We start from the raw sequence: 49,759 nt of genomic DNA, 5'->3' as shown, positions 1-49,759 counted from the left end.
CTCAACTCCTCGAACCGCCCGGTGCGGACCCGCATGCCGGGTGGTGTGGGAGGGGTGCGGTCCACTAGGATCGCCCCCTATCCCGATTTGCCACCGGAGGCCACGCGCCGAACCGGCTCCGTTCCGGCCTCCGCTCCCATCAAAGCGCCCAAACAAAAAAGCCCGGCCGCGCCTCCGCCGCCCGAGGGGGCAGGAAAGGCGCGGCCGGGCTTGGGCTGTAAGAGCGTCAGCCGGCGGTGCGGCGGAGCGCTATGACGCTGCGGTCCTTGCGTTGCGCGGCACCGCTCGCGAAACCGGTGACGGTTTCGGACAGGGCGGCGGCGAGCGCTTCCGGCGGGGCCGACAGCAGGTCGTCCAGCAGTCGCTTCACGCGGTTCTCGCCATAGGGGACGCCGGCCGCGTCGGTCGCGTCGGCGAAACCGTCGGTCAGCGCCACCAGCGTCTCGCCGGGCTTCAGCTCGGCAGCGTGGGCCGTGTAGACGGCCTCCGCATAGGCGCCGAGCGGGCGGCCGCGCGGGGTGGTCACCGGGACGACGCCGCGCGCCGGGCTGAGGACCAGCGCGTCGGCGAAGCCGGCGTTGGCGATCCGCAGCGCGCCGTCGGCCGGGGTGAGGAGACCGAAGGCGATGGCTGCGGTCGCGCCGGCGGGGGAGGAGGCCGCAGGGCCGCACAGCGCGGCGTTGACCCGCTGGAGGACGGCGCCGGGTTCCGGCGCCGTGCCGGCGGCGGCGGCGCGCTCGACCTCCCGGCGGACCAGCGTGCGGACGCGTGCGGCCAGCAGGGCCGCCGACACGCCCTGTCCGCCGGCCGTTCCGATCAGGAAGCCGACGGCCCCGTCGCCTGCCGCGAACAGCTCGGCGAGATCCCCGCCGACGGCGGGCGCGGGGTCGCGGCGCGCCGCGCCCTCGCAGGGGAAGGCGGGGCCGGGGGAGGGCAGGGCGGGCGCGGCCATGTCCTGGAGCAGCGCCTGGGCGGTCTCATGGTCGCGCTCGCCGCGCGCCGAGGCGGCCTCGGCCTCGCGGCGCAGGCGCCGGCGCTCCAGGCAGCCGTTCACCCGGCCTTCCAGAAGCCGCACGTTGAAGGGTTTGGGCAGGTAATCCTCGGCCCCCAGATCCAGGCAGAGGACCGTTTCCTCCATGTTGGTCAGGGAGGAGATGACCACGACGGGCGTGTCGGCGACGTGCCCTTCCTTGGTCAGCCGCCGCAGAACGTCCACGCCGCTGATGCGCGGCAGGTTCAGGTCGAGCAGGATCAGGTCGAAGCTCGACGCCTTCGCCAGATCCAGGGCCTGCCGACCGTCCGTCGCCGCGACGATGTCCGTGAATCCGGCCTTGCGCAGGTAAAGCGCGATCAGCTCCTGGCTGAACGCGTCGTCCTCGACCACGAGCAACCGCTCGGTCCGTGTGGCCGTCTCGGGCTGCGCCATGATGTCGAAACCTCCGTCTTGTTCATCGTCCCCGGAAGTTCCGGCCCGGCGGCGGACCGCCTGAAATCGGCCGAATGGTCCCGCTCCGGGCCCTCTTCTGCAGAGGGGCCTTGGTTGTTTCCGTTGCCGCGGGCGCGCCGGCAAATATTCATGAACCCAATCATTGGCCCCGCGAACCGGATTGCGGAACGCAGGGGTGGCAGACTGATTCGCGATCGCCCTCTTTTCAAGACGCATGCCCTTCTGTACAAGGCCAGCGCTACCTGCATACTAGGATAGTTATCTATGGCGAGCAATAATCAAATTTGATATGCTCCCGCAGTAGGCGCGTTGTCACAGGACATCCATTAAACATTTATAAATGTCATCCGCTGCGCTCGCCAGGCGCGCAAATCCGGTCTTCGCCCGGACGGAGTGTGCCCGTGCCCGACGGCCGGTTCCATTTCCGTTTCGCCGAGGGACCAAGGTCCATCCCCCATTCCCGATTGTATTCGGCCCGGACCACGGGCCCAGAACATGGAACGACAGGTCATGTCCAGAGATCCCTCAGCAGTTCTCGAAACCAAAGCCGAGTCCGCGGCCGAATTTACCTCTGATTTCTTCCTGCGGGCGCGCATGCACGCGCTCTACCGGATCCTGAACAGCCCGGTCCGCCCCTGGCCGCACCGGCACCTGTTCATCGAGAACGTTTTTCCGGCCGATTTCTATGCGGCGCTCCAGCGCTGCATGCCCAGTGCGAACGCCTACACCTCGCTCGCCAAGACCGGGAAGGTGGCGGAAGGCGACTACGACATGCGGTCTGGTTTCCTGCTGAACGAGGAGCATCTGGGCCGCGTCCCCGCCGACATCGCCCGCTTCTGGACCGGCCTCTTCGACGAGGTGCTCAACGATGAATTCGCCGATGCGCTGATGGCGCGCCATGGCGACGACCTTCGCGAGCGGCTGGAGCGCGAGGGGAAGCCGCTCGCGAAGGCGCCGCACCGCGACATGATCCTGGTGCGCGACCGCAGCTCCGACGGCGTGAAGATCCACACCTCCGATCCCGGCAACCTGCTGACCCTGCTGTTCTATCTGCCGGCCGACGCCCGCCATGCCGATTGCGGCACGACCCTGTACCTGCCGAAGGAGCGGGAGCGGCGCTGCTGGGGCGGCCCGCACCATGAGTTCGAAGGGTTCGACCCGGTCTGGACCATGCCCTACGTGCCGAACTCACTGTTCATGTTCGTCAAGACCGATGATTCCTTCCACGGCGTGAAACCGATCCATGTCGAGAACCTGCGGCGCGACCTGATGCTCTTCTACGTGAAGCGCTGATGCGCCGGCCCGGCGGGGCCGAACGAAAAAGGGCGCGGCCGGTGATCCCGGCCGCGCCCTCCTTCCGGTCGGAACCGGTCCGATCAGTTCTCCATCACCGCGTCGGCGGGGGCGGTGATTCCATGAACCGCAGCGGCGGTCTTCGAAACGAACAGCTTGGGCTGCGGCAGCACGACCGGCAGGGTGGCGGGGTCGGCGCCCTTCAGCACCTTCGCCATCTGCTCGGCGGCGGCGATGCCCATGTCGGAGACCTGCGGCGTGTAGGCGCCCAGCCAGCCGCCCCAGATGTAGGTCTGGGTGCCGCCGTACAGGGCGACCTTGCTGCCGATGGCCGCGTGGACTTCCTTGGCGACCGACGCCAGGTAGTTGTCGGCACCGGCATAGGCGGCATCGACCTGGAGCTTGCCCGAGGCGACCTCGGCCAGCACTTCCTTCAGGGAGTCGTTGTCGGGGGTGACGCGGCGCGACACCATGGTGACGCCGTTCTTCTCGGCCCAGCCCGCGACTTCCTTCTCGATGATGTTCGAGTTCGGCTCGCGCGCGTTGAACAGCACCAGCAGCTTCTTGATCGGCTTCAGCTTGGTGAAGGCGTCGAACTGCGCGGCGATGGGAACGCCGTTGGTGACGCCGGTCACCGGAACGCCCGGCTGGTCCTTGGACTTCACCAGCTTGCCGCCAACCGCGTCGAAGACGATGTTGAAGATGACGGGCGACTGCTCGCGGACGACGCCGAGTGCGACCTGGGTGCCGACCGTGCCGTAGGTGTAGACGGCATCGTAGGACTTCTTGGCGATATCGCCTTCGATCGCGCGCAGCTCGGAAGCCAGCTTGGCGCGGTCCTGGTCGGCGTTCACCTCCTTGTAGGTGGCGTTGATGCCCAGTTCGGCCAGCTTGGTCTTGAAGGCCTTCTCCGCCCCGGTCTCACCCTTCCACAGCACCATCAGGACGGACTTGTCCACCGTCTGGGCCAGAGCGCCCGTCATGGGCAGCACGGTCATGGCGCCCACAAGCAGGGCCGAAAGGAACCTGGCTTTCATCATCCATCTCCAATTGTCGTCGTGCAAAAAGCAACTCAAACGCTGCGCGCATCATAGGGATCGCGCGCCCCGCGAGCAACTATTTTGTGTTAGCAAGCTTCCTTTGGTATTAATACAATGTAAAGATCCGAGCTATAGCCTTGCTGCGGCGCGGCGACAACCCGCAAGCGTGCGGTGCGTTGTTGCAATTTTATGTAGTTAATTTTGAGTTGCTGAGGCGTCGGAATGGAGAAAGCCGGGTTCGAGCCGCGCAAGGACGGAGGCCAGCGTGTTCGCTGGTTGCTGAGCGGCGCCTTTTTTCTTGCCACGGCCGCCGATGCGTCGTCCAACGCCTTCATGCCGGTCTTCGCCACCGCGCTTCAGCCGGCCACTCCGTACCTTCCGGCGGATCTGGCGGCCGGGCTGCCCATAGCCGCCTATTGGTTGATGGTCGCCGCCGCCCAGCTGACCGCCGGGCGGTGGGAGCGGGGCCGTGACCACCGCCTGCTGCTGGCCGGCGGGCTGCTGCTCTCCGCGGCGGGGCTGGCCTTTTCCGGACTCGCGGCGAGCGTTCCGGCCCTGACGCTGTGGCGCGCCCTGTGCGGCTTCGCGGCGGGCGTGGTGATGATCCTCGTGCAGGACGGGCTGCTGCGGCTGGTGGGGCCGGCGGGGCGAACCGCGGCGTCCGGACGCTACCTGTCCATTTTCTTCGCCGGGACCATCGCCGGGACGCTGGGGGGCGGCTTCATCGCGGCGCAGGCGGGGCATGCCACGGCCTTCCTCGCCGCCGGCGCAGTGGCGGGCGCCGCCGCCCTGGCGGCCTTCGGCCTTCCGTCCCACCGGGAGACGGCGGCCCCGCAGCCCTTCCGGGCCACGGAGCTGCTGCGCAACCCGTCCTTCCTGGCGCTCGTTCTGCTGGGCGCCGTGCCGTCGCGGCTGCTGATCGCCGCCTTTCTCTATTGCCTGGTGCCGCTGCACCTGCACGAACTTGGGCTGACGGCGGTCGAGACGGGCTGGGTACTGACCTTCTATTCGGCGACCATGGCGCTGACCGCGCCGTCCTGGTCCCGCCTGATCGACCGCAGCGGCCGCCCGCTCCTGTTCACCGCCGCCGGGCTGGGGCTGTCGGCCGCCGCCATGGCGGTGGTGCCGGCTGCGGATGCGCTCGGGCTCGGCGGCGTCGCCCCGGTCGTCGCGGCGGTGCTCCTGCTCGGCACCGCGCAGGCCTTCGGCATGGCGCCCCAGGTGACCCTGCTGTTCCGCGTCGCTTCCGCGGAGATGGAGCGCTTCGGCCGGACCCCCGTCCTTGGTCTCTTCCGCGTGTTCGAACGGCTCGGGCTGTTCGCCGGCCCCTTGCTGGCGACGACGCTGGGCGGAGCCGGCGCGGCGTCCGGCCACGGCGTTGCCGCCGCCCTCATCGGGCTTGCCCTGCTGGCCGGTGCCGCCGCACCGGCCCTGACCATCGCCCTTACCCTATCCGGGCCGAGGCCCGCCGATCCGGAGACCATCCGATGACCAGTCCCCTGACGAGTTCCCAGACGATGACCGGCCTTTCCGAAGATCCCGCCGATCTGACCGCCGGCCTCGCCGCTGATTTCGCGGAGGACGACCTCCCCGTCGTGCCGGCCGGCCCGAACGGGTCCACCGGATCGTCCCTGCTGTCCTGGGGCGACGCGATGACCTGGGAGGAATACGACCTCATGGCGCTGCGCACCTCGGCGCCCTTCGAGGGGCGCTTCGAGGAGCGGTTCTTCAACTATGTCCACCCGACCCGCCTGCAGGGCCATTGGCCCGCGCACCAAGTCAAGGACACGCCGGTGCGCCTGGCCTACACCGAATGGGGCGATCCGGACGGCCCGCTGGTGATCTGCGTCGGCGGCATCGCCAACACGGCCCGGCGCTGGGACTATCTCGGTCTCGGCCTGTCCGGTGACTTCCACGTGGTCTGCCTGGACTGGCCCGGCCGGGGCATGAGCGGCTGGATGCCGACCCAGGGCGACTACAGCATCGACACCAACGTCGAGGTGCTGCACCAGCTCATCCGGCATCTCGACTGCGACCGGGCCAGCATCATCGGCTCCTCGCTCGGCGGCAGCACGGCCATCGCCTTCTGCGCGCGCCATCCGGGCGTCGTGGACCGGCTCGTCCTGAACGACATCGGCCCCTACATCCCGGGCGAACGCCGCCGGCGCCGCGCCCAGGCGGTCGCCCGCCACTACATCTTCCGCCGTCCCGCCGACCTGTTCCGCCGCCTCGGCGCCTCCGCCAAGAACGAGGGGCCGGTGACCGAGGACGAGCTGCTGCACAACACCTATTACCAGACCAAATGGTCCGACGGGCATGGCGGGCGGATCTACCGCCACGACCCGCGCGCCCTCCAGGCCTACGCCGAGGAGGCGAAGGACAGCCTGACCCAGTGGGACGAGTGGGCCGGCATGGACATGCCCGTGCTGGTGATCCACGGCATGCTGTCCGACGCGCTGCTGCCGGAAACGGTGGAGCAGATGGTCTCCCGGCCCGGCGTCAACGCCATGCATGTGCCCGACACCGGCCACACCCCGGCGCTCAGCGACGCCAACCAGATCCATTTCGTGCGGGAATGGCTGCTGGGACGCGGACCGGACGCGGATTTCAGCAGCCTCAACCCGCCGGCGACGCCGCGTCACCTGTTCGGCGCCAACCCGCCGCAGCCGCAGCCAGCAGCGACGCCGGCACCGGCACCGGCGGCCATGCCCGCCACCATCTCTGCCGTCGTGCCCGCGCAATGACAACCGGCAGCGCGCCCGTCCCCGTTCTGGAGGCGCGGTCGGGCGCCGCGTCGGACGCGCCGGCGACGCTCGCCGGATTGCCGGCCCACGCCCTGTCGGTGGAGGCGGACGCGCCGGCGGCCGAGGCGCGGGCGGCCTTCCTGGGCGACCCGGAGCTGCCGGGCCTGATCCTGACGCGCAAGGGCGCTTATGCCGGGATGCTGGCGCGCCGTGGCTTCATGGAGGGGCTGGCGCGGATCGCCGGGGAGGAGACCCTCCTGAGCCGGCCGCTCGACCGGCTGATGGGCGCGGAGCCGGACGAACCCCTGCTGCTCGGCGCTTCCGACCGGATCGAGGATGCGGCGCGGCTGGTCCTGCAACGCCCGCCCGAACAGGCCTACGACCCGGTGGTGGTCGGCTTTCCCGGCGGCGTCCGCCGCGTGATGGCGGCGCGGACGATCCTTCTGGCGATGGCCCGGGCCACCGAGACGGCCAAGGCCGAGAACCAGCGGCTGATGAAGGAGCTGGAGGACCAGCGCCGGCGCCTGCAGCGCCAGGCGATGGCGCTTCAGGACATCGCCCGGCTGGAGCCGCTGCGCGGGTCCGACTTTGACTGGACGGTGGGCGGCATCGCCAGCCAGATCGCCTTCACGCTGTTCCTGGACCGGGTCGCCGTCTGGCGGCTGGATGAGACCGGGGGCCGCATGGCCGCCATCCCCGTCGCCAGCCATGGGGTGCGGCCCTGGGACGCGGAGGAATTCCCGGTCGCGCGCTATCCGGTCTACCGGCACGCGCTGAAGGAAAGCCGGCAGGTGCTGGTCGTGGAGGACGTCGAGTCCGACCCGCGCGTCGCGGAGCTGCTGGAGCCCGCGCTGCGCCCGGCGGGCGTGGGGTCGCTGGTCCATGTCTGCGTGCATCTGGCGGACCGTCCCGTGGCGCTCCTGCGCTGCGAGAGCCGCTCGCCGCGCCGCTGGACCGACAGCGAGGTGCATTTCATCGAGGCGGCGGCGAACTTCGTGGCGCTCGCCGCCATCGGGGAGGAGCGCAACCGGGCGGTCGAGGCGCTGCACGAAAGCGAGGCGCGGCTGCTCCAGGTGCTGGCGGCCAGCCCGGGCGGCGTCTGCATCGTCGATCTCGACGGCGGCATCCGCTTCGCCAACTCCAGCCTCTGCGCGCTCTTCGGCCGGACCGAGGGGCAGATGCTGCGGACCGGCATCGCGGACCTCTACGCCGACCCGGACGAGCACCGCCGCTGCCTGGAACGCTTCGGCGAGCGGGACGCCCTGCGCGGCGTGGAGACGGCCTTCCGCCGGCCCGGCGCGGAAGGCGGCGGCCCGGGCGGCGGTTCCGGTGACCGCCCGCTCTGGGCCATCATGTCCTGGGAGCGGACGCGTTTCGAGGAGCGGCCGGCCATCGTCGTCTGGCTGTTCGACATCACCGCCCGCAAGGAGGCGGAGGACCGCCTGCGCCAGTCCAAGGAGCAGGCGGAGGCCGCCACGCGGGCGAAGTCCAGCTTCCTGGCGACGATGAGCCACGAGATCCGCACGCCGATGAACGGCGTGCTGGGGATGCTGGACATCCTCGGGCGCAGCCCGCTGGACGGCGATCAGGAACGCTCCGTCACCGTGATCCGCGAGAGCGCCATGTCGCTGATGCGCATCATCGACGACATCCTCGACTTTTCGAAGATCGAGGCCGGCAAGCTCGACCTCGATCCCGTGCCGACGCGGCTGGACGGCCTGTTCGACGGCGTGCTGGCGACGCTGGACCCGGTGGCCGGCCGGAAGGGGGTGGATCTTGCCGCCTCCGTCGATCCGTCGGTTCCGCCCTGGCTTTCAGCCGATCCCGTGCGGCTGCGGCAGATCCTGATGAACCTGGCCGGCAACGCGGTGAAGTTCACCGAAAATGGCTCCGTCACCCTGACGGCCGAATCGCTGGGCCGGGAGGGGGAGACCGTCCGCCTGCGGCTGTGCGTGAGCGACACCGGCATCGGCCTGACGCGCGCGCAGGCCGACCGGCTGTTCCAGCCCTTCGCCCAGGCGGAAGGCTCCACCACCCGCCGCTACGGCGGGACGGGGCTGGGCCTGTCGATCTGCCGCCAGCTCGTCCAGCTGATGGGCGGCTGCATCGGGGTGCAGAGCGAGCCGGGGAAGGGAAGCCTGTTCTGGATCGAGCTGCCCCTGCCGGTCGCCGAGCCCGCCCCCGCGGAGCCGGAAACCGGGCCGCAGCCGGGCCGGGACGCCCCGCCGGCTGGAGCGTGGGTGAGGACGCTGCCCCGCCTCGCCCCGGACGGGCCCATCCTGGTCGCCGACGACCACCCCATCAACCGCGAGGTGATCCTGCAGCAGCTGGAGCAGCTCGGCTGCACGGCCGAGGCGGTGACCGACGGGCAGGAGGCGCTGGAGGCGCTGGAGAGCGGGCGCTACGTCCTTCTGCTGACCGACTGGGACATGCCGCGGATGGACGGGCTGGAGCTGACCCGCACCATCCGGACGCGGGAAGCGGCGGCCGGGGCGGATGCCGGACCGGCCTTCCCCGGCGCGCCCGCGCCGTTGCCGATCGTCGGCATCACCGCCAACGCCCTGTCCGGCGAGGCCGAGCGCTGCATCGCCATGGGCATGGACGACTGCCTGACCAAGCCGGTGGACAGCCTGCGGCTGGCACGCTGCCTCGCCCGCTGGATCCCCGAGGCGTCCGGCCCGTCCGCGCCGCCGTCTTCAGCACCGCCGTCTTCCGCGCCGCCATCCTCCGTGCCGGCCCCGGCTTCCCGGCCCGTTCCATCCGCCGCGCCTGCGTCCGGCGGGGAGGCCATCGACACGCGCGGCTTCCGCGACATCCTGGGCGACGACCGGGACGCCATCCGCGGCCTGCTGCACCGCTATCTCGCGACCAGCGCGCCGGTGCGGGACCAGCTGGCGTCCGCGATCGCCGCCCACGAGTCCGCCGAGGAGGTCCGGCGCCACGCCCATGGCCTGAAGGGCGCGTCGGGCATGGTGCGCGCCGGCGCGCTGGCCGCCGCCTGCCACGAGATCGAGACGGCGGCGATGGCCGGCGACTGGATTCGCATATCGGAGTATTCAATGGCGTTCGAAAACAGCTGGAAGGACGTCCGCGAGTTCATCGAACGCTATTGAGTTGTCGTCATCATAGTTTCACAACCCGGTCCCTTGCGCTCCGCGCCGGAGGGGCATACCATGCCGATAGGCATATGAGCGCCGGTTAGGCCGAACGGAACGGCTGCCGCGTGATCCTGGATGAGCGTCATGAGCTTTGCGGTGGAAGACCGACCCTTTCTGTTCATGCGTCATGGGCAGACCGACTACAACCAGCGCAAGGTGCGGTGCGGCGGCGACGTGGACATTCCCCTGACCGCCGAGGGAGAGCGGCAGGCGATGGCCGCCGCCGCCGTCCTGGCGGATCTTGCCGGCGAAATCGACGCGGTCGTCGCGAGCCCGTTGCTGCGCACGCGCCGCACGGCCGAGATCGTCCGCGAGGCGCTGGGGCCGGTGCCCCTGGAGCTGCATGACGGGCTGATTGAGCGGCGGCTCGGCGCCTGGAACGGCCTGGGCATTGCGGAAACCCAGCCTCTGATCGGCGCCGGCGCCGCGCCGCCGGGCGGCGAGGGCGAGGCGGAGTTCCGGCAGCGGATCCACCACGCGCTCGCCGACATACTGGGGCGTGGTCACCGCCTGCCTCTGCTGGTCGGCAGCAAGGGGGTCGGGCGCATGCTCGGCCTGATCCTGGGGGATGCGCACCCGCCGATGGACAACGCCGCCGTTCTCCGCTTCACGGCGCCCTCCTGCATACTAGAGCAATCATCGGTGCGTGCCGCCGGCTCCGGAGCAACCGGTGCGCTAGAAATCGCATGAAAAAACCGACCGGGCGTTAGTATGTTATTCTTCTGGTTACCTCTTTCGGGTAGCATGACGCAAATCGCTCGGGTGTCTGGGCTGAACAGTTTGCCGTGCCGCGCGGACAGGCGCGCGGCACCGGGGAAAGGGAAATTGCCATGGTGACCCTCTACGGCCGAAGCCTGACGGTCCGTGTTCTCATGCCCATCGCGATCCTGCTCGCGGGCATCGCCGTCGCCGCCACCATCGGCGTCGCCTACATGAACATGTCGGCCGTCCGGGAGTCGCTGTCCAGCCGTGCGCGGATCATGTCGGCCGCCCTGGTCGGCGGCGCAGCCGACGCGCTGTGGATCATGGACAATGGCGCCGGTTCGTCGCTGCTCGCGGCTCTGGCGACCGACCCCGATTATCTGGGCAGCAAGATCAGCGAGAAGAACGGCCGGCTGTTCGCGGACCATGGGACTCCGGCGGACGCCAATGCCGACGCCGAGGGCATGATCGTCCAGACCGCGCCGATCATCTACAGCAAGGACGGCAAGCAGGAGGAGGTCGGCACCATCGAGGTCCGGCTGACCACCGAGCGCGCCTACGCCACGATCCGCGCCGAGACGATCAAGATCGCCGGCATCGGCGCCGCCGCGCTGCTGGTCGTCTGCGCCGTCCTGATCTTCATCGTGCGCGGCGTGACCCGGCCGATCGTCCGCATGACCGAGGTCATGACCGAGCTGGCCTCCGGCCGGACCGAGGTGGTCGTGCCCGCCCTGGACCGCCGCGACGAGGTGGGCCGCATGGCCGCCTCGGTGCAGACCTTCCGCGAGAACGCGCTCGCCAAGCTTCACCTCGAGGCCGAGCAGGTGCGGCTGCGCGAGGAGTCCGAGCGGGAGCGGCGCCAGGCGCTCGCCGACGTCGCCAAGAGCTTCGACGCCGACGTGGGCCATCTTCTGTCGGCGGTGAACCGCACCGCGGCGGAGATGAGCGGGTCGGTCGGCGACGTCGCCGGCAGCGCCGGCAGCAACGCGACGCTGAGCCAGTCCGCCGCCGGCGCCGCCGAGGAGGTCACCGCCAACGTGCAGACCGTCGCCGCCGCGGTCGAGGAGCTGGCCGCGTCGATCCGCGACATCTCCGAACAGGCGCAGACCTCGCACACCGTTTCGGACAACGCGAACCGGCAGGTCGATGACACGGTCACCCGCATGAAGAAGCTGGTGAACGACAGCGTGCGCATCGGCGACGTGCTGACCCTGATCTCCTCCATCGCCGGCCAGACCAACCTGCTGGCGCTGAACGCCACCATCGAGGCGGCCCGCGCGGGCGAGGCCGGCAAGGGCTTCGCCGTCGTCGCCACGGAGGTCAAGAACCTCGCCGGCCAGACCGCCAAGGCGACCGAGGAGATCTCCGCCCTGATTTCCGCGATCCAGGCCTCGTCGGGTGCGGCCGCCGGGGAGATCGACGACATCGCCAAGGTGATCGTGCGGCTGAGCGAGATCAGCGCCTCCATCGCCGCCGCGGTCGAGGAGCAGAACTCCGCCACGCTGGAGATCAGCCGCGCGGTCCAGCAGGCTGCCGACGGCACGGAGAAGCTGCGCGGGAACGTCCAGGGCGTGGCCGAATCGGCCCAGCGCAACGGCGAGGCGGCCACCCGTCTCTACGAGGGCATCCGCAGCCTGGAGAACAGCTTCCACGACGTGCAGACCCAGGTCGACCGCTTCGTCGGCAAGCTGGCCGCCGGCTGAACCGGCGGCGTCACCGCCCCTTGCCGAAAAAGCCCCGCGGTTCCGCCGCGGGGCTTTTTCCATTTGGGCGTGTCGCGGGTCCGCGCCGTACCTATTGCTTATGGCCTAGTGATTCACTATAAAACGCATAGTGGAATATGCGTTCCGACGGGGTGGAAGGGCGAGATGAGCAACCGGAACCTCGACATCGACGCCCTGCGGACCTTCGTCCACATCGCCGACACCATGAGCTTTTCCCGCGCGGCCGAGCGGGTCTGCCTGTCGCAGGCGGCGGTCAGCCTCAAGATCAGCCGGCTGGAGCGCGACCTCGGCCGTTCCCTGATGCAGCGGCGGCGGGGCCGTCTCCTCGGCATCACCGAACAGGGCGAGGCGTTGCTGCCCTACGCCCGCCGCATCCTGCAGCTCAACGACGAGGCCTGCCTGACCGTCGCCGAACTCGGCGCCGGCAAGACCGCGGCCTGACGGACGGCGGCCAATGAAAAAGGCGGCGCCCCAGGAGGGACGCCGCCGCATCGGGCCGCATCGGGCCGGGCCTGACCGGCCGGATCAGGCGTGGGCCTTCACGAACTCCTCGATCTTCGCGATGAAGAGCGCGGGGGCGGCCAGCATCGGGTAGTGGCCGGTGTTGAAGACGCCCTTCCAGCTCACGATTTCAGGCTTGGGCAGGGCGGTCCCGTCGGGACGCCGGTCCGACATCAGGAACACGCCGTCGTCCGCCACCGTGAGGGTCGATCCCGGCGTGCCCGGCTGGCCGAAGGGGGTCGTGAAGGCGCCGATGATGTCGTCGTGCTGGTAATAGCCGACATCGTCCGTGCCGACGAAGAGCAGCACCGGAATCCGCGGCTTCGCGGCGTTCAGCTCCGCCTCGATGTCGGTGTTGCAGAACATGTCCAGATAGCCCTTCATCGGGCCGGTCGGGCATTCGCGGCGCGTCCGTTCCAGCTTCCAGGTCACCCAGGTCTCGCTGTACTTGACCGCGTTCTCCTTGCCGTTCTTGCCGGCGACGCGCGCGCGGATCGCCTTGCGCATCTCCGCGTCGTCGGTGACGGAGAGGTCGAGGCCGGCGCGCGGCCCCTTCCAGCCCTTGGAGCGGACGGGGGTCACGCAGAGGATGCTCTTGATCGGGGATTCGACGCCCGGACCCTTGTATTCCTTCAGCGCGATGTACTGGGCGATCAGCCCCGTCATGGAATGGCCGAGCAGGTGGAAGCGCTTCACGCCCAGCCCCGCCATCAGCGCCATGACGTCGGCGTGGATCTCCGCCGCCGTGTAGCTGTTCGGCGTGCCGTCGGCGTGGGTCAGCAGGGCGCGCGACAGCCCGTAGCCGCGCAGGTCGGCGAAGACGTAGGTGAAGCTGTCCTGGTCGAGGAAGGGCAGCACGAAGTCGTAGTTGGACTGGGTGCCCATCCACTCGTGCAGCACGAGGATCACCTCCTTGCCGGCGCCGTAGACGCGGTGGCCGAGCAGCCCCTTGGCGTTCGCCGCCGGACCAGCGGAAGAGGGGGCGGCCGGGCTGGTGGAGGCGGCGCCGCTCTGGGCCGCGGCCGTCCCGGCCTGGCCGGCCAGCGCGCCGGCGACGCCCATCGCCAGCGAGGAGCGCAGGAAGGTCCGCCGCCGGACGCCCCGGCCCGTCTCGGCGTCGTCGTCGGATCGAGATTCGAAGGGTGGTGTGCGCATGACGGACTCTTCCCGGAAAGGCATATAAGTTGACGGAAGCACAACCTTACGGGGGAAGCGGCACGCGCCAAAATTAAGAAAACAAATAACCTGCGGGAGGCACGCACCAGCGCCCCGCGCCGGGCACGGCGGACGACGCCGACGGGGAACTCTGCCTCGCGCCCTCCTGTTCGGAGGGCACGCCTCGGCCTTTCGCGGATGCAGCAAGGGGCCGGGCGTGCAGTCCCGTTCCGCCGGACCGCGGGCCGCTCCCGTGCCCCGGACCGGCTCATCGCCAACACTCCGACGGAAGGAGGATGAATGCCATCCAGTCTCGGATCCACGCTGCTCACCGTGGCGGCGCTGCTCTTCGGCTACGCCATGCTTCAGGTCGGCAACGCGCTTCAGGGCACGCTGCTGAGCGTCCGCGGCGGGCTGGAGGAGTTCTCGCCCACGCTGATCGGGCTGGTGAGCACGGGGTTTTCCATCGGGCTGGTGGCCGGATCCTTGCGGGCGGGGCGGCTGATCGCCAATGTCGGCCACACCCGGACCTTCGCGGCGCTGGCCTCGGTCGCCTCGGCCTCGGCGCTGCTGCACCTGATGGTCGTGGACCCCTACTGGTGGATCCTGTTCCGCGCGCTGACCGGCTTCTGCTTCGCGGGGCTGCTGATCGCGGTGGAGAGCTGGCTGAACGCCGCCGCCAGCCCGGACATCCGCGGCCGCCTCATCAGCGTCTACGGCATGGCCGGCCTCGGCGCCAGCGCCGGCGGGCAGCTGCTGCTGCCGGTCGCCGAGCCGTCGGGATACCTGCTGTTCTGCCTGATCTCCGTGATCATCTCGCTGGCGCTGGTGCCGGTGGCGCTGTCGCGCGTCACGGTGCCGGGCGGCGAGGTGCCGCAGGCGAGCGTCGATCTGTCCAGGCTGTACCGCCAGTCGCCCTTCGGCCTCGTCGCGGCGGTGCTCTGCGGCATCAGCACCGGCGCCTATTTCGGGCTGGGGCCGCTGGCGGCACAGCAGATGGGCTTCGACGAGCTGGGCATCGCGCTGTTCATGGCGGTGGGCACCTTCGGCGCCTTCGCCCTGACCTGGCCGCTGGGCTGGGCGTCGGACCGGTTCGACCGGCGCATGCTGATCATCGGCCTCGCCGTGGTGACGGCGTTCAGCCTGATGGCGGTCCCGGCCCTGGAGGGGCGGGGCATGCCGCCATGGGTGACCTTCGCGCTGATGTTCCTGCTGGGCGGCCTGATCGTGCCGACCTACAGCATCGTCATCGCCCATGTGAACGACAATGTCAGCGCGGGCGAGTTCGTTTCCGCCTCCAGCGGGCTGCTGATCGTCCAGGGCATCGGCGCGGCGCTCGGGCCCTTCCTGGCGGGCATCGCCATGTCGTCGCTGGGGGTGCCGGGCATCGCCTACGTCATCGCCGCCGCACAGGTGGTCATGGCCGTCTGGGGCGTCTACCGCATGACCCGCCGCGCCTCCGTCCCGGCGGAGCGCAAGGAGGAGTTCGTGCCCATGCCGCTCGTCCCCGTCGGCACCGAGTTCACCACCCCCGCCGAATAGCGGGCGCGGCGGGGCGATGTCCCCGCCAATAGGCTTGCCATTCCCCGCCCGCCGTGGCTGAAAAGGCCCGGCGCCGGGCGGCCCGGCCCGTGACGGTTACACACTGTTACACGAGGGGCCGCCGCGCGACATGAAGCAGCAAAACAGCCGCCCCACATTCGCCTTACGTTTGAGGTCGAATGGCCGGGTCTGCGGCCGCGCGGGTGATGGTGGCGTTTGCGATGAAGAAGCTGGCGGTGTTTGTGGTGGCGGTCCTGCTGGCGGCTGGCGGCGGGTCCTGGTGGTTCCTGGGCGCCCAGGCGGACACGCCGGCGCAGCGCACCCACACGGTGGCGGTGGGCAGCGTGGAGGACACGGTGTCGGCCGTCGGCACGCTCCAGGCCCTGAACTACGTCGATGTCGGCACCCAGGTGTCGGGCCAGCTGCGCACCATCCTCGTGAAGATCGGCGACACGGTGGAGAAGGGCCAGCTCCTGGCCCAGCTCGACCCCACCGTCTACGAGGCGCGCGTCGCCGCCGACCAGGCGCAGATCCTGAACCTGCGCGCCCAGATGACCGAGCGGCAGGTGCAGCAGGCCCTGGCCGAGAAGCAGTTCGAACGGCAGCGCCGCCTGCTCGCCGACCGGGCCACCAGCCAGGAGGCCTACGACAGCGCCGACGCCGAGCGCAAGATCCTCGCCGCACAGATCACCGGGCTGGAGGCGCAGCTCAAGCAGACGGAATCGACCCTGAAGGGCGACCAGGCGAACCTCAGCTACACCAAGATCTACGCGCCCATGTCCGGCGTGGTGGTGGACATCACCGCGCGCCAGGGCCAGACGCTGAACGCGAACCAGCAGGCGCCGATCATCCTGCGCATCGCCGAACTCAGCACCATGACCGTCCGCACCCAGGTGTCGGAGGCCGACGTGCCCCGGCTCAAGGTCGGCATGGCCGCCTATTTCACCACGCTCGGCCGCCCCGACCGGCGGCGCGAGGGGACTTTGCGCCAGGTCCTCCCCACCCCGGAGGTGGTCAACAACGTCGTGCTCTTCGCCTCGCTCTTCGACGTGGCGAACCCGGACCTCGACCTGCTGCCGCAGATGAGCGCCCATGTCTTCTTCGTCGCCGGGCAGGCCAAGGACGTTCCGGTCGTGCCGATGGCGGCACTCCGCCCGGTGCCGCGCAAGCCCGGCCTCTACACCGCCCGCGTGCTGGAGAACGGCCAGCCCGCCGAGCGCCGGGTCGAGATCGGCGTGACCAACCGCGTGCTGGGCGAGGTGCGCTCCGGCCTCGCCCCCGGCGACGAGGTCATCCTCGACGGCGTGCAGCCGGCCGGCGGCCCGAATGGCGGTCCCGGCGGCAACCGCCGCAACGGTCCTCCGGCCGGGGGAGCGCGCCTCTGATGGACGCGAACATGACCGACACCGGCATGATGGAAGGGCAGGCGGCTCCCCAGCCCGAGCCCCGGCCCGAGCTGGCGGCGGACCGGGACGACGCCCCCCAGATCTCGCTGCGCAACGTGACGAAGAGCTTCCGGCGCGGCGAGCTGGAGGTGGAGATCCTCCACGGCATCTCGCTGGACGTGCGGGCGGGGGAGTTCGTCGCGATCATGGGCGCGTCGGGCTCCGGCAAATCGACGCTGATGAACCTGCTGGGCCTGCTCGACCGCCCGACCGGCGGCAGCTACCGGCTGGACGGGGAAGAGGTCACGGGCCTCAGCTCCGACCGCCGCGCCATCCTGCGGCGGGAGCGGTTCGGCTTCATCTTCCAGCAATACAACCTGCTGGCCGGCTCGACCGCCAGCGAGAACGTGGAGATGCCCGCGGTCTACGCCCGCATGCCGGCCGAGGAACGGCGGGCGCGGGCGGCGGAACTGCTGACGGCACTCGGCCTCGGCGACCGGCTCGACCACCGGCCCTCGCAGCTCTCCGGCGGCCAGCAGCAGCGCGTTTCCATCGCGCGGGCGCTGATGAACGGCGGGGCGGTGATCCTCGCCGACGAGCCGACCGGCGCGCTCGACAGCCGCAGCGGTGTGGAGGTGATGCGCCTGCTGCGCGAGCTGAACGAGCGCGGCCACACCGTCATCCTGATCACCCACGACCCGGCGGTGGCCCGCCAGGCCAAGCGCATCGTGGAGATCCGGGACGGCAACATCGTCTCCGACGAGGTCCAGCCCGGCTCCTCGCCGGCCGCCCCCTTCGCCGGCCCGGCCAGCAAGGCCGGCGGGGCGAGCGTCACGCCCGGCGACGTGGCGGAGGCCGCGCGCATGGCGGTGAAGGCCCTGCGCAACAACCTGATGCGCACGCTGCTGACGCTGCTCGGCATCATCATCGGCGTGGCCTCGGTCGTGGCGATGCTCGCCATCGGCAACGGCGCCCGGCAGGAGGTGATGGACCGCATCGGCGCCATGGGCACGAACCTGCTGCTGGTCCGCCCCGGCGCCCCCAACGTGCGGCCGAGCGGCGGGCAGGTCACCACCCTGGTGGCGCCCGACGCCGAGGCCATCGCGGGCCTGCCGAACGTGGCCGTCGCCGTGCCCGAATATCCGGGCAGCGTCACCATGCGCCGGGGCGGCCGCGACTACGCCACCTCGGTCAACGCCACCACGCAGGATTTTCCGCAGGCGCGCGGCTGGACCATGCAGTCCGGCGCCTTCTTCGAAGCCAACGACGTGCGCACCTACGCGCCCGTCGCGGTGATCGGCCAGACCGTCGCCCGGGCGCTCTACGCCGAGGGCGAGGACCCCATCGGCAGCTACCTGCTGATGAACAGCGTGCCCTTCCAGGTCATCGGCGTGCTGGCGCCGAAGGGCGCGACCCCCTGGGGCGCCGACCAGGACGACATCGCCTATGTACCGCTGACCACCGGCACCTTGCGGCTGTTCGGCCAGCGTTATGTGCGGACCGTCACGGTGCAGGTCGAGGATGTCGGCCGGATCGCCGAGACCGAGCAGGCCATTCGGGACCTCCTGACCGCCCGCCATCAGGCCGAGGATTTCCAGATCCGCAACATGGCTTCGGTCCTGGAGACGGCGACGGCGACGCAGAACAGCATGACGCTGCTGCTGGGCTCCATCGCCGCCATCTCGCTGCTGGTCGGCGGCATCGGGGTGATGAACATCATGCTGGTCAGCGTGACCGAGCGGACGCGCGAGATCGGCGTGCGCATGGCGACGGGGGCGCGCCGTGTGAACATCATGCTGCAGTTCAACAGCGAGGCGCTGGCGATCTGCACGCTGGGCGGGCTGATCGGGGTGGGCGTGGGGCTGGGGGTGACCTGGCTCTTCGCCTTCTTCGGCAAGCCGGTGCAGCTCACCGCGGCGCCGGTGATCCTGGCCTTCGGCTGCGCCTTCGGCACCGGGCTGCTCTTCGGCTATCTTCCGGCGCGCAAGGCCGCCGACCTCGACCCCGTCGTGGCGCTCGCCTCCGAATGAGGACCATCACCATGAGACGTGCCGCCGCCCTGGCGATGGGAGCGCTGCTGCTGTCCGGCTGCGCGCTGGGTCCGGACACGGCGCTGCCCAGCCCAACGCTGCCCGCCGCCTGGGACGGTGCGGGCGAACGGCCCGATGCCCTGGCCGGCGTCTGGCCGGACGCCCGCTGGTGGGCGGGGTTCGGGAACGCCGAGCTGGACCGGCTGATGGCCGAGGCCGCCGCGAACAACCGCGACCTCGCCGCCGCCGCCTCCCGCATCCGGCAGGCCGAGGCACAGGCGCGCATCGCCGGGGCGGCGCTGCTGCCGACGCTCGGCGCCTCCGGCGACGCGGGCCGCAGCTGGGCGCCGCACGCGCCCCGCGCCGGCAATGGCTCCGGCAGCTTCGGGGCCACGCTCCAGGCCGGCTACCAGCTTGACCTGTTCGGCGGCAACGCCGCCGACGCCGAGGCGGCCCGCGCCAGCCTTGCCGCCAGCCGCTACGACCGCGAGGCGGTGGCCCTGACGCTCCAGTCGCAGGTGGCGGCCACCTTCTTCCAGGTGCTCGCCGCGCGCGACCGGCTGCGGCTCGCCGCCGATACGCTGCGCATCGCGGAGGATGTGCTGGCGGTGCTGGAGCGGCAGCGCGAGGTCGGCTCCTCCTCCGAGCTGGAGGTGGCCCAGCAGCGCAGCAGCGTCGCCACCCAGCGCGCCGCCCTCCCGGCGCTCCGCCAGTCGGAGAAGGAATCCTTGAACGCGCTGGCCGTGCTGCTCGGCCGCAACCCGCAGGGATTCGGGGTGGAGACGCGCTCGCTCGCCGACCTCGCCGTCCCCGCCGTGACGGAGGGCATCCCCTCGGCCCTGCTGCAACGCCGCCCCGACCTCCGCCGGACAGAGGAGATCCTGCGCGCGGCACGGCTCGACACCGTGGCCGCGCGCGCCGCGCGCTTCCCCAGCATCGACCTGACGGTGCGCGGCGGTTACCAGAGCACCGCACTCTTCAGCCTGCTCGACCCCGCGGGCCTGCTCTACAGCGTCGCCGGCTCGCTGACCGCCCCGATCTTCGCCGGCGGCCGTCTGGAAGCGCAGGAGGACCTGTCCACCGCCCAGGCCGAGGAGCTGGTTCAGAGCTACGCCCAGACCATCCTGATCGCGCTCCAGGACACCCAGGACGCGCTGAACGCCACCAGCACCACCGAGGAACGCCGCCGCTTCAGCGCCGAAGCCCAGGCCCAGGCCGCCGAAGCCCTGCGCATCGTGGACGCCCGCTTCCGCGCCGGCACCGTCCCTTTCCTGAACGTGCTGGACGCCCAGCGCACCGTGTTCCAGGCCAACGACGCGGTGGTCCAGGCGACGCTCGCCCGCTTCAACGCCCTGGTCAGCCTTTACGCGGCGCTGGGCGGAGGGTGGAGCGGGGAGCTGGCGCCTTTGCCGGGGGAAGGGCTGTGAGGAGGCGCACAGTCGCTCAGCGGCAGGCCGTGTGACGCCGATCGATCATGCGGCTTTCTTGAATCGCTCGAACCGAAGCGCGAGGCGTTCACGATCCGGTTTCAGGTGATCGTCGCTTGGCAGCCGGATGATCTTCCCCGCCAGTCCTTTGATGCCATGTTCGAGCAAGGGGCCGTCATGAAGGTCCAGCAGTCGTTCCGAGACGTGAATGCGATGGTCCGGGTCGATGCCGATGAGGTCGGCATCATAGGCGACATGATGCAGCTTCGACATGCAGATCCCGTTCCTGATGTCCGGCTGCCCCAGCTCAGGATCGATGTCCGGCACGATATGGGCGGCATCGACCAAACGCAGTTCGGGCAGGCCCGTCAGCGCGCATCGGCCACCATAGGCCGCCACGACGCGCTCCCGGAAAGACGACTGGTGCAGTCGTTGCTTCACTTGGCGCAGGGCATAGCGGCGCTCGTCCTGATTGGGCGGCATCCACAATGTCGCGGCATCGGTCGCCGGCTTGGGGGCGAGTTTGACCGACAGTGATTTCGGATCCCAATCCACGACGTAGGACGGGAAAATCGGTTCGTAGAAAGCCGGAGCCACCCCGTAGAAGTAGATGAGCGGCAGTTGGCGCTCCATGGCATCGCGGAGCAGCCGGTTTTGAGTGTCGTCCGGGTTGGTGCCTTTGAAGGCGTAGGTCAGAGTATCGGTCGCAGCCCTTAACTTCGTATCCGATTCCAACTGGTCGTGATACCAGACCCTGCCTCCCGGCTTCGGGACCACGGTCTTGACGCTCAGTACCCCCTTCATCTGGGCGGGTTTGAAAATTCCCTGAGCGGCGCTCGCGAAACGGACGCTGTCCTTTCCGCATGTGAAACCAGCCTCAATCGCGCTCCAGGGCAGCGCGCTTCCATGCAGGGGCGCCAGCAGCCGCAAGCGATCGAAAGCCGCAAGCCGGAAAGAGGCGTCAGGATCGCTCATCGGGCAGCGCCTGCATCCATTGCATCCTCCGACAAGAAGCGCCATCGAGGCACTCGCCTGTCACATCGATGCACAAATATTCACTTACCTCAAGAAAATCGTCCCTCTCAAGCTGAATACACACAAATAGATGCGGGTAAAGGTGCGTGGTGAATACATAAGGATGCGGTGTTTCGCTGAGGCGTTGATCCAGCGCTTTCAGGGGTATCGTGTGGGAGTGGTCGAAGAAATTCTGACCGAAGCGCGAGCCCGGCTCTGGCTCCTGTCCAGGGCTATGCAGTTCTGCCACAGGCGTGAGCTTGGCACTTTAGGTTCCGATAGACACAGTGCTAGGATTGCGCTGTTGGATTGAAATCCCCTAGTCGGTGCTACCGATGCACAATTTATTCAAGGTGGCTCGCCGCAGGCAGGTTAAGGTTGCGCCATGAAACTCGGATATACCATCATCTACGTCGCTGACGTACTCGCCACGATCAACTTTTACGAACGCGCATTTGGCTTGAAGCGTCGCTTTGTGCATGAGAGCAACCTCTACGCCGAACTCGATACCGGCGAAACGATTTTGGCCTTTGCTGGTGAGTCGATGGCGGAGATGAACGGCGTCGCTATCCGCCCCAACCGCAAGGGTGACGTTGCCGCTGGCTTCGAAATCGCTCTCGTCACCGATGATCCATGCACAGCGTATGCGAACGCTGTCGGCGCGGGAGCAAACGCCGTATCGCCTCCGGTCGAGAAGCCTTGGGGACAAATCGTCGGGTACGTCCGGGATATAGATGGATGCCTGATCGAGATATGCTCGCCTGTCGCCGGGTGATGGGTATTGGGACGTGACATCCACATCCGCCGTCCGAGCGTTCACGCGAGCTATTACCGCCAGGTTGCCGGGTTAGGTCAGAGCGCTTGATTGCGCGCTACAGTGCCGTGCAGCACCCATAACGGCGCACTCTCTGCGCTGGGCAAGGCCATGCAGTTCGGTTCATAGGACGCCAAGCGCGAGTAGCCGATCCAGGCTGAGTGCGTTGGCGTAGAGGGCTTGGCGGATGTTCTCGACGCCGTTGGCGCGCAGTACGTTGAGAGCGAAGGAGCGAATGCGGGCCATAATGCCCGGTCGATAGAGGATGCGGCTGGCGTCCTCGCCGAGAGCCACGTCGCGCACGTAATGGTCTCGGTTCTCGATGCCCCAGTGGCTCCGGATGGCTCGGGCGGCAGTCGAGGCATCGAGCGGGATCTGGCAGGCGTAGAGGCCGATCTCCTCGCGCGTGGGCCACAGCCCGGAGCGCGTGTCCTTCAGGTAAGTCAAGCGGGACACACGAACGACATAGGCGACGTGAGAGCTCCAGTCAGCGTCGAGTTGGTTGGCGACGTCGAACACCTCGACCCGCCAGTGCTCCTGACGCCCATGGCGGCGGCGATCGGTCGTCTCATGGACGTGCTTGGGGGCTTGGCCGCAGCACAGCTCACTCAGCGCGTCGCGCAAGCCGGGCTGGTTGCCTTTCACCCGGACCAGCAGGGCATTGCCGCTGGCAGCGGCTTGGGAAAAGGCGTTCTTTGGCAATGAAGGGCATCGGCAGTGAAGAGCACGCCTCTCACGCCGAGATCGGCCATGAGGGCCTGTACACCGCCGATCTCCTCCGGTGCGGCAGGAACCTCTCGGTGGGCCAGGATCAGCGCGGCGTCGCTGGCGAATGCGCTCAGCACATGGGCGGTGGTACGGTCATGCAGATGGTCAAAACTGCCGCGCAGCGTCTTGCCATCAAGCGCAACGATGCGCCTGCCGTCCGCTGCATGGGCACTATCCAGCTGACGGGCATGGCGGCGAAAAGCGTCCTCCAGGGCATCAGGATCAAGTGTTACGAAAAGATGCCGCAGCGTGCTCACCGCCGGGGCACGCCGGAGCCGGGCTCCGAAGGTGGCGTTGAGGCGCTCACGATGGACCGCCATGAAGGTAACGATACTCTGGTACGAGGTTGCCCCAGCCAGGACTGCCAGGACTGAGAACAGCAGCAGGTGGCTCATCGAGTAGCGCCTCCCTTGCGGGCGACGCGGGTCCTCGATCGTTTCAAGCGCGGTGAGCAGGGTAGCGAATGGCACCATCGGCGACTCCGACCAGGAAATCTCGCTTCAACAGCGCTATCCCGCCGCTGTGTCGATCAGACCTTACAGGGCCAAGCTCACGCTCGTTTCAGAACCGCATGGCCCTGGGCTCCTGTCATAGGTGCGGCTGCTTCAAAAAGCAGGCAATAGAAGCCGCCCTGGACCGGTGTCACCCGGATATCAACCCGGAACCCAGGTTGGTCGTAAGGGTAAATGGCGTCTGGCGGCCTCAGAGCCGCGCTGCTTGCCCGCAATGACCGGCAAACGGCAGAGTCCGCGGCCTTGCACAGGCTCTTCGGCTCCGTGCCCCTATCGGTGCCAGCCCCTCACCGCCAGGCGTAATTGAAGCTGATCGAAATCCGCTCCTCGTCCGCGCGGTTCAGCGGCACGTCGTGGCGCAGCCAGCTTTCCCAGAGCAGCAGGGTGCCAGGCTTCGGGGCGAGCGAGACGAAGGGTTGCGACTCCCGGCCCGCCTTGGGCTTGCGCGGCGGGGCGGCCATCATCAGGGACAGGCGCGGGTCCTCGAAGCGGATGGCGCTGGCGCCTTCCGGGATCTCGACATAGTAGGTGCCGCTGACCACGCTGTTCGGGTGGATGTGCGCGCCGTGGAAGCCGCCGGGATCGAGCACGTTGATCCACAGGGAATCGAGCACCAACTTCCGGTCCCCGAGGTCCCATTCCTGGAGCTTCGCGTAAGCCTTCACGTGTTTGTCGATGTGGCGCAGCAGCGCCTTCACCGGCGGGAAGCGCCATTGCAGGTCGTCCAGCGAGGCGTAGGACGTGTAGCCCGGATAGCCGTTCTTGTCCGACCAGGCGAGTCCCGCCTCATCGTCCTCGGCCGCACCCCGGCAACAGGCGGCCAGCTCATCGTTGAGGCTTAGTGCCTCGGCGACTTCGGTGCGGTAGACGCGCGTGACGAACAGCGTCTCCAGGGACGCAAGGGGCGGGGTCGTGCTCATGGGCGAAGCTCTACCTCAAAGCGGGGCGTCGCGGAAGAGGGTGAGCAGGGGCAGGGCGCGGCCCTGGTCGTCCCGTTCCCGGCGGCCGGTGGGGCGGAAGCCGCAACGCTCGTAGAAGCGGACGGCGCCGTTGCTCTCGTACACCTCGACGGTGAGGACGCCTTTCAGCGCGGCCGCATGCTCCACCAGCGCCCGGCCCACCCCCCGGCCATGCGCGCGGGGGTCGACGAACAATCCGCCGATGTGGGCATGGGTGCCGGTGTCGAGAAGCCCGATGAAGCCGAGCAACCTCCCGTCCGTGCCCATGGCGACCCAGTTCTCGGCGCTGGGCAGGTAGAGGTCCGCGACCAGCGGCTTCTGCTCGGCGAGATCCGCCTCCGACAGGAACGGATGGCCGGTGCGGGACGCGCTCAGCCAGACGGCGAGGCATTCCGCGTGATCGGCCGTCTCGTAAGGGCGGATGGCCGTGGCGGCGATTGTGGAAGCGGGATTGCGCATGGCGACGGAACCGGCGGTCCTGGGGTCTACGGCTTGGCGTCGGCCGGAACCGACCGCCCCGCACAAGGGACGGCGCTCCGCGACGCCGCGCATCATCAAGCCAGGGTCGGCAGGAATTGCAAAGCGCAACCGCACCGCCGCATGGCCACCCTTTCCGGACACCCAAGTTTCGGCTTTGCCCATGAAATGATATGTTATAACGTAACGAAATTGGTGTGGCGCCGCATACTGCCTGCCGCCCGGCCAAGGACTGGAAAGCCCCGGCGCACTCCGATGGGCCGGGGAAAGAAGAAGAGGGACGTTCCACGGTGATGATGCGTAAGGTTTTTGCGCGGGGAAGCGGGTGGCTCGGGGCCACCGTCCTCGGTGCCGTTCTGCTGGTCCAGCCCGCCGCCGCGCAGTCTGACAATCCGGCACGGGTGCTGAACGTGGTCGCCCCCTGGGAGGTCGCCAGCCTCGATCCGGCGCAGCACGGCCATGCCTTCCTGCGGCTGGAGGTGGCGCAGACCCTGCTGGAGGTGGACGGGGCGGGGCGGCCGCTGCCATCGCTCGCGGCCTCCTGGACCGTGTCGGACGACCGGCTGAGCTGGCGCTTCGTCCCGCGCGAGGGCGTGGTCTTCCACGACGGCACGCCCCTGACGGCGGAGGCCGTGGCGGCGAGCCTGCGCCACGCGCGCGCCAAGGCCGGCGTGCTGAAGGAGGCGCCGATCCGCTCCATCAAGGCGGAGGGCGGCGCCGTCCTTCTCAAGCTCACGGAGCCCTTCGCCCCGATCGGCGCCGTGCTCGCCCACAGCTCCGCGATCATCCTGGCGCCCGCCTCCTACCGGGAGGACGGGACCGTCACGGCGGTGATCGGGACCGGCCCCTACCGCGTCGAACGGCTGGAGCCGCCGCAGAAGCTGGTCACCACCCGCTCCGACCGCTATTGGGGACCGGCGCCCGCCGTTGAGGCGGTGAGCTACCTCGCGGCCGGGCGCGGCGAGACGCGCGCCCTGATGGCGGAAAGCGGCGACGCGGATCTCGTCTTCACGCTGGACCCGGCGAGCCTGCGGCGGATGCGGAGCAGCCGGGCGGTGCAGGTCCAGTCGATTCCCTTGCCGCGCACCGTCGCCATCAAGGTGAACGCCGGCCATCCCTTCCTGAAGGACGAGCCGGCGCGCCGGGCGCTGAGCCTCGCCATCGACCGGGCGGGCATCGCCGCAGCATTGCTGCGCGCGCCGGAAGCGGCGGCGGGGCAACTCTTCCCGCCCAGCCTTCCCGACTGGCACCATCCCGGCTTGGCGCCGCTGGTCCAGGACCGGGCGAAGGCCGAGGCGCTGCTGGCGGATCTCGGCTGGAGCCGGGGCGAGGACGGCATCCTCCGGCGCGACGGGGTTCCCTTCCGCCTGAGCCTTCGCACCTTCCCCGACCGGCCGGAGCTGCCGCTGCTGGCGGCGGCCCTCCAGGACCAGCTTCGCGCGGTGGGCATCGCGCTCGACGTCGCCATCGGCAATTCCAGCGAGATCCCGGCGGGGCACCGCGACGGCACGCTCGAACTCGGCCTCATGGCGCGGGGCTTCGCCCTCATCCCCGATCCGCTCGGTACTCTGGTTCAAGATTATGGGGTCCAAGATTACGGGGTGCGGGACGGCCGGCAGGGCGGCGATTGGGGCGCCATGAACTGGAACGAGCCGCGCATGGCCGAGGCCTTGGCCGAACTGCTGCGCAACCCCGATCAAGCGCGCGGCGCGGAACTGCGCCGGACGGTGGCGGCCCTGCTTCAGGATGAGCTGCCGGTCATCCCGGTCGCCTGGTACCAGCAGACCGCCGCCGTGTCCCGCCAGCTCCGGAACGTCTCGCTCGACCCGTTCGAGCGCAGCTACCGCATCTCCGCCATGGGCTGGGCCGAATGACCGCCCGTCCCATTCTGAAAACGCTGGGCCACCGACTGTTCCAGGCCCTGCTGGTGGGGCTGGCGGTCGGCACGCTGACCTTCCTGCTGGCGCGGCTGCTGCCCGGCGACATGGCCTTCCGCGTCGCCGCCGGGCGCTACGGCTACGACAACGTGACCGGCAGCGCCGCCGACGCCGTGCGGCTGGAACTCGGGCTGGACCAGCCCGCCCTGATGGCGCTTGGGGCATGGCTGTGGGACCTCGCACAGTTCGATCTCGGCCGGTCCCTCATCAGCGGGGAGCCGGTGATCGCGGCCATCCGCCACCAGCTCGGCCATTCCGCCGATCTCGCGGGTTCGGCCATCCTGCTGTCCCTGCTGATCGGGCCGCCGCTCGGCATCCTGGCGGGCCTGCGGCCGGGCGGGGTGCTCGACCGCGCGCTTCTGCCCTTCGCGGCGGGGCTGCGCGCCCTGCCGCAGTTCGTGCTGGGCGTCCTGCTGATCGTGCTGTTCGCGGTCGGGCTCGGGCTTCTTCCCGCGGCGGGCTACGGCACGATGGAACACCGGCTGCTGCCCGCAATCACCCTGGCGCTGGGGCTCGCCGCGGTGTCGAGCCGCGTCGCCCGCGACGCGACCCTGGCCGTGACGGCGTCCCCCTATTACGCCTTCGCCCGCACCAAGGGCCTGCCGGAGGGGAGCGCCTTCCTGCGCCACGGGCTGCGCAACATCGGCGTGCCGGTCACCGCCTATCTTGGCGTCCAGCTCGTCTATCTGATCGAGGGGGTGGTCGTGGTGGAAAGCCTGTTCGCCTGGCCCGGCATCGGCCACGCGCTGGTCCATGCGATCTTCGCGCGCGACGTGCCGATGATCCAGGGCACCGCGCTGGTCATGGCCCTCGGCTTCGTCCTGCTGAACGCGCTGGTGGACCTCGCCTGCTTCGGCATCGACCCTCGGAGGCGGAAGGCATGAGCCCCGTATCCATTCCCCTGAAGGGCCGCCGCATGATTCCGGCCCCGACGGCCTGGGCGCGCGCAAACCGGAGCCGCCTGCTGGGAGCCGCGCTGCTGCTCGGGCTGGCGGCGCTGGGCTGGCTGGTCCCGCTCCTGAGTGACGCCGATCCGGCCCGCCAGGACCTGGGCCGCATCCTGATGCCGCCGAGTGCCGGGGAGCCCTTGGGCACCGACCATCTCGGCCGCAGCATGCTGGCGCGTCTGGCCGCCGCGATCCGGCTGTCGCTGGGCTTCGCGGCGGTCGGGGTGGTGTCGGCGGCGGTGCCGGGCGTGCTGCTCGGCGTTCTGGCGGGCTGGCGCGGCGGCTGGCTCGACCGCGCGGCGGGCGTGCTGTCCGACGCCTTCCTGGCGCTGCCCGGCCTGCTGCTGGTCCTGCTGCTGGCGGCGCTGGCGCCGGGCAGCGCCTGGGCGCTCTATGTCGGCATCTCGCTGGTGCTGTGGGTGGAGTATTTCCGGGTGGTGCGGGCGACGGTGCGCGTCGCCGCCGCCTCCCCGCAGATCGAGGCCTCGCGGCTGCTCGGCTTCGGCCCCCTCTACATCTTCCGCCGCCATCTGTGGCCGGAGATAGCGCCAGTGGTGCTGACGCTCGCCTCCTTCGGCGCGGCCTCGGCCATCCTCGCCGTCGCGGCGCTGGGCTTCGTCAGTGTCGGGCTGCGCCCGCCGGCGGCCGAACTCGGGCTGATGATGACCGAACTGCTGCCCTACCACGAGGAGGCGCCCTGGATCCTGTTCCAGCCGATCGCGGTCGTCTTCCTGCTGGTCCTCAGCCTCAACCTTCTCTCCGGGAGCCGGCCGCGATGAGCCTTCTTCTGCGCATCGAAGATCTGGAGGTGTCGGCGGACGGCGCCTCCACGGGGTCCTCGGACGGCATCGTCCGGCCGACCTCCCTGTGGCTTCACGCCGGCCGGCCGCTGACCGTGCTGGGCCAGACCGGCTCGGGCAAGAGCCTGCTGGCCCAGGCCGTCATGGGCGTCCTGCCGCCGGGGCTGCGTGCCACCGGGCGGGTGATGTTCGGCGGGCGCGACCTGCTGGCGCTCGGCCCCCGCGAGCGGCGCGCCCTGTGGGGCCGCACCATCGGGATGCTCCCGCAGGAGCCCTGGCTGGCGCTCGACCCCACCATGCGGGTGGGCACCCAGCTGGAAGAGACCCACCGGCTGGTCGGCGGGCTGCCGCGCCGGGACGCCGGCAAAGCCGCGCGGTCCGACCTGGCGCGGCTCGACCTGGCGGATTCCGCTGGCAAGCTGCCCTACCAGATGTCGGGCGGCATGGCGCAGCGTGCGGCCTTCGCCGTGGCGCGGGCCGGCGGCGCCCGGATGGTCATCGCGGACGAGCCGACGAAGGGCCTCGACGCCGACCGCCGCGACGAGGTGGTCGAGCTGCTGCGGCCGGAGGCGGAGGGCGGGGGCGGCCTGCTGGTCATCACCCACGACCTGGAGGTGCCGCGCCGCCTCGGCGGCGACCTGATGGTGATGCGGGACGGGGAGGTGATCGAATCCGGCCCGGCGGACGAGCTTCTGCGCGCGCCGCGCAGCGCCTATCTCCGCGCGCTGCTTGAGGCGGAGCCGTCGGCCTGGCCGGGGCAGCGCCGGTCCATTTCAGTGGGCGCGGCCGGCCCGGCCGTGCTGGAGGCCGAGGGGCTGGAGATGGCGCGCGGCGGGCGGACGCTGGTCCGCGGCCTGGACCTTTCGGTCCGGCCGGGCGAGGTCGTCGGCGTCACCGGCCCGAGCGGCTGCGGGAAGAGCACGCTCGGCGACATCCTGCTCGGCCTCGCCGCACCCGGCGCGGGATCGGTCCGGCGGGACCCGGCGGTGACGCGTATCCGTTACCAGAAGCTCTACCAGGACCCGCCGGCGGCCTTTCCCCCGCATCACGGCCTGCGGCAATGCCTGCTCGACCTCGTCCGGCTGCACGGGCTGGACTGGGGCCGGGTGGAGGCGCTGATGCGCCGCCTGCGACTGGCGCCCGCCCTGCTGGACCGGCGCCCGCGCGAGGTGTCGGGGGGCGAGCTGCAACGGCTCGCCATCCTGCGGGTCCTGCTGCTCGACCCGGTCTTCCTGTTCGCCGACGAGCCGACCTCCCGGCTCGACCTGCTGACGCAGAAGGAAACCATGGAGCTTCTGATGACGGAAGCCCGCGACCGGGGCTGCGCCGTCCTGCTGGTCAGCCACGACGCCGGACTCGTGGACCGGCTCGCCGACCGGCGGATCCGGCTCGGGTCCCCGGATGGCGGGCGATGTCCCGCCGCGGCCGGTCTCCACGCGTGAGGGGACCGGCCCGCCTGCCGGCCCGTCTGCCGGGTTGACGCTGAAAAGCCGCCGCCGCTATGGTCCGCGCGACGGTTCCCGAAAGGGATCAAAAGGGAACACGGTGACGTCCCGCACGAAATCCGTGGCTGCCCCCGCAACTGTCAGCGGCGAGCCGACGCCCACCCTTGCGCCACTGGGACCAGACAGTCCCGGGAAGGCCGGGCGGAGGCCACGACCCGCGAGCCAGGAGACCTGCCGTCGCGTTGAAGCCGCTTGCCGGGCGGGGATGCCCGGATAGGAGACCTCATGGCACCGATTCCGGCGTGCGCGCCCGCCGCCGCTTTTCCGCGCGATCCCCTTCCGCAACGGCAGGCTTCCGGCCCCCATCCGGGACCGTGACGCCGCCCGGCCCGCTTTGGCGGCCTTCAGGCCGTCCGCCGGTCGAGGCGAGCCATTCCCGCTTCCCCCTTTCCAACCCACTTCCGCGGAAAGCCCCGATGCATCACGCCGCCCGTTCCTTTCTGCGCGCCCGCACCCAGGCATTCGCCCTTGCCGTGGCGGCCGTCGCGATGGCCGTCCTCCCCCAGACGGCGGAGGCCGCCGAACGGACCCGCTATCCCCTGACGCTGGAGAATTGCGGATCGCCCGTCACCTTCGAGCGGGCGCCACGGCGGGTGGTCTCCATCGGTCAGAGCAGCACGGAAATCCTCCTGTCCCTCGGCCTCGCCGACCGGATGGTCGGGACGGCCGTGTGGTTCAGCCCGGTGGTGAAGCGCTTCGAGGCGGAGAACGCCCGGATCGAGCGGCTCGCCGACAATGACCCGAGCTTCGAATCCGTGCTGTCCCGGACGCCGGATCTCGTGACGGCGCAGTTCGAATGGCATGTCGGCCCGAACGGGTCGGTGGCCAAGCGCGAGCAGTTCGGGCGGCTGGGTGTCGCCACCTACCTGTCGCCGGCCGACTGCGCCAAGGACAACGCGTCGGGCGGCGACGGCGTCCGCCGGACGCCCTTCACCATGGATCTGGTCCACCGGGAGATCCGCGAACTGGCCGCCATCTTCGACGTGGCCGAGCGGGGCGAGGCGCTGATCGCAAGCCTAGAAAAACGCGAGGCGGACGCCGTCGCCTCCGTCCGGGGCATCGACGCGAAGGACGTGTCGGCGCTCGTCTGGTTCTCCAGCCGGGAGGTCCGGGGCGACGCCTTCGTCGCGGGCCGGAACGGGGTTCCCGCCTATCTGCTGACGGCGCTGGGCGCCCGGAACGTCATCACCACCGACGAGGAATGGCCGCTGACCGGCTGGGAGTCCATCGCCGCCGCGAACCCCACCGTCATCATCATGGCCGAGATGTCGCGGCGTCGCTTCGCGGCGGATGACACCGCGGCCAAGCTGCGCTTCCTGGAAAGCGATCCCGTGGCCGGCAAGCTCGACGCCGTCCGCAACCGGCGCTTCATCCTGCTGGACGTGGAGGCGATGCACCCGTCGATCCGCGCGGTGGACGGCATTGAGGCGATCGCCGCCGCCGTCGAGCGCTTCGGGCTGATGAATTGACCGCGCTGCCCGTGGCCGAGGCTCGTCCGGCGCCGGCCCTGCCGAGGATGATCCAAGGAACGTTGGCCCGGCTGGCGCTGGCCGTGCTGGCGCTGGCCGTCCTGCTTCTGGCCGTCGGGCTTGCCGTGACGGTCGGCGAGATGCCGGTGGCGCCGCTCGCCGCCGCCAAGGCGGTGAGCAACGGGCTGTTCGGCACGGCCTTTCCCCTGGACCCCATCCAGGAAGGGGTGATCTGGGACTATCGGCTGAGCCGGGCGCTGGTCGCCGCCGGCTGCGGGGCGGCGCTCGCCCTGTCCGGCACGGTGCTCCAGGCGCTGCTGCGCAACCCGCTGGCCGAGCCCTATCTGCTGGGCGTCTCGGCCGGGGCATCGACGGGGGCGGTGGCGGTCATGATCCTGGGCGTCGGCGGCGGCGCCCTGTCCTTGTCCGGCGGCGCCCTCATCGGCGCCGCCGCGGCCTTCGCCCTTGTCGCGCTGCTCGCCGCCGGGGCCGGCGGCGGATCGGACCGCATCATCCTCGCCGGGGTGGCGGGATCGCAGCTCTTCAACGCCGTCACCTCCTACCTCGTCACCAGCTTCGCCGACGCCGAGCAGGCGCGCGGCGTGATGTTCTGGCTTCTCGGCAGCCTCGGCGGCGTGCGCTGGCCGGACGTGCATCTGGCCCTGCCCGTCGCCGTCATTGGCTTCGCCGTCTGCCTGCTGCACGCCCGCGCGCTCGACGCCTTCACCTTCGGCGCCGATGCCGCGGCCTCGCTGGGCATCCCGGTCCTCCGCCTGCGCGTGCTGCTGTTCGGGCTGACCGCCGCCATGGCGGCGGCGATGGTGAGCATCGTGGGTTCGGTCGGCTTCATCGGCCTCGTGGTTCCGCACGCCGCGCGTTTTCTCGTCGGGCCGGGCCACGCGCGGCTCCTGCCCGCGGCCTTCCTGATGGGGGCGGTCGTCATGGTGCTCGCCGACATCGTCTCGCGCATCATCATCCCGCAGCAGATCCTGCCCATCGGCGTCGTCACGGCCCTGTTCGGGGCGCCGGCCTTCGCCGTGATCCTCTTCCGGGCAAGGAGGCCGGCGTGACCATCGCGGCGCGCGACGTCCACTGGGCGGCCGGCGGACGGATGATCGTCGATGGGGTGACGGTCGAGCCCGTTCCCGGCGGCCTGCTGGGGCTGATCGGCCCCAATGGTTCCGGCAAGTCGAGCCTGCTGCGGCTTCTCGCCCGGCTCCGGCGGACCGCCGGCGGGGTGGTCACGCTGGACGGCGCCGACATGGCCGGCCTGACGCAGGCGGCGGTGGCCCGGCGCGTCGCCTTCGTCGAGCAGCAGGCGGCGACGGAGGCCGAGGTCACGGTGCTGGACATCGTCCGGCTGGGGCGCACGCCCCATCGCGGCCCCTTCTCTCCGTGGAGCGCGACGGACGAGGGGGCCGTGGACGATGCGCTCGTCCGGCTGGGGCTCGACGAAAAGCGCCACCGGCTCTGGCACAGCCTGTCCGGCGGGGAGCGCCAGCGCGTGCAGATCGCCCGCGCCCTGGCGCAGTGCCCAAGCGAGCTGCTGCTGGACGAGCCGACGAACCATCTGGACATCGCGCACCAGCTCGACCTGCTCGGCCTGCTGCGCCGGCTGCCGGCCACCTGCATCGTGGCGCTCCACGACCTGAACCTCGCGGCCATGTTCTGCGACCGCATCGCGCTGCTCCGGGATGGGCAGGTCGTCGCCTCGGGCGAGCCGGACAAGGTCTTGACCGAAGGGACGATCCGGTCCGTCTTCGGCGTCCGTGCCCGCGTCGAACGCTCCACCCACGACGGCCGCCTCCGCATCCAGTATCTGCCGGACGAGTCCGCGCCCGCCTGATCCCACCGTCGGCAGTTTGCTCGGTGCGGCCTTCGTCAACGGCTCTTTTCAAGCCGGGAATGTAACGTTATAACGTTACATATAGGGGTGGCGGATCGTGGCGGCCGCCCCGTGGATGGAGAGAGAAGTCCCGTGGACAGCGTTACCGATTCAACCGCTCCGGAGGAGTTGGAGCCCGCCTTGGCGCTGGTGCGCGCCATGCTGACGGACGGGCAGGAGAGGGGGCTCCGGCGACAGGAGCTGATCTGGGCCATGCTGATGGAGGCGGTGAACGGCTACGCCGAACTGCACGGCCATCATCTCGCGGCGGAGACGTTCCGGCGGCTGTCCGAGGTCATCGCGGTGGAGGGCCGGGCCGGCGGGCGGGGAAGGCTGCAATGAAGGACGCCGTCAACAACCGGATCTTCGGCGCGCGGACATGGCGCAAGGCGAAGGCGGTGCTGCGGCACCCGAAATTCCACCTGGGCTTCCGCGACTACGAGGACGGGCGGCCGTTCGATTACGGCATGCTCGACGGCTGGCCGCTGATCGACCAGCACCGTTACGAGAATGGCCGGGAGATCGCGGCGGAGTGCCGGTTCGCCGGCCTCGCGGTGCGCTGGCGGGAGCGGACCTGCATCCCGCCCGAACTGAAGGAGCTGGTCGCCGCGCGCGTGGCGGCGCGCGGCGGGGCAGGGGTAATGGCCGCTCCGCGCTCGCCCGTCCCGGCCGGGGATGCTACGCTCGCGCCAAGTTCCATTAGTCCCTGATCCATCAGCCAATGAGGCCCGCCATGCGTTCCGGCAACCGCCGTTCCCTCCTGCGCGCCTTCGGCGGCCTGCTTGCCGCGGGCGCCGCCGCCTCTGCCGCGCGCCCGGCCTTCGCCATCCAGGAGCGGGACAGCAGCGACTACCGCGCCATGATCGAGAACGCCTGCGGCGCCAACCAGGAGCACGCCCGGCTGGCCGCCGAACTGCGGGACAAGCTGGGTCTCGGCCCCGACGACCCGAACCTCCGCACCATCCTGGCGGCGGCCACCTGCCCCAACTGCGGCTGCGCCCTTCTCACCGCCCTGCCGGACGGCGGGTCGGGCCGGTTCTGAGCGGTCAGGGCGCTCCGCCGCGAAGTTCGCCGTCGGAGTTCAACTGATTGGAATGTCTTTGGTCTGGAGGAACATCCGGCGCGTTTTGGCGTCGAGCAGATCGAAGCCCATCGTACGGTAGAAGGCTTCCGCGCTCGCATCGAGCGGATCGAGGATGACGGCCCAGACAGCCGTTTCCATGTTGACCCGTCTGGTCCGGCGCAGCACGTCCATCAGCATGGCCGTTCCGATGCCCCGTCTCTGGCAGGATCGGTCGACGCCGAACATGACGACATACAGGGCGCCAACCTCCGCTTCTCGATGAAGCATGGCGCCCAGCGGGTTCGGCACATGGCGGGCCTTGATGCTGCTGTTGTGCACGGCATAATAGCCAAGCACGTCCGCCGCGCCGGGCGTCTTGTCCAGGGCGACGAACAGACGTCCGAGATTGTGATCTTGGTGCTCGTGCCCTTGTGCGAGATACTGGTCGATGCGCCGGTTGCCGCATGAAAAGCTGGCCGTCCGATGCCGCCTGGAAAGCGGCTCGATCCGGATCGGCCGGCGGGGCGGCGCTTCAGCGGATGGCATTCTCGACTTGATCTTCGTATTGGGCCATGGCGCGCCTCAGGGCGTCGGTGGGCTCCTTCGGTTCCAATCGATCGAGCGCATCGAAGAACCGCTTCGCGTCCTCTCCGGCGAGTTCCGTGGTCCGGCTCTCGGCAAGCCGCTTCAAAGCGGCTTCATAGGCGGAGGTAACGACGAAGTCGCTGGTGTCCGTTCCCGTGAGGGCGGCGGCGATTTCGATCGTCCGCTTCACCGACGGCTTGATGCGCTGCTCCAGACGCTCCGATCGCCTTTCCTCGGCAATCCGGTTCGGATCCGGCAGAGAGAACATGGAATCCCCCGAGTACGGACAATTACCGTACAAAGATGCGCTTTCCCATGGCCATGGTCAACGCTCCTGACAAACCGCGTGACTGACGCAGATTTTTCGTGCGATTGAGAATTGCTCGCATTATAAGGCGACGGGAGCGGATCACACCGCCGGGATACGAGAGAGCCTGCCATGCCGAAGCCGTCCAGTCCGCGCACCGCCCTGCACCGCCTGTCCGACGCAGCCGTGATGATGGCGGGCACCGTCACGCTCCTCATGTCCGGGGCGGCGTGGGCGCAGGACGCGACCGGCACGGCGCCGGCCCAGCCGACCGCGCAGCCCGGCACTCCTGCTCCGGTTACCCAACCGCCGGCCGCCCAGTCACCCGCCGCGGCACCGGCCGTTCCCGCGGACGCGGCCCCGGCCGCCGGCGTGGCGCCCGCGGTTCCGCCGGCGCCGGACGGCCTGGCCGCTCCCGGCGCGCCGGGCCTTCCGGCCGAGGCCCTGCCCGGCGTGGCGCCGGACCCCTCCATGGCGGACGCGCTGGGGACCATCCCGCATGACCTGACGCCCTGGGGCATGTTCATGGCGGCGAGCCCGGTGGTGCAGGCGGTCATGATCGGCCTCGTGCTGGCCTCGGTCGCGACCTGGACGGTTTTCCTGGCGAAATCGCTGGAGCTGGCCTCGGCCAAGCGCCGGCTGCGCGCCGGGCTGGAGGCGCTGGAGGAGGCGCGGTCGCTGTCGCAGGCGGCACAGGCCGTGGGCTTCGACAAGGGGGCGACGGCCGCACTGGTGCGCGCCGCCGTGGCCGAGGCGAAGCTGTCCGCCGACGCGCCGTCGAAGGACGGGCTGAAGGAGCGGGTGGCCTCGCGGCTGGAGCGGATCGAGGCCGCCGCCGGCCGTCGCATGCAGCGGGGCACGGGCATCCTCGCCACCATCGGCTCGACCGGCCCCTTCGTCGGGCTGTTCGGCACGGTCTGGGGCATCATGACCAGCTTCATCGGCATCTCCCAGGCGCAGACGACGAACCTCGCCGTGGTGGCGCCGGGCATCGCCGAGGCGCTGCTCGCCACGGGCATCGGCCTCATCGCGGCCATCCCCGCGGTGGTCATCTACAACGGCTTCGCGCGCGCCATCGGCGGCTACCGGGCGATGCTCGCCGACGCCTCGGCGGCGATCCTGCGGCACGTCAGCCGCGACATGGACTACGGGCGCGAGAGCGGCCATGCGCAGGGCGGCCACGCGGCCGACCGGCGTGCTGCCCGCGCCGCTTCCGCGGCGGAGTGAGCCCATGGCCTCGCGTCTCGACTCCGGCGACGATCTCGAAGAGATCCCCGACATCAACGTCACGCCCTTCATCGACGTGGTGCTGGTGCTGCTGATCATCTTCATGGTGGCGGCACCCCTGGCGACGGTGGACGTGCCGGTGGACCTTCCGGCCTCGACGGCGCAGGCCGCGCCGCGCCCCGACAAGCCGCTGTTCCTCAGCGTCAAGGCCGACCTCGGGCTGGCGCTGGGCGAGCAGGCGGTGACGCGCGAGACGCTGGGTGCGGCACTCGACGGCGCCACCGGCGGCGACAAGGCCAGCCGCGTTTTCCTGCGCGCCGACAAGTCGGTGCCCTACGGCGAGCTGACGGAGGTGATGAACGCCTTGCGCGCCGCCGGTTACCTGAAGGTGGCGCTGGTCGGGCTGGAAAGCGCGGCCGCGCCGAAATGACGGTCCTGCCGACATGACGGTTCAAGAGTTTCCGGGCGAGTTCGGTATCGCCGGCGAGCGGTCCGGCCGGTCCGCCGCGCGCTGGGGCGGCTGCGCCTTGCTGGTCGCCGGCCTGCACGCCGGGCTGGGAGCCGGGTTGTTCGCCTGGGAAACGCCCGTCGCGCCGGTGACGCCGCCACCGGCCGCGCTGATGATCGAGATGGCTCCGCTGCCCGCGGCACCGCAGGAGGTGGCCAAGGAAACCCCGCCCGCGCCGGAGCCCGTGCTCGACCTTCCGCCGCCGGAACTGCCGCCCGAGCCGGTGATCGAGCCGGAACCGTTGCCCGAGCCGCCGCCCGAACCCGTCGCGGAGCCGGTGGTGGAGCCGGTGGTGGAGCCGGAACCTGTCCCCACCCCGGCGCCGGAGCCCGAGGTGGTGCTGCCGGCCGAGAAGCCGAAGCCGCCCGCGCCCAAGCCGGTGCCGCCCCGCGTCGAGCGCGCGAAGCCCGAGCCAAGGAAGGAGCCCCGGCCGGCACCGCCCAAGGCGCCCGCCGCCGCCCCGGCCCTGCCGGTGCCGGATGTCGCCCCCGTCGCCGCCGCACCCGCACCGGGTCCCGCCTCCACCCAGGCGAACCGCGCCCCGCCGAGCTGGCAGGGGCTGCTGCTCGGCCATCTCGAACGGCACAAGCGCTATCCCCGAATGGCCCGCTCGCGCCGCCAGGAAGGGGTGGCGCAGGTCCGCTTCACCATGGACCGCCAGGGCAAGGTGCTGTCCGTCAGCCTCGCCAAGAGCAGCGGCTTCAAGGCGCTGGACGAGGAGACGATCGCCATGGTCGAGCGTGCCTCGCCGCTGCCGCCGATCCCGCCGGGCGTCGGCGGGGACCGGATGGAGCTGGTCGTGCCCGTGCAGTTCTTCATCCGCTGAAGGCAGACGGCGAAAGGACGGCGCGGCGGGCGGAATTGCGCTAGGTCAATGAGGGCCGGGGGCGGAAGGAGCACAAAGGGCTCATCCGAAACAGCAGAAACGGGAGTGACCCCGATGCTTCCCCAGACCATGAAGGCCGCCGTCGTCCGCGCCTACGGGCAGCCGCTCGTCATCGAGGAAGCGGCGGTCCCCCGGCCGGGTGCCGGCCAGATCCTGGTGCGGATCGCCGCGACCGGCGTCTGCCACACCGACCTGCACGCCGCCGACGGCGACTGGCCGGTGAAGCCGGCGCTGCCCTTCATCCCCGGCCATGAGGGCGTCGGCACGGTGGCCGCCGTCGGTGCCGGCGTCACCAACGTCAAGGAGGGCGACCGCGTCGGCGTGCCCTGGCTCTACACCGCCTGCGGCCATTGCGAGCATTGCCTGACCGGCTGGGAGACGCTCTGCACCGAACAGCAGAACACCGGCTATTCGGTGAACGGCGGCTACGCCGAATATGTGCTGGCCGACGCGGATTTCGTCGGGCACCTGCCGTCCAACATCCCCTTCGCCGAGATCGCCCCGATCCTGTGCGCCGGCGTCACCGTCTACAAGGGCCTGAAGGAGACCGAGGCGCGGCCCGGCCAATGGGTGGTGATCAGCGGCATCGGCGGGCTCGGCCACGTCGCCGTGCAGTACGCCAAGGCCATGGGGCTGCACGTCGCGGCGGTCGACGTCGCCGACAGCAAGCTGGCGCTGGCGAAAAGCCTCGGCGCCGACCTCACGATCAACGCCTCGGCGGTCGATCCGGTGAAGGAGATCAAGGCGACCATCGGCGGCGCGCACGGGGTGCTGGTCACCGCCGTCAGCCGCAGCGCCTTCGCCCAGGCCATCGGCATGACGCGGCGCCACGGCACGGTCAGTCTCGTCGGGCTGCCGCCGGGCGAATTCCCGGTGCCGATCTTCGACGTCGTCCTCAACCGCATCACCATCCGCGGCTCCATCGTCGGCACCCGCGCCGACCTCGCGGAATCGCTGATGTTCGCGGGCGAGGGCAAGGTGAAGGCCACCGTCTCCACCCGGCCGCTGGAAGCGGTGAACGAGGTGCTGACCGGCCTGCGGCTCGGCGCGGTGGACGGCCGCGTCGTCATGCTCCCCTGATCCCCGTCCGGATGGGAACGGCATCCATGTCCTCCAGCATGTCCACGGCAACCGATCCGGACGGCCTGCTCGGCGCCTTCGCGGACAAGCGGAACGCGAGCGAGCTGGCCCATGTCGCGGAGAACGAACGGCGCTTCGTGGTGGAGGCCCGGCGCGACCGCATGCTGGCGCATTGGGCGGAACCCCTGCTGGGCCGGTCGGTCGGGACCTACTTCTCCGAACTGGTTTCGGCCGACCTGACCGGGCCGGGCGAGGGCGACGTGGTGGCGAAGCTGCTGGCCGACCTCGCCGCGGCGGGGCATTCCATCCCGGAGGAGGAGATCCGCCGGTTGATGGTCCGCTTCGAGGCGCTGGCCCTGCGCGGCGTCCTCCAGGAGGAATCGGGCCAGGAGGAGCCCGGCCTGGAAAAGGCCGGCTGAGCAGGGCTCCTTCGTTCCTATTCCCGCGACCGTATCGGCAAAGCGCCGCCGTCCCGTCCAGCAAGCCTGGGCGGGGCGGCGGCGCTTTGCGCGTGGGGCGGCCTTGCGCACAGGGCATTTGCCGGTTAAGCCAGGAAACCCCATCGTTATGGCTTGCGCAGGGCGCCCTGGCCGACGGTCCGGGCGGACGCAGGGATTCGAAAGGAAATGAGCATGTATCGCGATGTCCTCCTCTACATCGATGGAACATGGCAAGGGAGCGCCGCCGGCAAGACCATCCCCGTCGTCAACCCCGCGACCGAGGAGGTGATCGGCACGGTCGCCCACGCGGAGGAGACGGATCTCGACCGGGCGCTTGCCGCCGCCGAGAAGGGCTTCGCCGTCTGGCGCCGCATGTCCGCCTTCGAGCGCTCCAAGATCATGCGCAAGGCCGCCGACCTCCTGCGCGAGCGGTCCGGCGACATCGCCCGGCTGATGACGATGGAGCAGGGCAAGCCGCTGGCCGAGGCGCGCACCGAGACCATGGGTGCGGCCGACACCATCGACTGGTTCGCCGAGGAGGCGCGCCGCGCCTACGGCCGCGTCGTCCCGGCCCGCGCCGAGGGCGTCTACAACCTCGTGGTCAAGGAGCCCGTCGGCCCGGTCGCCGCCTTCACCCCCTGGAACTTCCCGATCAACCAGATCGTGCGCAAGCTGTCGGCGGCGCTGGCCGCGGGCTGCTCGATCATCGTCAAGGCGCCGGAGGAGACGCCGGCCTCGCCGGCCGAGCTGATCCGCGCCTACGCCGACGCCGGCGTGCCGGCGGGCGTGATCAACCTCGTTTACGGCGTGCCGGCCGAGATCTCCAGCTACCTGATCCCGCACCCGGTGATCCGGAAGATCTCCTTCACCGGCTCCACCCCCGTGGGCAAGCAGCTGGCGGCACTCGCCGGCCAGCACATGAAGCGCGTCACCATGGAGCTGGGCGGCCACGCGCCGGCCATCGTCTTCGACGACGCCGACCTCGACGCCGCCAGCAAGGTGCTGGCCGCCGCCAAGTTCCGCAACGCCGGCCAGGTCTGCGTGGCCCCGACGCGCTTCCTGGTGCAGGAGAAGGTCTACGACGCCTTCCTCGACCGCTTCGTCGCCGCCGCCCAGGCCATCAAGGTCGGCGACGGGCTCGACGCCGGCAGCACCATGGGGCCGCTCGCCAACGAGCGCCGCGTCCAGGCGATGGAGGCTCTCGTCGCCGATGCCGTCCAGATGGGCGCCACGGTGCGCACCGGCGGCAAGCGCATCGGCAACAAGGGCTATTTCTTCGAGCCGACGGTGCTGACCGGCGTGCCGCTGGACGCCCGCGCCATGAACGAGGAGCCCTTCGGCCCCTTCGCCATGGTCGCCCCCTTCACCGACCTGGACGATGTGGTGGCGGAGGCGAACCGGCTGCCCTTCGGGCTGGCCGCCTACGCCTTCACCCGCTCGACCCGGACGGCGACGGCCATCGCGACGCACGTCGAGACGGGCATGATGACCATCAACCACAACGGCCTCGCCGTGCCCGAGGTGCCGTTCGGCGGCGTCAAGGACTCCGGCTACGGCTCGGAAGGCGGCAGCGAGGCCATCGAGGCCTATCTGAACGCCAAGTACGTGTCGCAGGCGAGCCTGTAAGCGCGCCTCCGGGGCGCCGGCTTCCCCGCGCGGGAGGCCGGCGCCCCGGCCCATCGGCGGGATTGCCCGACGGCCTCCCGCGGCTAAGCTGGACCACGGCAACCGGGAGACCTCAGCATGATCGACCTCTATTACTGGCCGACCCCGAACGGCCACAAGATCACCATCTTCCTGGAGGAAGCTGGGCTGGACTACGCCATCCATGCCGTGAACATCTCGGCTGGCGACCAGTTCAAGCCGGACTTCCTGGCGATCAGCCCGAACAACCGCATGCCGGCCATCGTGGACCGGGCGCCCGCCGACGGCGGCGAGCCGATCCCCGTTTTCGAATCCGGTGCCATCCTGACCTACCTCGCGGAAAAGACCGGCCGCTTCCTGCCCTCCACCGTGCGGGAGCGCAAGACGGTGCTGGAATGGCTCTACTGGCAGATCGGCGGGCTCGGGCCGATGGCCGGGCAGAACCACCACTTCAACCGCTACGCTCCGGAACGGATCGAATACGCGATCAATCGTTATGTCGGCGAGACCGGCCGGCTGTACGGCGTGCTGGACAAGCGGCTGCAGGGCCGGGCCTTCATCGCCGGAGACGATTTCACCATCGCCGACATGGCCTGCTACCCCTGGATCGTGCCCCACGAGAACCAGAACCAGAATCTTGAGGATTTCCCCGACCTGAAGCGCTGGTTCGAGGCCGTCCGCGCCCGCCCGGCCGTGGTCCGCGCCTATGCCAGGGCCGACGACTTCAAGCAGCCCGCCGTCACGGAGGAGGGCAAGAAGATCCTGTTCGGCCAGAGCGCCGCGACGGTGAAGCGGTAACGCGCCCCGAAGGGCGGCGGCGGGACGAATCGCCGCAACCGCAGGTGCGCTCCGCATGTTGGAAGGGGGTTGACCCGGAACGGCCCTCTTCCTTTACTCTCGCCTTCCGGGGGCATGGCCGGTTTCGGCGCACGGCCGTATGGGACGGCGAATTCGAGGGATGGCGTTGGCGGGCGAAACAAGAGACGGGAACCAGGATCTCCGCCCCCTTCAGGCCATGCTGGACACCGTGCCCGACGGCGTCGTCATCATCGACGCCCGGGGGTGCATCCAGGCCTACAACCCGGCCTGCGAACGGCTCTTCGGCTGGACGGCCGCGGAGGTCCTCGGCCGGAACGTGAAGATGCTCATGCCGCCGCCCTTCCGGGAGGAGCATGACGGCTATCTCGACCATTACCACCGCACGGGCGAGCGCCGTATCATCGGCATCGGCCGCGAGGTCATGGGCGCCCGCAAGGACGGCACGACCTTCCCCATGGAACTTTCGGTGGGGCAGGCCGAGCAGGAGGGCGCTCCCGTCTATGTCGGCATCATCCGCGACCTGACCGAACGCCGCCAGGCCGAGACGGCGCTGCGCGAGCGCGAGGCGCGGCTGGCCTCCATCCTGGAGACCGTGCCGGAGGCGATCATCGTGATCGACGAGCGCGGCGCCATCGAGTCCTTCAGCCCGGCCGCCGAACGGCTGTTCGGCTACAAGGCGGAGGAGGTGACGGGCCGCAACGTGGACATGCTGATGCCCTCGCCCTACCGCGAGCAGCATGACCGCTACATGTCCAATTACCTCGGCAGCGGCGTGCGCAAGATCATCGGCATCGGCCGGGTGGTCTCGGGCCGGCGGAGCGACGGATCGGTCTTCCCGATGGAACTGGCGGTGGGGGAGGTGAACCTTGCCGGCCGGCCCATGTTCACGGGCTTCGTCCGCGACCTGACCGAGCGGCAGGCCACCGAGAAGCGGATGCAGGAGCTTCAGTCCGAACTGCTGCACGTCAGCCGCGTCAGCGCCATGGGCCAGATGTCCGCGACGCTCGCGCACGAGCTGAACCAGCCGCTCACCGCCGTGATCAACTACGTCAAGGCGACGGGGCGCCTGCTGGAGCGGCTGGGGGGCCAGACAGCGGGCGGGCAGGAGGGCGGACCGGACGGGGCCGTCGTCGCCAAGGTGCGGGAGACGATGGACAAGGCCGCGTCCCAGGCGGCGCGCGCCGGCCAGATCATCCGCCGGCTGCGCAACTTCGTCGAGAAGGGCCATCCCGAACGGCGACCGGAAAGCCTCAACAAGGTGGTGGAGGAGGCGAGCGCGCTGGCGCTGGTCGGCGCCAAGGAAAGCAACGTGCGTGTCCGCATGAACCTGCTGCCGGACGACCCGTCCGTGCTGATCGACAAGATTCAGGTGCAGCAGGTGCTCCTCAACCTCGTGCGCAACGCGGTCGAGGCGATGGCCGCCTGCGACCGGCGGGAGCTGACCATCGCCACGGCGCAGGATCCGGACACCGCCGGGCTGCTGCGCGTGACGGTCAGCGACACCGGACCCGGACTGGCGCCCGAGGTGGCCGCACAGCTCTTCCAGCCCTTCGTGACCACGAAGCAGAAGGGGATGGGGCTCGGCCTGTCGATCTGCCGCTCCATCATCGACGCCCATGGCGGCAGCCTGTGGCAGGAACGGACCTCCGACGGCACCGCTTTCCATTTCACCGTCCTCGCGGTGCCGGACGAAGGGGACGAGGAATGACCGGAAGGACCGAACCGCCCATGCGGCAAGACCAGCAAGACCAGACCGTCTTCATCGTCGACGACGACGAGGCCGTGCGGGACTCCCTGGCGATCCTGCTGGAAAGCGCGGGCTTCCAGGTGGAAAGCTTCGACTCGCCCCTGGCCTTCCTGCGCTCCGACGCTCCCTCGCGGCCCGGCTGCCTGCTGACCGACGTCCGCATGCCGGAGATGAACGGCATCGAGATGCAGGAACGCCTCGTCCGGGAAGGGCGGACCCTGCCGGTGATCGTCATGACCGGCCATGCCGACGTGCCGCTGGCTGTGCGGGCCATGAAGGCCGGGGCCGCCGATTTCATCGAAAAGCCCTTCGAGGACCAGCAGCTCATCGACAGCCTGCGGGCGGCGCTCGCCCGCGCCGCCGCTTCTGCTTCCGCCGCCGGGGTGGCGCCGACCGCCGCGGAAACCGCGCAACCGGCCGAATGCCCGCCGGAGATCGCCGGCCGCCTGGCGCTGCTGACCCCGCGCGAACGCGACGTGCTGCAATGCCTGCTCGAGGGCAAGTCGAACAAGATCATCGCCTTCGACCTGTCGATCAGCCCGCGGACGGTCGAGATCCACCGCGCCCGCGTGATGGAGAAGATGCAGGCGGACAGCCTGCCGCTGCTCGTGCGCATGGCGATGGCCGCCGGCCTGGCGCCCCGGTCCTCCTGACCGGCTTGATCTGAATCAGTTCTCCGCCAGTAAGGATAACCCCGTATTCCGGCGGGGGGACGTGCGGCCCTATTTTCAAAGTCTGGCCGCACGCGTCCCGAGGGGACCGGGCGGCACGTCGCTTGGAAGACCGGAGGTGCCGCGTGGCGGAGACAGGGGAGGGGATCGTCCACATCGTCGATGACGACGATCCCGTGCGCGACTCCATCAGGGCGTTGCTGGAGGCCTGCTGCTTCGAGGTCCGGGATTACCCGTCCTGCACCGATTTCATCGAGCGGTATGACGGCAAATCAAAGGGTTGCATGCTGCTGGACCTGCACCAGCCGGTGATGAGCGGCCTCGACTTCATGGAGCGCTTCGGGACGAGCCTGTCGGGCATGCCGGTGATCATGATCTCCGGCCGGGCCGACACGGCCACGCGCGACCGGGCCAAGGAGGCCGGCGTCGTCGCCTTCCTGGAGAAGCCGTTCGACGACGACCTGCTTCTGGAGATGATCGGGCGCCTGCTGCCGCCGGCCGCCGCGGATTCGGCGCATAGGTAGTTTCCCTTACGTAGGTTTCCTTACGTATCTTTCCGAACTGCACAGGAAAACGCCGCCCCGCTATCAAGAGGACACCAAGTCGCTGGGCAGTCTTCTCGAAGTCAGGGGTTCCGAACATGGGCGTTCAATTCCACAACGGTAACGTCAAGCCGTCGCTGCACGCCTTCATGGGCACCACGCTGCCCGGCTCGCGGCCCGGCTTGGGGATGGAAGCTCCCCTCGGCATTTTCGGCGACCGCGCCGGCGACGACACCGCCGTTCTCGACGCCATGGGCGAGGCCCGGCTGTTCGACCGCGACCAGTCGCTCTTCGCCGAAGGCGACGCCGCCAACGCCGTCTACCGCGTGATGGACGGGCTGGTCCGTCTCTACAAGCTCCTGCCCGACGGGCGCCGGCAGATCATCGGCTTCCTGCGCGGCGGCGACATGATGGGGCTGGCGGCCGGCGAGCGCTTCGCCTACACCGCCGAGGCGGTCGTCCCCTCCACCGTTCGCCGCATCCCGCGCGCCCGCGTCACCGCCCTGATGGACGAGCGTCCGGCACTCGCCCGCACCCTGCTGGCGGCCATGACCGCCGAGCTGATGGCGGCACAGGAGCAGATGCTGCTGCTCGGCCGCAAGACGGCGCGCGAGAAGCTCGCCACCTTCCTTCTGGCAAACGACGAGCGGGCGCAGGACGCGTCGGGCCGCATCGACCTGCCGATGAGCCGCACGGACATCGCCGACTATCTGGGCCTGACCACCGAGACGGTCTCGCGCGAATTCACCAAGCTGAAGACCGCCCGCGTCATCCGCCTGATGGAGGGCGGCAAGGTCGAGCTGGTGGACCGCGACACGCTGTCCGAACTCGCCGAATGCGCGTGAAGAGGCCAGGTCACGAAAACTCCCCGTTTCTTGTCACGGTTTCCTGTATTTTTTGCTGAATCTAGCAGATTTGCCTCACTAATGCCCTCCCTTGGTTGACCATTCTGGCGCGGCATCACAACCGCAAAGGATACCGACCAATGGCTACTACCACGGGCACCACCGACCTCAACGTCGTCGTGAACGCCTATGGCCAGTCCGCCGGAGGCGTCTGGCCGCATTTCCGCCTGCTCATCGACGGCAAGGATGCCGGACAGGCGACGGTGAGCGCGACCAATCCGAGCGCCTACAGCTTCACCACACAGGTTGCCGCCGGGCAGCCGCACCGCGTCCAGGTCCATTACGACAACGACGCCTCGGTGAACGGCCAGGACCGCAACCTCTACGTCAAGTCCGTCAACGTGAACGGACACAGCCTGCTCCCGACGCAGGCCTCCTACGACCGCAACGCCCTGGATGGCCAGGATGTCGTCGCCGGGCAGGAAGGCATGTGGTGGGGCGGCGCGCTGACCTTCGACACGCCGGCCTCCTACTACGCGGCTGCCACGCCCGTCGCCACCACGCCCGCGCCTACGACCGGCATCGACACCATCACCGTGAACGCGAAGGGCATCGCCGGCGCGCATTTCAACCTGCTGGTGGACGGCAAGAAGGTGGGCGAGGGCACCACCGGCACGACCGCCAAGGATTTCACCTTCAAGACCGACCTGGCGGCGGGCACCGCGCACAAGGTGCAGGTCCAGTACGACAATGACGGCTACTACAACGGCCAGGACCGTTCGCTCTCCGTCAACAAGATCACCATCAACGGCAATGCCGTCCTGCCGACCGACGGCATCGTGACCTACGACAAGGGTGCCTTGGACGGCCGCGACGTGGTCAAGGGCCAGTCCAATCTCTGGTGGAACGGCACCCTCGTGGTCGATGCGCCGAAGAGCTATTTCCCGGCCGGCACGACGACGGTTCCGCCCGCCGACACCTCGGCCCCCGTGCAGGGCACCGGTTCCGACACCATCACGGTGAGCGCGAAAGGCGCCGGCAGCGCGCACTTCTCCCTGCTGGTGGACGGCAAGAAGGTCGGCGAGGGTACGACGACCTCGACCACGAAGGACTTCACCTTCAAGACCAACATCACCGACCTCCAAGCCCACAAGGTCCAGGTGCAGTTCGACAATGACGGCGTCGTCAACGGTGTCGACCGCAACCTGAACGTCAGCAAGATCGCCATCAACGGCAAGTCGGTGCTGCCGACCGACGGTATCGTGACCTACGACAAGGGTGCGCTCGATGGCCGCGACGTGGTCAAGGGCCAGGCCGAGATGTGGTGGAACGGCACGCTGGTCGTGAACGCCGACAAGAGCTTCTTCCCGGCCAACGGCACCAGCACGCCGACACCGACCAACCCGACACCGACCAACCCGACGCCGGCCGACCCGGGGCCCAGCACCCCCGCCCCGACCGGCCCCGCCTTCTATGTGGCGGAGAACGGCAGGGACACGTGGTCCGGCAAGCTCGCGGCTCCCAACGCCGCCGGCACCGACGGGCCCTTCGCCTCGCTGGAAAAGGCCCAGGCCGCCATGCGGTCGAGCGACATCAGCACGACCTACGTCCGCGAGGGCGACTACAACCTGAAGAGCCTGCTCTGGCTCGACGGCCAGGACAGCGGCGTGCGCTTCGCGGCCTACGGCAGCGAGACGCCGGTGATCCACGGCAACGCGCAGCAGTCCGTGACGATCGGCCTCGGCGGCGCCAAGAACGTGACGCTCGAAGGGCTGACCCTCACCGGCGGCCGTGCCGACGGGCACGCGGTCTACGCCAACAACGCCTCCGGCCTGACCTTCAAGAACAACACCGTCGAAGGCGGCGGTTACGGCATCACGGTCGAGAACAGCGCGAACAGCAAGGTCACCGGCAACCACTTCAAGAGCACCGGTGCTGAATCCGTCTATGTGAAGGCCGGCTCCAACTTCACGGAAGTGTCGGACAACCTCGTCCAGCGCCCCAACGCGGCCGACCGCGGCGACGCCGGCATCTGGGTCAACGGCAGCAACGACGTCAAGGTCACGCACAACCAGATCGAGAACTCACCGGCCAAGGCGATCGCCGTCGGCTCGGTCGAGACGACCGGCAGCGATGCGACCTACCGTGCGACGATCGCCTTCAACAAGGTGATCAACGCCAACCTGGAGACGACCGACGGCGGCGGCATCTACCTAATCAACCGCCAGCAGGACCTGACCGGCCACAAGGTCGTCAACAACGAGGTGACCGGCACCTCGGTCGCCGCCGCCGACCCGAGCCAGCAGGTGAGCTGGGGCATCTACCTCGACGACTGGACCAGCGGCGCCACGGTGAAGGGCAACCTCGTCCATGACAACATCGGCGGCGTGTTCCTGCACGGCGGCTGGAACAACACCGTCACCGACAACCTGCTCGCCTCCAACAGCGGCGCCCAGATCGGCCTCCAGCAGGATGTCGCCTGGGGCGGCTGGAAGGGCAAGGTGATGTCCAACAACATCATCACGCAGAACATCGTCGACGTCACCGAGGGCAAGGCCGTCCACATCTACGGGCCGGGCACCGTCGGAACCTTCTCCGAGAACTTCTACGGCCATCTGGAGGCGACGGAGCGCGCCTTCGACGTCTGGCCGCAGGTTCTGCGCAGCGGTTCCACCGGCACCCTGGCCGACTGGCAGGCGGCCGGTTACGACCGGAACTCCCTGACGCTGGACCCGCAGTTCACCAATCCGTCGCAGGACAACTACGGGCTGCCCTCGAACTCCGTGGTGTTCGCCCACGGCTTCGAGGCGATCCCCTATGGCGACATCGGCCTGATCTGATCCGGGGTCTTTACGGATGGGTGAATGAGGTGAAGGGCCGCCCGGCGACGGGCGGCCCTTTCGCCGTTCCGGGGACCGCTCACGATCACCGTGCCCAGGAACCTCCGAACCCCAGGAGGCGTTTGGTCCCACGACGCCGGCTGCCGGGGAGGGGAGGGGATGTTCCGCGGGACGAAGACGGCGGTTCTGGCGGCACTTTTGTCGCTGTCGCCCCTTCCGGCGCTGGCCCACGGCCTGTCGCTGGAGCCCTTGGCCGATCCGTGGCTCACCCTGCCGCTGCTGGCGAGCGGCCTTCTTTACCTCGTCGGTCATCTGCGCCTTGTCTTCCGGCGGCAACGCCGGTCCGGCTGGCCCGTGATCCGGCGTGCGCTGCTGTTCGCCGGCGGCTGGCTCCTGCTGGTGCTGCCGGTGGCCACACCCCTGCATGACTGGGGCGAGGAGTCCTTCGCGGCGCACATGATCGAGCATGAGATCGTCATGGTGCTCGCCGCCCCGTTGCTGGCGATGTCCCGGCCGCTCGGCATCCTGCTGTGGGGCTGCCCCGGCCCCGTCCGGCGCTGGCTGCTGCGGGCCGGGCGACGCGGCGGGCTCGGGCGGCTGTGGCGCCGGCTGACCGACCCGCTGGTCGCGACCGCCCTCCAGGCCATCGTCCTCTGGGGCTGGCATGTGCCGCCGGCCTTCGACGCCGCCGTGGCGTCCTCGCCTTTGCACGCGCTCCAGCACCTCACCTTCCTGGCATCGGCTGTCCTGTTCTGGTGGGCGCTCGCCTATGGCCGGGAGGGGCATCGCGGTTTCGGCATGGGGGCCTTCTGCCAGTTCCTGACGGTCCTGCACACCGGCCTGCTCGCGGCGCTGCTCGTCTTTGCCCGCACCCCCTGGTACGCGAGCTACACCCACCAGCATGGGAGCCTGACGCCGCTGGAGGACCAGCAGCTCGCCGGCCTCGTTATGTGGGTTCCGGCGGGGCTGGTCCACACGGCAGCAGCGCTGGCGCTCTTCGCCCTGTGGCTGAACGGTGCCGGCCGGAACCGCCCGGTTCTCTGGGCCGACTGACCGTCGGCCCGCGTCTGCCCTTTCCCCTGTGACACGGAAGGTTCGAAGAAACTTCACCGTTCCGTCGAAAAAAGCTCTTGCGCCGAAGGGGCCAGGGCACATATAAACCCCTCCACCGACGCAGGCGCCGCTGACGAAGCGGAGCCGGTCGGAAAAGTCAAGTGAAAATGCGGCGAATGCGCTGCGGGATCTTTTAAAAGTGAAGACCGTGTTGTGAGAAGGGATGCGCAGGCGGCGGCTTTGTTGGCCGTTGACGCGGGTCCGGTT

45 protein-coding genes and 1 riboswitch are annotated in these 49,759 nt (G+C 69.7%); of the genes, 35 read left to right on the top strand and 10 right to left on the bottom strand.

Features of this window, described 5'->3' with window-relative positions; all coding sequences use genetic code 11:
- Positions 1-226 precede the first annotated feature (226 nt).
- Entirely contained in the window at positions 227-1,426 is a 1,200-nt protein-coding gene (locus JUB11_RS26925; protein WP_207461874.1) for a SpoIIE family protein phosphatase, read from the bottom strand.
- 615 nt (positions 1,427-2,041) lie between these two features.
- On the opposite strand from JUB11_RS26925, the gene JUB11_RS26920 reads away from it, so the two are divergent.
- Positions 2,042-2,740 (top strand): hypothetical protein, encoded by a 699-nt coding sequence (locus JUB11_RS26920; RefSeq protein WP_207461873.1) that lies wholly within the window; start codon positions 2,042-2,044, stop codon positions 2,738-2,740.
- 83 nt (positions 2,741-2,823) lie between these two features.
- Here the strand turns inward: JUB11_RS26920 and JUB11_RS26915 are convergent, their stop codons facing one another.
- A complete protein-coding gene (locus JUB11_RS26915; protein WP_207461872.1) occupies positions 2,824-3,780 on the bottom strand; it encodes an ABC transporter substrate binding protein in 957 nt (318 codons plus the stop codon).
- A gap of 222 nt (positions 3,781-4,002) precedes the next feature.
- Between JUB11_RS26915 and JUB11_RS26910 the strand changes: the two genes are divergently transcribed.
- The 6 genes from JUB11_RS26910 (at position 4,003) to JUB11_RS26885 (ending at position 12,549) form a co-directional block, all read left to right on the top strand.
- Positions 4,003-5,271, top strand: coding sequence for an MFS transporter (locus JUB11_RS26910; RefSeq protein WP_207461871.1), 1,269 nt, complete (start codon positions 4,003-4,005; stop codon positions 5,269-5,271).
- Positions 5,268-6,524, top strand: coding sequence for an alpha/beta hydrolase (locus JUB11_RS26905; protein ID WP_207461870.1), 1,257 nt, complete (start codon positions 5,268-5,270; stop codon positions 6,522-6,524). Before JUB11_RS26910 ends, JUB11_RS26905 begins: the two co-directional genes overlap by 4 nt.
- Entirely contained in the window at positions 6,521-9,637 is a 3,117-nt protein-coding gene (locus JUB11_RS26900) for an ATP-binding protein (protein WP_207461869.1), read from the top strand. Before JUB11_RS26905 ends, JUB11_RS26900 begins: the two co-directional genes overlap by 4 nt.
- 129 nt (positions 9,638-9,766) lie before the next feature.
- Positions 9,767-10,372 carry a histidine phosphatase family protein gene (locus JUB11_RS26895; RefSeq protein ID WP_207461868.1) on the top strand — a complete coding sequence of 202 codons (606 nt, stop codon included), beginning with the start codon at positions 9,767-9,769 and terminating at the stop codon, positions 10,370-10,372.
- A 140-nt stretch (positions 10,373-10,512) separates the two neighbouring features.
- Positions 10,513-12,087 carry a HAMP domain-containing methyl-accepting chemotaxis protein gene (locus tag JUB11_RS26890; RefSeq protein ID WP_207461867.1) on the top strand — a complete coding sequence of 525 codons (1,575 nt, stop codon included), beginning with the start codon at positions 10,513-10,515 and terminating at the stop codon, positions 12,085-12,087.
- 165 nt (positions 12,088-12,252) lie between these two features.
- Complete coding sequence (locus JUB11_RS26885; protein ID WP_207461866.1) at positions 12,253-12,549, top strand: LysR family transcriptional regulator; 297 nt, start codon at positions 12,253-12,255, stop codon at positions 12,547-12,549.
- Between the two features lie 84 nt (positions 12,550-12,633).
- Here the strand turns inward: JUB11_RS26885 and JUB11_RS26880 are convergent, their stop codons facing one another.
- Positions 12,634-13,764, bottom strand: a complete 1,131-nt coding sequence (locus tag JUB11_RS26880; protein WP_207461865.1) for an alpha/beta hydrolase — start codon at positions 13,762-13,764, stop codon at positions 12,634-12,636.
- A gap of 300 nt (positions 13,765-14,064) precedes the next feature.
- Here JUB11_RS26880 and JUB11_RS26875 point away from each other — a divergent pair, with 300 nt between their 5' ends.
- The 4 genes from JUB11_RS26875 to JUB11_RS26860 all read left to right on the top strand — a co-directional run bounded on the left by JUB11_RS26875 (position 14,065) and on the right by JUB11_RS26860 (position 20,148).
- Positions 14,065-15,306 (top strand): MFS transporter, encoded by a 1,242-nt coding sequence (locus tag JUB11_RS26875; RefSeq protein ID WP_207461864.1) that lies wholly within the window; start codon positions 14,065-14,067, stop codon positions 15,304-15,306.
- Between the two features lie 179 nt (positions 15,307-15,485).
- Positions 15,486-16,691 (top strand): efflux RND transporter periplasmic adaptor subunit, encoded by a 1,206-nt coding sequence (locus JUB11_RS26870; RefSeq protein WP_207461863.1) that lies wholly within the window; start codon positions 15,486-15,488, stop codon positions 16,689-16,691.
- Complete coding sequence (locus JUB11_RS26865; RefSeq protein ID WP_247887347.1) at positions 16,691-18,721, top strand: MacB family efflux pump subunit; 2,031 nt, start codon at positions 16,691-16,693, stop codon at positions 18,719-18,721. The genes JUB11_RS26870 and JUB11_RS26865 overlap by 1 nt, the downstream gene beginning before the upstream one ends.
- 11 nt (positions 18,722-18,732) lie before the next feature.
- A complete protein-coding gene (locus JUB11_RS26860; RefSeq protein WP_207461862.1) occupies positions 18,733-20,148 on the top strand; it encodes an efflux transporter outer membrane subunit in 1,416 nt (471 codons plus the stop codon).
- Positions 20,149-20,193: 45 nt separating this feature from the next.
- On the opposite strand, the gene JUB11_RS26855 is transcribed toward JUB11_RS26860, so the two are convergent.
- Entirely contained in the window at positions 20,194-21,123 is a 930-nt protein-coding gene (locus JUB11_RS26855; protein WP_207461861.1) for an HNH endonuclease, read from the bottom strand.
- 424 nt (positions 21,124-21,547) lie between these two features.
- Here JUB11_RS26855 and JUB11_RS26850 point away from each other — a divergent pair, with 424 nt between their 5' ends.
- Complete coding sequence (locus JUB11_RS26850; RefSeq protein ID WP_207461860.1) at positions 21,548-21,937, top strand: VOC family protein; 390 nt, start codon at positions 21,548-21,550, stop codon at positions 21,935-21,937.
- Between the two features lie 162 nt (positions 21,938-22,099).
- Here the strand turns inward: JUB11_RS26850 and JUB11_RS26845 are convergent, their stop codons facing one another.
- The 4 genes from JUB11_RS26845 to JUB11_RS26830 all read right to left on the bottom strand — a co-directional run bounded on the left by JUB11_RS26845 (position 22,100) and on the right by JUB11_RS26830 (position 24,674).
- A complete protein-coding gene (locus JUB11_RS26845) occupies positions 22,100-22,678 on the bottom strand; it encodes an ISAs1 family transposase (protein WP_207461859.1) in 579 nt (192 codons plus the stop codon).
- The gene (locus JUB11_RS26840; RefSeq protein ID WP_207461858.1) at positions 22,618-23,217 is read right to left on the bottom strand and encodes an ISAs1 family transposase; all 600 of its coding nucleotides are present in this window, start codon (positions 23,215-23,217) and stop codon (positions 22,618-22,620) included. The genes JUB11_RS26845 and JUB11_RS26840 overlap by 61 nt, the downstream gene beginning before the upstream one ends.
- Positions 23,218-23,543: 326 nt before the next feature.
- On the bottom strand, positions 23,544-24,176 hold the full coding sequence (locus JUB11_RS26835; protein ID WP_207461857.1) for a TIGR02466 family protein: 633 nt from the start codon (positions 24,174-24,176) through the stop codon (positions 23,544-23,546).
- Between the two features lie 15 nt (positions 24,177-24,191).
- Positions 24,192-24,674, bottom strand: a complete 483-nt coding sequence (locus JUB11_RS26830; protein ID WP_207461856.1) for a GNAT family N-acetyltransferase — start codon at positions 24,672-24,674, stop codon at positions 24,192-24,194.
- A gap of 311 nt (positions 24,675-24,985) precedes the next feature.
- Between JUB11_RS26830 and JUB11_RS26825 the strand changes: the two genes are divergently transcribed.
- From JUB11_RS26825 to JUB11_RS26780, 10 genes are all read left to right on the top strand, one after another.
- The gene (locus JUB11_RS26825; RefSeq protein ID WP_247887346.1) at positions 24,986-26,566 is read left to right on the top strand and encodes an ABC transporter substrate-binding protein; all 1,581 of its coding nucleotides are present in this window, start codon (positions 24,986-24,988) and stop codon (positions 26,564-26,566) included.
- Positions 26,563-27,513 (top strand): ABC transporter permease, encoded by a 951-nt coding sequence (locus tag JUB11_RS26820; protein ID WP_207461855.1) that lies wholly within the window; start codon positions 26,563-26,565, stop codon positions 27,511-27,513. Before JUB11_RS26825 ends, JUB11_RS26820 begins: the two co-directional genes overlap by 4 nt.
- Complete coding sequence (locus JUB11_RS26815; protein WP_247887345.1) at positions 27,510-28,355, top strand: ABC transporter permease subunit; 846 nt, start codon at positions 27,510-27,512, stop codon at positions 28,353-28,355. The genes JUB11_RS26820 and JUB11_RS26815 overlap by 4 nt, the downstream gene beginning before the upstream one ends.
- A complete protein-coding gene (locus JUB11_RS26810) occupies positions 28,352-29,818 on the top strand; it encodes an ATP-binding cassette domain-containing protein (RefSeq protein ID WP_207461854.1) in 1,467 nt (488 codons plus the stop codon). Before JUB11_RS26815 ends, JUB11_RS26810 begins: the two co-directional genes overlap by 4 nt.
- Before the next feature lie 55 nt (positions 29,819-29,873).
- A riboswitch (cobalamin riboswitch) is annotated at positions 29,874-30,075 on the top strand.
- A 222-nt stretch (positions 30,076-30,297) separates the two neighbouring features.
- A complete protein-coding gene (locus JUB11_RS26805; protein ID WP_247887344.1) occupies positions 30,298-31,350 on the top strand; it encodes an ABC transporter substrate-binding protein in 1,053 nt (350 codons plus the stop codon).
- Positions 31,351-31,397: 47 nt separating this feature from the next.
- The gene (locus JUB11_RS26800; RefSeq protein ID WP_207461879.1) at positions 31,398-32,420 is read left to right on the top strand and encodes an iron ABC transporter permease; all 1,023 of its coding nucleotides are present in this window, start codon (positions 31,398-31,400) and stop codon (positions 32,418-32,420) included.
- Positions 32,417-33,196 (top strand): ABC transporter ATP-binding protein, encoded by a 780-nt coding sequence (locus tag JUB11_RS26795; RefSeq protein WP_348771515.1) that lies wholly within the window; start codon positions 32,417-32,419, stop codon positions 33,194-33,196. The genes JUB11_RS26800 and JUB11_RS26795 overlap by 4 nt, the downstream gene beginning before the upstream one ends.
- A 132-nt stretch (positions 33,197-33,328) precedes the next feature.
- A complete protein-coding gene (locus JUB11_RS26790) occupies positions 33,329-33,577 on the top strand; it encodes a hypothetical protein (protein ID WP_207461853.1) in 249 nt (82 codons plus the stop codon).
- Complete coding sequence (locus JUB11_RS26785; RefSeq protein ID WP_207461852.1) at positions 33,574-33,945, top strand: hypothetical protein; 372 nt, start codon at positions 33,574-33,576, stop codon at positions 33,943-33,945. The genes JUB11_RS26790 and JUB11_RS26785 overlap by 4 nt, the downstream gene beginning before the upstream one ends.
- Before the next feature lie 23 nt (positions 33,946-33,968).
- Positions 33,969-34,277: a hypothetical protein gene (locus JUB11_RS26780; protein ID WP_207461851.1), complete on the top strand. Its 309-nt coding sequence runs from the start codon at positions 33,969-33,971 to the stop codon at positions 34,275-34,277.
- A gap of 39 nt (positions 34,278-34,316) precedes the next feature.
- On the opposite strand, the gene JUB11_RS26775 is transcribed toward JUB11_RS26780, so the two are convergent.
- Both JUB11_RS26775 and JUB11_RS26770 read right to left on the bottom strand, forming a co-directional pair.
- Positions 34,317-34,844 carry a GNAT family N-acetyltransferase gene (locus tag JUB11_RS26775; protein ID WP_207461850.1) on the bottom strand — a complete coding sequence of 176 codons (528 nt, stop codon included), beginning with the start codon at positions 34,842-34,844 and terminating at the stop codon, positions 34,317-34,319.
- Positions 34,831-35,151, bottom strand: coding sequence for a DUF1778 domain-containing protein (locus JUB11_RS26770; protein ID WP_207461849.1), 321 nt, complete (start codon positions 35,149-35,151; stop codon positions 34,831-34,833). The genes JUB11_RS26775 and JUB11_RS26770 overlap by 14 nt, the downstream gene beginning before the upstream one ends.
- Positions 35,152-35,322: 171 nt before the next feature.
- On the opposite strand from JUB11_RS26770, the gene exbB reads away from it, so the two are divergent.
- The 13 genes from exbB to JUB11_RS26705 all read left to right on the top strand — a co-directional run bounded on the left by exbB (position 35,323) and on the right by JUB11_RS26705 (position 49,492).
- On the top strand, positions 35,323-36,417 hold the full coding sequence (gene exbB, locus JUB11_RS26765) for a tonB-system energizer ExbB (RefSeq protein WP_348771514.1): 1,095 nt from the start codon (positions 35,323-35,325) through the stop codon (positions 36,415-36,417).
- 4 nt (positions 36,418-36,421) lie between these two features.
- Positions 36,422-36,847, top strand: a complete 426-nt coding sequence (exbD, locus tag JUB11_RS26760) for a TonB system transport protein ExbD (RefSeq protein ID WP_207461848.1) — start codon at positions 36,422-36,424, stop codon at positions 36,845-36,847.
- A gap of 13 nt (positions 36,848-36,860) precedes the next feature.
- A complete protein-coding gene (locus JUB11_RS26755) occupies positions 36,861-37,751 on the top strand; it encodes an energy transducer TonB (RefSeq protein WP_207461847.1) in 891 nt (296 codons plus the stop codon).
- Positions 37,752-37,865: 114 nt separating this feature from the next.
- On the top strand, positions 37,866-38,891 hold the full coding sequence (gene adhP / locus JUB11_RS26750; RefSeq protein ID WP_207461846.1) for an alcohol dehydrogenase AdhP: 1,026 nt from the start codon (positions 37,866-37,868) through the stop codon (positions 38,889-38,891).
- A gap of 26 nt (positions 38,892-38,917) precedes the next feature.
- The gene (locus JUB11_RS26745) at positions 38,918-39,310 is read left to right on the top strand and encodes an ATPase inhibitor subunit zeta (RefSeq protein ID WP_207461845.1); all 393 of its coding nucleotides are present in this window, start codon (positions 38,918-38,920) and stop codon (positions 39,308-39,310) included.
- Between the two features lie 213 nt (positions 39,311-39,523).
- Positions 39,524-40,957: an NAD-dependent succinate-semialdehyde dehydrogenase gene (locus JUB11_RS26740; protein ID WP_207461844.1), complete on the top strand. Its 1,434-nt coding sequence runs from the start codon at positions 39,524-39,526 to the stop codon at positions 40,955-40,957.
- 117 nt (positions 40,958-41,074) lie between these two features.
- Positions 41,075-41,773: a glutathione binding-like protein gene (locus tag JUB11_RS26735; protein WP_207461843.1), complete on the top strand. Its 699-nt coding sequence runs from the start codon at positions 41,075-41,077 to the stop codon at positions 41,771-41,773.
- 160 nt (positions 41,774-41,933) lie between these two features.
- The gene (locus JUB11_RS26730) at positions 41,934-43,502 is read left to right on the top strand and encodes a PAS domain-containing sensor histidine kinase (protein WP_207461842.1); all 1,569 of its coding nucleotides are present in this window, start codon (positions 41,934-41,936) and stop codon (positions 43,500-43,502) included.
- Entirely contained in the window at positions 43,499-44,194 is a 696-nt protein-coding gene (fixJ, locus tag JUB11_RS26725; protein WP_247887343.1) for a response regulator FixJ, read from the top strand. The genes JUB11_RS26730 and fixJ overlap by 4 nt, the downstream gene beginning before the upstream one ends.
- A 143-nt stretch (positions 44,195-44,337) precedes the next feature.
- The gene (locus JUB11_RS26720; protein WP_207461841.1) at positions 44,338-44,736 is read left to right on the top strand and encodes a response regulator; all 399 of its coding nucleotides are present in this window, start codon (positions 44,338-44,340) and stop codon (positions 44,734-44,736) included.
- A 116-nt stretch (positions 44,737-44,852) separates the two neighbouring features.
- Positions 44,853-45,599 carry a helix-turn-helix domain-containing protein gene (locus JUB11_RS26715; protein ID WP_247887342.1) on the top strand — a complete coding sequence of 249 codons (747 nt, stop codon included), beginning with the start codon at positions 44,853-44,855 and terminating at the stop codon, positions 45,597-45,599.
- Positions 45,600-45,739: 140 nt separating this feature from the next.
- Positions 45,740-48,439: a carbohydrate-binding domain-containing protein gene (locus JUB11_RS26710; protein WP_207461840.1), complete on the top strand. Its 2,700-nt coding sequence runs from the start codon at positions 45,740-45,742 to the stop codon at positions 48,437-48,439.
- A 159-nt stretch (positions 48,440-48,598) separates the two neighbouring features.
- Positions 48,599-49,492: a cytochrome c oxidase assembly protein gene (locus tag JUB11_RS26705; protein ID WP_207461839.1), complete on the top strand. Its 894-nt coding sequence runs from the start codon at positions 48,599-48,601 to the stop codon at positions 49,490-49,492.
- Positions 49,493-49,759 lie beyond the last annotated feature (267 nt).

Source organism: Azospirillum sp. SYSU D00513 (assembly GCF_017356015.1).
Lineage (GTDB): Bacteria > Pseudomonadota > Alphaproteobacteria > Azospirillales > Azospirillaceae > Azospirillum.
This window is presented reverse-complemented; position numbering and strand designations above follow the sequence as displayed.

Bases quoted from the DNA above. Each gene is read 5' to 3' on its own strand.
- JUB11_RS26925 (WP_207461874.1), bottom strand. From the start codon at position 1,426: ATGGCGCAGCCCGAGACGGCCACACGGACCGAGCGGTTGCTCGTGGTC.
- JUB11_RS26920 (WP_207461873.1), top strand. From the start codon at position 2,042: ATGCACGCGCTCTACCGGATCCTGAACAGCCCGGTCCGCCCCTGGCCG.
- JUB11_RS26915 (WP_207461872.1), bottom strand. From the start codon at position 3,780: ATGATGAAAGCCAGGTTCCTTTCGGCCCTGCTTGTGGGCGCCATGACC.
- JUB11_RS26910 (WP_207461871.1), top strand. From the start codon at position 4,003: ATGGAGAAAGCCGGGTTCGAGCCGCGCAAGGACGGAGGCCAGCGTGTT.
- JUB11_RS26905 (WP_207461870.1), top strand. From the start codon at position 5,268: ATGACCAGTCCCCTGACGAGTTCCCAGACGATGACCGGCCTTTCCGAA.
- JUB11_RS26900 (WP_207461869.1), top strand. From the start codon at position 6,521: ATGACAACCGGCAGCGCGCCCGTCCCCGTTCTGGAGGCGCGGTCGGGC.
- JUB11_RS26895 (WP_207461868.1), top strand. From the start codon at position 9,767: ATGAGCTTTGCGGTGGAAGACCGACCCTTTCTGTTCATGCGTCATGGG.
- JUB11_RS26890 (WP_207461867.1), top strand. From the start codon at position 10,513: ATGGTGACCCTCTACGGCCGAAGCCTGACGGTCCGTGTTCTCATGCCC.
- JUB11_RS26885 (WP_207461866.1), top strand. From the start codon at position 12,253: ATGAGCAACCGGAACCTCGACATCGACGCCCTGCGGACCTTCGTCCAC.
- JUB11_RS26880 (WP_207461865.1), bottom strand. From the start codon at position 13,764: ATGCGCACACCACCCTTCGAATCTCGATCCGACGACGACGCCGAGACG.
- JUB11_RS26875 (WP_207461864.1), top strand. From the start codon at position 14,065: ATGCCATCCAGTCTCGGATCCACGCTGCTCACCGTGGCGGCGCTGCTC.
- JUB11_RS26870 (WP_207461863.1), top strand. From the start codon at position 15,486: ATGGCCGGGTCTGCGGCCGCGCGGGTGATGGTGGCGTTTGCGATGAAG.
- JUB11_RS26865 (WP_247887347.1), top strand. From the start codon at position 16,691: ATGGACGCGAACATGACCGACACCGGCATGATGGAAGGGCAGGCGGCT.
- JUB11_RS26860 (WP_207461862.1), top strand. From the start codon at position 18,733: ATGAGACGTGCCGCCGCCCTGGCGATGGGAGCGCTGCTGCTGTCCGGC.
- JUB11_RS26855 (WP_207461861.1), bottom strand. From the start codon at position 21,123: ATGAGCGATCCTGACGCCTCTTTCCGGCTTGCGGCTTTCGATCGCTTG.
- JUB11_RS26850 (WP_207461860.1), top strand. From the start codon at position 21,548: ATGAAACTCGGATATACCATCATCTACGTCGCTGACGTACTCGCCACG.
- JUB11_RS26840 (WP_207461858.1), bottom strand. From the start codon at position 23,217: ATGGTGCCATTCGCTACCCTGCTCACCGCGCTTGAAACGATCGAGGAC.
- JUB11_RS26835 (WP_207461857.1), bottom strand. From the start codon at position 24,176: ATGAGCACGACCCCGCCCCTTGCGTCCCTGGAGACGCTGTTCGTCACG.
- JUB11_RS26830 (WP_207461856.1), bottom strand. From the start codon at position 24,674: ATGCGCAATCCCGCTTCCACAATCGCCGCCACGGCCATCCGCCCTTAC.
- JUB11_RS26825 (WP_247887346.1), top strand. From the start codon at position 24,986: ATGATGCGTAAGGTTTTTGCGCGGGGAAGCGGGTGGCTCGGGGCCACC.
- JUB11_RS26820 (WP_207461855.1), top strand. From the start codon at position 26,563: ATGACCGCCCGTCCCATTCTGAAAACGCTGGGCCACCGACTGTTCCAG.
- JUB11_RS26815 (WP_247887345.1), top strand. From the start codon at position 27,510: ATGAGCCCCGTATCCATTCCCCTGAAGGGCCGCCGCATGATTCCGGCC.
- JUB11_RS26810 (WP_207461854.1), top strand. From the start codon at position 28,352: ATGAGCCTTCTTCTGCGCATCGAAGATCTGGAGGTGTCGGCGGACGGC.
- JUB11_RS26805 (WP_247887344.1), top strand. From the start codon at position 30,298: ATGCATCACGCCGCCCGTTCCTTTCTGCGCGCCCGCACCCAGGCATTC.
- JUB11_RS26800 (WP_207461879.1), top strand. From the start codon at position 31,398: ATGATCCAAGGAACGTTGGCCCGGCTGGCGCTGGCCGTGCTGGCGCTG.
- JUB11_RS26785 (WP_207461852.1), top strand. From the start codon at position 33,574: ATGAAGGACGCCGTCAACAACCGGATCTTCGGCGCGCGGACATGGCGC.
- JUB11_RS26780 (WP_207461851.1), top strand. From the start codon at position 33,969: ATGCGTTCCGGCAACCGCCGTTCCCTCCTGCGCGCCTTCGGCGGCCTG.
- JUB11_RS26775 (WP_207461850.1), bottom strand. From the start codon at position 34,844: ATGCCATCCGCTGAAGCGCCGCCCCGCCGGCCGATCCGGATCGAGCCG.
- JUB11_RS26770 (WP_207461849.1), bottom strand. From the start codon at position 35,151: ATGTTCTCTCTGCCGGATCCGAACCGGATTGCCGAGGAAAGGCGATCG.
- exbB (WP_348771514.1), top strand. From the start codon at position 35,323: ATGCCGAAGCCGTCCAGTCCGCGCACCGCCCTGCACCGCCTGTCCGAC.
- exbD (WP_207461848.1), top strand. From the start codon at position 36,422: ATGGCCTCGCGTCTCGACTCCGGCGACGATCTCGAAGAGATCCCCGAC.
- JUB11_RS26755 (WP_207461847.1), top strand. From the start codon at position 36,861: ATGACGGTTCAAGAGTTTCCGGGCGAGTTCGGTATCGCCGGCGAGCGG.
- adhP (WP_207461846.1), top strand. From the start codon at position 37,866: ATGCTTCCCCAGACCATGAAGGCCGCCGTCGTCCGCGCCTACGGGCAG.
- JUB11_RS26745 (WP_207461845.1), top strand. From the start codon at position 38,918: ATGTCCTCCAGCATGTCCACGGCAACCGATCCGGACGGCCTGCTCGGC.
- JUB11_RS26740 (WP_207461844.1), top strand. From the start codon at position 39,524: ATGTATCGCGATGTCCTCCTCTACATCGATGGAACATGGCAAGGGAGC.
- JUB11_RS26735 (WP_207461843.1), top strand. From the start codon at position 41,075: ATGATCGACCTCTATTACTGGCCGACCCCGAACGGCCACAAGATCACC.
- JUB11_RS26730 (WP_207461842.1), top strand. From the start codon at position 41,934: ATGGCGTTGGCGGGCGAAACAAGAGACGGGAACCAGGATCTCCGCCCC.
- fixJ (WP_247887343.1), top strand. From the start codon at position 43,499: ATGACCGGAAGGACCGAACCGCCCATGCGGCAAGACCAGCAAGACCAG.
- JUB11_RS26715 (WP_247887342.1), top strand. From the start codon at position 44,853: ATGGGCGTTCAATTCCACAACGGTAACGTCAAGCCGTCGCTGCACGCC.
- JUB11_RS26710 (WP_207461840.1), top strand. From the start codon at position 45,740: ATGGCTACTACCACGGGCACCACCGACCTCAACGTCGTCGTGAACGCC.
- JUB11_RS26705 (WP_207461839.1), top strand. From the start codon at position 48,599: ATGTTCCGCGGGACGAAGACGGCGGTTCTGGCGGCACTTTTGTCGCTG.